Origin of the sequence: Streptomyces hesseae, assembly GCF_031845785.1 — a bacterium.
GTDB classification, from domain to species: domain Bacteria; phylum Actinomycetota; class Actinomycetes; order Streptomycetales; family Streptomycetaceae; genus Streptomyces; species Streptomyces hesseae.
Window position 1 is genome coordinate 1 of sequence record NZ_JAVRFI010000026.1, and the last position, 57,671, is coordinate 57,671.

Genomic DNA, 57,671 nt, shown 5'->3' on the forward strand with positions numbered 1-57,671 from the left:
GCGGGGGGGGGTGGGCCCGGGGGAAGGGGTGGAACAGGGGGAAGAGGTGGAACAGGGGCGTGGGGAGGGGCGGGGCGGCTTGCGGGGGGCTCCTCGGCCGGGCGTTCGTGTTCACGCGTGTGCGCGCGGTACGCCAGCGGCTGCCAGCGGTCGCCCGGGGACGAACCGTGCTCGTGGACCGGGGTCCGGGGGCGGGCCGCGGCGGGCGCCCCCTCGGGTCCCTCCCCCGCCACGGGTAACCCGCCCGGCGCCGATAAGCCCTCCGCCTCCGCCGTCCATCGCGCCTCGGCCGGAGTGAACCGGTTCCTCTCACCTCCCGGTCCGGACGCGCCGCCGTGGGTCGGCGGGGTGGTCGGAGCGTTCATGGTTGCCTCGCCTCGAGCGTTTCCCGGCCGGGCCGCGCGCTTCCGCCGAAGAGGGCGGGAAGGTTTCCGCGATTCCCCGCGCTGCTGATGAGTCGCTGTTCCCGTCCACGCAGCATGGCACCACGGGTCCCCGATTCCGGGTGTCTTCCCGGAACTCCGGGTGATGGGGCTCCGGTTGGGTCTAGGCTGTCCCGATCCGGCGTGGCAGGGGGCGACCGTGCCCGCTGTCCCGGCTCGCCTCGGCTAGAGGGGGCCGCCGGCCAGCGCGTACGCCTCCCGGAGGTCGAGGCCGTCGTACGCGTACGAGGCGATGTCCCGCACATGGTGGTCCGCGTTGATCGCGACCGAGAGCGGTACCTCGGCGAAGAGCCTCGCGTCCGACATCGAGTCCCCGTAGGCCACGCAGTCGGCGCGGCCCAGCCCGTACCGCTCGCAGAGCTCGTCGGCGATCCGCACCTTCGCCGCGGCGTCGAGGATCCCCGCCGGGTCCACCGGATCGCGGAACGGCACCGAGGGCCAGCGCGATCCGTGGGCCGCGTCGGCGCCCCAGTCCAGCAGGCGTTCGACGAAGAAGCCCGGCGACAGGGAGATCACCGCGCAGCGCTCGCCGCGGGCCCGGATGGCGGCCCAGACCTCCCGGATTCCGGCCAGCCAGGGAGCCCCTTCGAAGGCGGCCGTGACCTGCGCTTCCGTCAGCTCGGCCCAAAGCTCCACAGCCAGTTGGGCGAACCGGGACGGCACCAGCTCCCCCGCGGCGAAGGCCCTCTCCAGCTCGCCGATCTCCTTCTCCAGGCCCAGTTGCCGGGATATCTCGACAGCGGCGGCCGAGCCGTGGATGAGCGTTCCGTCCAGGTCGAACAGGTGCAGTCTGGTCATGACCACCGAGCCTAGGCGCCCGGCGGGTCCAAGCGCCCGGCAGGCCCGGGCGCCCGGATGGGAGAACGTTCCGGGGTGGCAACCGGGGGTCAGCGGCCGGCCGTCACGCGCTCCGCGTCGGAGGCCACCGGCTTCGGCCCCTTCGACCCCGAGGCCACGATCCGCCCGCCCCGGTCCGTGCCCCGCTCCGTGCGGCGCTCCAGCGACGCGGAGAGAAGGGCGAGGAGCAGCGCGGCCGCGGCCATCCCGGCGCCGACCCAGTTGGGCGCGGTGTAGCCGAATCCGGCGGATATCACGAGCCCGCCGAGCCAGGCGGCCATGGCGTTGCCCAGGTTGAAGGCGCCGATGTTGACGGCGGAGGCGAGCGTGGGGGCGTCGGCGGTCTGGTCCAGGACCCGCTTCTGGAGCGGCGGCACAGTGGCGAAGCCGAAGGCCCCGATGAGCGGGATGACGACCGCGATCGCGATCTTGTTGTGGGCGGTGAGGGGCAGCAGGGCGAGCAGGACCGCGAGCCCGCCGAGGGCGGTGAAGAGCATGGGCATCAGCGCGCGGTCCGCGAACTTGCCGCCGGCCAGGTTGCCCACCAGCATGCCCAGGCCGAAGAGGACGAGCAGCCAGGTGACGGACGAGGGCGCGTAGCCGGCGACGTCGGTGACCAGCGGGGCCAGGTAGGTGCTCATGGTGAAGACGCCGCCGAAGCCGAGGACCGTCATCGCCATGGCGAGCAGCACCTGGGGGTTGCGGAAGGCGGCCGTTTCGCCGCTGAGCGGGATCCGCTCGGGGCGCGGCTGCCGCGGCACGAGGGCCGCGATGCCCAGGACGGCGAGCACGCCCAGCCCGGCGATGATCAGGAAGGTGACCCGCCAGCCCGCGTTCTGGCCGACGAGGGTGCCCAGCGGCACGCCCACCACGGTCGAGGTGGTGAGCCCGGTGAACATCATCGCTATCGCGCCCGCCTTCTTCTGCGGGGCGACGAGTCCGGCGGCCACGATCGCGCCTATGCCGAAGAACGCGCCGTGCGCGAGCGAGGCGACGATGCGCCCGGCGAGCATCACCCCGAAGACTGGCGCGGCGGCCGAGAGGACGTTCCCCGCGACGAACAGGCCCATCAGGGCCATCAGCATCGTCTTGCGCGCGACGCGACCGCCGACGACGGCCAGGATCGGGGCCCCGACGACGACACCGAGGGCATAGCCGGTGGTCAGGAGGCCCGCGGTCGGGATCGAGACCCCGAAGTCCGCGGCGATGTCGGGGAGCAGTCCCGAGGTGACGAATTCGGTGGTGCCGATTCCGAAGGCGCCGATGGCGAGCGCCAGCAGGGCGAGGGGCATGGGGGTCCTTCGTACGGGTCGAGGCAGGGAAGACCTTCCGGCCAGTTGATTGCGGCCGACTCCTACAGGCCTACACAATAATTGCAGACGCATTTACTTGCAAGCGCTGACTATTGCACGGGGGAGATACGCTGGTCGTGACCGCACGGGCACGCGCGGACGGCACGCTCGGACGTCCCCGAAGGAGGGCTCACCCATGTCCCGCACCCTGGATCCCGCCCTGACCGGCCTGGCGCAGGGCTGGTGCGCCCTGTCGGCGCTGCACAGCCGGATCGAGGCGCACATAGAACGCGCCCTTCAGGCCCATCACGAGCTGAGCGTGCGCGAGTTCTCCGTGCTCGACGTCCTCAACCGCCAGCACGACGGCGAGGGCGGCCACCTGCGGATGAACGAGGTGGCGGACGCCGTCGTCCTCAGCCAGTCCGCGACGACGCGCCTGGTCACCCGCCTGGAGGACCGCGGTCTGCTGACGCGCTATCTCTGCCTCACCGACCGGCGCGGCATCTACACCGACGTCACGGACGCGGGCCGCGTCCTTCTGGAAGAAGCCCGCCCCACCAACGACACGGCCCTCCGCGAGGCGCTGGACGACGCCGCGAACCGGACCGAGCTCGCCCCGCTGGTCGCCGCCGTGGAGTCCCTCGCCCCCGCCGACTCGTAACCGCCGGACCGGTCGAACCGGGCCCGGTCGGCCCGCCGGACCGGTCAGACTCCGCGTGCGCGGGCCCGCTCCCGGTGCGCCTTCTGCCGGCAGGCCGCGGCGCAGTACCGGGCAGGCCGGCCCGTACGAGCGGCGGCCACCGGGCCGCCGCACACGGCACACCGGGTTTCGTTACGCTCGGGTGCCGGATTCGCGGGCAGTTTCGTCACATGACGCCCCGGGCGGAGACTGTCGCACGCCAGCGCGGTCATCCTCCCCGGCGCCGTCCCCGGCCCCCGCCGCTGCTCCATCGACAGACACCCCACGAGCAGGGCCGTCACATCAGCCACGGACACGTCCTTCCGTACCGCGCCCGCCTGTTGGGCCCGCTCCAGCAGGGCGGCGAGAGCCTCCCGGAAGTCCGCCTCGACCCCGGGAGAGGGCTCGAAACTGCCCTCCAGCGCATCGCACAGGCCCTTGTTCCGCACGGACAGCCGCACAACGGCCGTCAGATAGCGATAGAACACCCGGCCGGGGTCGTCCGAGTCGGCCAACTCCCGTGCCGTATCGGTGAAAAGCCGCACCCGGTCCACGACCGTGGCCCTGAACAGGGCTTCCTTGGAAGGGAAATGACGGTAGACAGTGCCCGCGCCCACTCCGGCCCGGCGCGCGATCTCCCCGAGCGGCACCGCCAACCCCTCTTCCTCGAAGGCCGATCGGGCGGCCTGGAGAACCAGCGAGCGGTTGCGGCGGGCGTCCGAGCGCAGCGGCTGAGAGGCCGGAGAAGCGGTCGACGTGGTCCTGCACTGAGCCATGCGCCTGGGTCTCCGGAGGCCTGAGAGAGAAACGGGACTATGGTTCCGATTCTATCCGTGCGAATGAGCGAGGGCCCGCAGCGCCATACCGGGGCAAAAGCGAAAACAAGAAGAAAAGGCCGCCCGAGGCAACAAAAGAGCCGCCACCGACGCGTGAAGCGCCGACGGCGGCTCGATGCGGCCGCGTCCTGCGGTCAGCCGGAGATCACCGCGTCCCAGGCCTTGCCCGCGGCCGCCAGGGCACCGTCCTCGTCCGCGACCGGAACGCCCAGGGCGCGCAGCCCCTCGGCGAGCGCCGCCAGCGAACCGAGCACGACCTCCCGGTCCGCGTCGAGGCCGTAGTGGTTGACCCGGATCATCTCCGTCGCGAGCGTGCCCGCGGCCGCCTGAACGGGCACGGACGCGTCCGCCGCCAGGGCGGCCGCCACGATGTCGCGGGCGTCGACGCCGTCGGGCGCGCGCAGCGTGGTGGCGGCGGGTGCGGCGTCCTCGTCGCGGACGACGTAGGGCGCGAGCGCGCCCAGCGCCCGTACGCCCGCGCGCGTGGCGGCGGAGGCGGCGCGGTGACGGGCGATCACGCTGTCCAGGCCGTCCGCGGCGATGCGGTCGGCGGCCTGCTCCAGCGCGAGCATCTCCAGCTGGGCCGGCGCGTGCGGAAGGGCGGCGCGGCCGCCGTCGATCCAGCGCTCCTTCCAGTCCAGCAGGGAGAGGTAGGAGCGGCGCGGCGCCTGCTCGTTGGCGGCGATGCGCTCCCAGGCACGGGCGCTCACGGAGACGACGGAGACGCCCGCCGGGCCCGCCATGGCCTTCTGACCGCCGATGACGCACAGGTCGACGCCCCAGTCGTCGGTGAGCAGCGGCTCGGCGGCGATGGAGGCGACGGCGTCCAGCATCAGCAGGGCGCCGTGCTCACGGACGACAGCGGCGATCTCGGCGACGGGGTTGGTGTTGCCGGTCGCCGCCTCGGCGTGCACGAGGCTGACGAAGTCGATGGCGGGGTGCGCGCGGAGCGCCTCGGCCACCTGCTCGGCGGTGACAGCCCCGCTGAACGGCGCGCTCACGGTCACCACTTCGGCACCGCAGGAGCGAAGCCAGCCGCCGAACGTCTCGCCGTACGGGCCGGTGATGATGTTCAGCGCGGTGCTGCCGGGCCGCACGGCCGAGCGGATGCACGCCTCCAGCGGGAGCAGTGCCTCGCCCTGCATGGCGACGACGGTCTGGCGCGTGCGCATCAGCGCCGCGACCTTGTCCTCGATCCGAGCGAAGTGGCCCGCGCCGAGAGGCGCGAAGTCGAGCAGGTCCGGTGCGGTGTTCGCAGTCACGGTGCCTTCCAGGGGATGTCGCGCCGCGACGCGGCGCCCGCCAATCTCCTGTCGACTCTACGCCGCACCCCCAGTCATGCCGACAATCCGACTATCGCCAGCCGCCCGTGTCGACGCCGCCCGGTACCGCGCTCCCGGGCTCGTAGGGCTCACGGGTGAAGACGAAGGTGCCGAGGTCGAGATGGCTGACCGTGCCGTCCTCGCGGCGTACGGCCCGCAGGGTCTCCCCCGCGTAGTAGCCGTCGAGCCCCGTCCAGGTGCCGTCCTCCTCGGCGCGGAAGCGCGCGGCGCGCCCGCCGTTCCCCACCGGGTGCAGCCGCAGCCCCCGGTCGGCGACCAGACGCAGTACGAACGGGGTGGCGCCCCAGTACCAGGGCCCGGTCAGCTCCAGCAGGGCCGGGTCCGCGCCGTCGAGCGGACGCCAGGGTTCCGGGATCCGGGGCTCGTTCTCCACGACCGTGCGCACGAGGTCCGCCACGACGGGGACCAGGCCGAAGAACGAGGTGAGGTTGCTCAGCGCCACCGCCGCGACGCCCTCTTCGGGGTCGGCCCACAGCGACGCCACAAAGCCCGGCAACGAGCCCGTGTGCCCGCACAGGACCCGGCCGTCGTGGCGCGTCAGCTGGAGGCCCAGGCCGTAACCGCCCGTCCAGTCCGGCCCCTGGGGCTCGGTCCGCGGCATCCGCATCTCCGCCACCGAGCTCGCCCCGAGCACCCGGTCGTCGCCGTTCAGCAGGAACTCCGCGAAGCGGCACAGGTCGGCGGCCGTGGACCAGAGCTGCCCGGCGGGCGCCATCCGCCCGGTGTCCACCGCGGGTTCCGGGAGCAGCACATCCGCCCAGGGGTGCACGGCCCGGCCCTCGGCGTACGGCGCCTCGGGCCCGAGGGTCGTACGGAGCATGCCCAGCGGCACCAGCACCTCCCGGCGCAGCGCCTCGTACCAGTGCTCACCGCGCAGCCGCTCCACCAGCGCGCCGAGCAGCGCGTATCCGGGGTTGGAGTAGTGGTGCAGGCGCCCTGCGGGATGGCGCTGGGGGCGCTCGCCGAAGATGTCCGCGAGCTCGGGGCGCAGAGCGCCGTCCGTACGCTCCCACCAGGGGCCACGCGCCTCCGCCGCCAGTCCGGAGGTGTGCGACAGCAGTTGGGCGATGGTCGCCCGGCCGCCCTCGGGTACGTCGAGATACGTCCCGAGCGGCTCGTCGAGGCCGATCAGCCCCTCGTCGCGCAACCGCATGACGAGAACGGCGACAAGGGACTTGGTGATCGAACCGATCCGGTACTGCGTGTCGGCGCCGGGCGTCTCCCCGGCCACATCGCCCCGCCCGGCGGACCACACCATGCGCCCGCTCCGCGTCACCGCGCCCACCAGCGAGGGCGCGCGGCCCTCGGCCTGGCCGGTGGCGACCCGGTGCAGCAGGGCGCGCCGGGTGGCCGGAAGGAGCTCGTCGAGGAGTCCGGCGTCCGGGAGCTCTTCCTTGGGCACTTCGCGCGAGACGGTCATGCCCGCACCCTAGTCAGGCGCGACGCGGGCCCGTGACCTGGGCGACCCGTTTGCAGGGTCTCGCCGCTCGTGACATGTCGATCTTGCGTGACCTGGGCGTTCTTGGCTGTCTCACAGCCCTGGTCACTCTCCGTGTCGTTGACGCTGTCCGGCAGGGGCAGTGCGTTTATCACTCGCATGGCCGTGCCTGTCGGTGCAGCTGCACCATCTGACAGGCTTTGATCATGAACATGCACAGTGTGTTGCTCTATGGGTGCGCGGTGGCCGTCATCGTGTCGGGCATCCAACTCCTGGCGAGGCTCGCCACGAAGGACTGCGAGGAGATGTCCCCTCCCCTGGCCTTGCTGCGGGCGTGGCGGCAGCCTCTCCCGAGAGCCGCCACGGGGCTGGTGGCCACCATGGTGGTGCTCGGCGTGGCCCAGACGGCTGCCCCCGCCATGATCGATGCGCTCGAGCGACACCCTCATGGCGCGTGGTGGCGAGCCGTGACCGCCTTGATGGTGCAGTCATCGGGCTGGTTCCAACTCCTGTTCAACCTGGCCGCGCTCGCGGTTGTCGCTCCGCTCGCCGAGCGGCAGTTCGGCTCCTGGCGCACGTTGCTGGTCTTTACGGCAAGCGGCGTGACGGCGCAGGCGGTGAGCATGGCCGGCTGGAGCCTCCAAGGAGGCGGGGACTCCGTGGCGATCTGCGGCCTCGTCGGCGCACTCTCCACCTGGTACGCGGCGCGCGGCAGCGTCGTCGCCCTGCGGCGGGTGGCTCTCGTCATCCCCGCCGCGGGTCTTGTCCTTTGCCTCCTCACCAACAACCACGGCCTGGGCCTTCTTGTCGGCAGCGCACTGGGAGTCGGACTGGCAACTCCTGCCCGTCCGCCCCTGGCGGTCTGACTCAGCGTGACGGCGGGCGGCCAGATAGTTCCCCAGAAACTGGCCACCTGTGGGGAATTACAACTGGCCACTGACAATCAGGCGGCTTGTCCGAGTCGGCCGGGTACACCACGCTGAGCCCCGAGCACGAGGACTACCGGCGAGCCCAGATAGCGCACCGATGAGTTTTCCGCGCCGCGCTGGTCTACTCGCCGGACACCCACGGACGGAAGGCTGGGCCATGCGGAAACTGATCTACGGCATGAACCTGACCCTGGACGGCTACATCGCCGCGGCCGGCGACGACATCGGCTGGAGCGGACCGCCGAGCCACGAACTGTTCCAGTGGTGGCTCGACCACGAGCAGGCGAGTGGCCTGTCGCTGTACGGGCGCAAGCTATGGGAGACGATGAGCTCCTACTGGCCGACCGGCGACCAGCAGCCCAACGCCACCCCGGCGGAGATCGAGTTCGCGCGGAACTGGCGGGACACGCCGAAGGTGGTGTTCTCCTCGACGATCGACAAGGTCGACTGGAACACCCGTCTGGTCACCGGCGACGCGATCGCCGAGATCGCCCGGCTCAAGGCCGAGGACGGCGGCCCAATGAGCATCGGCGGCGCAACGCTTGCCAGGGCGGCCATGCGCGCCGGGCTGATCGACGAGTACGTGATCGCCGCCCATCCGGTCCTGGTGGGCGGCGGCACGCCGTTCTTCACCGCGCTGGACAGCTGGGTGAACCTGAACCTGGTGGAGACGCGGACGTTTCCCGGCGGCGTGGTCCTGACCAGGTACGAGACGAGGCGCTGAGCAGCAGCACCCACGCGCTGGTCTCACGGTGATGTCGTATACGACACCGGTACGACACGGTCCGTGAGATTACGACATCAGCCGCGAGACCCTACAGCGTTTCCGATCAGGTCTGCGCCATGTCGACAAAGCGCGAGTAGTGGCCCTGGAAGGCCACGGTGATCGTGGCCGTGGGGCCGTTACGGTGCTTGCCGACGATGATGTCCGCCTCGCCCGCGCGGGGCGACTCCTTCTCGTAGGCGTCCTCGCGGTGGAGCAGGATGACCATGTCGGCGTCCTGCTCGATGGAACCGGACTCTCGCAGGTCGGAGACCATCGGCTTCTTGTCCGTACGCTGCTCGGGGCCACGGTTCAGCTGGGAGAGCGCGATGACCGGGAGCTCCAGCTCCTTGGCCAGCAGCTTGAGGTTTCGGGACATGTCCGAGACCTCCTGCTGGCGGCTCTCGGCACGCTTGGCGCCACCGGCCTGCATCAGCTGCAGATAGTCGATGATCACGAGCTTGATGCCGCTGCGCTGCTTCAGCCGGCGGCACTTGGCGCGGATCTCCATCATCGACAGGTTCGGCGAGTCGTCGATAAAGAGCGGGGCGGCGGAGACATCCGGCATCCGGCGGGCGAGCCGGGTCCAGTCGTCGTCCGTCATCGAGCCGGAGCGCATGTGGTGGAGGGCGACGCGGGCCTCGGCGGACAGCAGACGCATCGCGATCTCGTTGCGCCCCATTTCGAGCGAGAAGATCACGCTCGGCATGTTGTGCTTGATCGAACAGGCGCGGGCGAAGTCCAGCGCGAGGGTCGACTTACCCATGGCGGGACGGGCCGCGATGACGATCATCTGGCCGGGGTGGAGGCCGTTCGTCAGGGCGTCGAGATCGGTGAAGCCCGTGGGGACACCGGTCATCTCGCCGCTGCGGGAGCCGATCGCCTCGATCTCGTCGAGCGCGCCCTCCATGATGTCGCCGAGCGGGAGGTAGTCCTCGCTGGTGCGCTGCTCGGTGACGGCGTAGACCTCGGCCTGGGCCTTGTTGACGATGTCGTCGACATCGCCGTCGGCCGCGTATCCCATCTGCGTGATGCGCGTGCCGGCCTCGACCAGACGGCGCAGGACAGCGCGCTCGTGGACGATCTCGGCGTAGTACTCGGCATTGGCCGCGGTCGGCACCGACTGCACCAGGGTGTGCAGATACGCCGCGCCACCGACCTTGGTGATCTCACCGCGCTTGGTGAGCTCGGCGGCGACGGTGATGGGGTCGGCGGGCTCGCCCTTGGCGTACAGATCGAGGATGGCCTGGTAGACCGTCTCGTGCGCCGGACGGTAGAAGTCCTGGCCCTTGAGGACTTCTACCACGTCGGCGATGGCGTCCTTCGACAGCAGCATGCCGCCGAGGACGGACTGCTCCGCGTCGAGATCCTGCGGAGGTACGCGCTCGAAGCCGCTGCTCCGCTCCCAGGAGCCCTCGTCGCCCCGGTCGTGCTGCTCACCGCGGCCCTTGCCGTCACCGCGCCGGGAGCGGGGGAAGGGGAGCCGGTCGCCGGGGCCGCCGTCGCCCCACGGGCCGTCGTCCATGGGCTCGGGAATGCTCACCCGGGCCACCTCCTCCCGTCCGCGGAGCGGACCTCGCCGTGCCACTCTTTCTTACGGCACGGCTCTGACAAATAGGACGCCCGACTCCGGTTCTGACGCGTCGAGTTCGCGGCGGGTTCATGTCGGACCCGTGAGGCCCGCGAAGCGATGACGAGGCGGAAGACAGACGGTGGGCGCCGGTCCACGGTAGGGCCGCGGGCACCGTCAGCCAATCTGGTTATCCACAGGCCTTGTGGATGAGCGGCCCAAGCCTGTGGAGAAGTCCCCGTAACCTGTGCACGGGCCGGGGGAAAGCACTGTGGACAAACACACAATCACCTCCACCGCACCGCTCTGACCTGCACCTTTGCCATCCACGGGCTGTTGAGAAGAAAAACTTTCCCCGTTGGCCCGAGATCACGACAAACGGCGCAGAGAAGATCGCGCACCACTCGCCCCGGTAAGGGTCCTAAGCTGTATGCACTGATTACCTGTGGAAGATGGGAGGGACTCCGTGCCCCAGGCCCCCGCGCCCGTCCGGCCCGACGCCCGCCGGCACGACCGCGAGATCGTCGCCCTGGCCGTCCCGGCCTTCGGCGCCCTCGTCGCGGAGCCCCTCTTCGTGATGGCCGACAGCGCCATCGTGGGGCATCTCGGCACCCCTCAGCTCGCGGGCCTCGGCATCGCCGCCGCGCTCCTCACCACCGCCGTCAGCGTCTTCGTCTTCCTCGCCTACGCCACCACCGCTGCCGTGGCCCGCCGGGTCGGCGCCGGCGACCTCCCGGCCGCCATCCGGCAGGGGATGGACGGCATCTGGCTGGCACTGATACTCGGGGCGGTGGTCACCGCCGCCGTGCTGGCCACCGCCCCACTGCTCGCCCGCGCCTTCGGCGCCTCCGCCACCGCCGCCCCGTACGCCACCACCTATCTGCGGATCAGCGCGCTGGGCATCCCCGCGATGCTCGCCGTACTCGCCTCCACGGGAGTGCTGCGCGGGCTGCAGGACACCAGGACGCCGCTGTACGTCGCCGTCGGCGGCTTCGTCGCCAACGCCGCGCTCAACGTCGCGCTCGTCTACGGCGCGGGCCTGGGGATCGCCGGATCCGCCTGGGGGACGGTGCTCGCCCAGTTCGCCATGGCCGCCGTCTACCTCACCGTCGTCGTCCGGGGAGCCCGGCGGCACGGCGCCTCGCTCCGCCCCGACGCCGCGGGGATACGGGCATGCGCCCGGGCCGGGGCACCCCTGCTGGTGCGCACCCTCTCGCTGCGCGCCATCCTCATGATCGCCACGGCTGTGGCGGCACGGCTCGGTGACATCGACATCGCCGCGCACCAGGTCGTGCTCTCCCTGTGGAACCTCCTGGCCTTCGCGCTGGACGCCATAGCCATCGCCGGGCAGGCGATCATAGGCCGCCATCTGGGCGCCGGGGACACCGCCGGGGCCCGGGCCGCCTGCCGCCGCATGGTGCAGTGGGGCATCGCCTCCGGTGTGGTGCTGGGAGCCCTGGTGGTGGCGGGCCGGTACGCGTTCATCCCGCTGTTCACCTCGGACCCGGCCGTACGGGACGCCCTGCTGCCCGCCCTGCTGGTGGTCGCCGTGGGGCAGCCCGTCGCCGGAGTGGTCTTCGTCCTGGACGGGGTGCTGATGGGCGCCGGGGACGGGCCCTATCTGGCCCGGGCGATGCTGGTGGTCCTCGCCGTCTTCGCCCCCGTCGCCCTGCTGGTCCCCGCCCTGGGGGGCGGTCTGACGGCGCTGTGGTGGGCCATGACGCTGATGATGACGGCCCGGCTGGTGAGCCTGTGGATCCGGGCGCGCTCGGGCCGCTGGATCGTCACCGGGGCCGTACGGGGCTGACGGCACCGGCGGCCGCCGGAACGGGCCGGGTGCCGGGACGGGGGGGCCGGGACGGGCCGGGTGCCGGCCTCCGCCGGTCTGTTCGAGCGAGACGTCGGCCCATTCAGGCGAAACGGTTCCGCTGAACGGCGGAAGGGCCGCACCCCGCGAGGGGTACGGCCCTTCAACAGCTGCCTGGCGCGAACGTCAGGCGGCGATGACCTCGATGCCGAGCTTGGCAACGACGTCGGCGTGCAGACGCACGGACACCTGGTGGGCGCCCAGGGTCTTGATGGGCGAGCCCAGCTCGACGCGGCGCTTGTCGACCTCGGGACCACCGGAAGCCTTGATCGCCGAAGCGACGTCGGCCTGGGTCACGGAGCCGAACAGGCGGCCGGCCTCGCCGGCGCGGACGGCAAGGCGGACCTTGACGCCCTCGAGCTGGCCCTTGACCTCGTTGGCCTGCTCGATCGTGGCGATCGCGCGGATCTTGCGAGCGCGACGGATCTGCTCGACGTCCTTCTCGCCACCCTTGGTCCAGCGGATCGCGAAACCGCGCGGGACCAGGTAGTTACGGGCGTAGCCGTCCTTGACGTCGACGACGTCGCCGGCGATGCCGAGGCCGGAGACCTCGTGGGTGAGGATGATCTTCATTACTTGGTCACCCTTCCCTTATCGCGCAGACGAGGTGTAGGGCAGCAGCGCCATCTCACGGCTGTTCTTCACGGCCGTGGCGACGTCACGCTGGTGCTGAGTGCAGTTGCCGGTCACGCGACGGGCACGGATCTTGCCGCGGTCGGAAATGAACTTCCGCAGCATGTTCGTGTCCTTGTAGTCCACGTAAGCGGTCTTGTCCTTGCAGAACGCGCAGACCTTCTTCTTAGGCTTGCGCGGGGGCGGCTTCGCCATTGTCTCTCTCCTGTGAAATCAAGAAGTTTTGTGCCGTCGCCCTCGGGCCACAGGGGCCCGGGTCCCCGGGGGGACCTAGAAGGGCGGCTCGTCCGAGTAGCCGCCGCCGGAGTTGCCGGAGCCGCCGCCCCAGCCACCTCCGCCGCCGCCCTGCTGGCCGCCGGACGGGGCGCTGGACGCCCAGGGGTCGTCGGCGGCGGGAGCCCCGCCGCCCTGCTGGCCGCCGGGACCGGAGCCCCAGCCGCCGCCACCCTGGCCGCCACCGCTGCCGCCGCCAAAGCCACCCTGGCCACCGCGACCCGTGGTCTTGGTCACCTTCGCCGTGGCGTTCTTCAGGCTGGGCCCGACCTCTTCGACGTCGAGCTCGAAGACCGTGCGCTTGACGCCCTCGCGGTCCTCGTAGGACCGCTGCTTCAGACGGCCCTGCACGATGACGCGCATGCCTCGCTGAAGCGACTCGGCGACGTTCTCCGCCGCCTGACGCCACACCGAGCACGTGAGGAAGAGGCTCTCGCCGTCCTTCCACTCGTTGGTCTGGCGGTCGAAGGTGCGGGGAGTGGACGCGACACGGAACTTCGCGACCGCCGCACCGGACGGGGTGAAGCGCAGCTCGGGGTCGTCGACGAGATTGCCGACGACCGTGATGACGGTCTCGCCTGCCATGGATGAACCTCTCGGCGGGTGTGCTGCTGGCTGCTTGTTGCTACTCGGTTGAGTGCAGCCCGATTACCTCTGAACCGTCAGGTTCAGTGGGTCTCGGGACGGAGGACCTTGGTCCGGAGGACCGACTCGTTCAGGTTCATCTGTCGGTCGAGCTCCTTGACGACCTCAGGCGTGGCCTGAAGGTCGATGACCGAGTAGATGCCCTCGGGCTTCTTCTTGATCTCGTAAGCGAGACGACGACGGCCCCAGGTGTCGACCTTCTCGACCTTTCCGTTGCCCTCACGGACGACGGAGAGGAAGTTCTCGATCAGCGGGGAGACAGCGCGCTCCTCGAGATCGGGGTCGAGGATGACCATCACCTCGTAGTGACGCATGTGGAACCCACCTCCTTTGGACTCAGCGGCCACGGTCGATCCGTGGCAGGAGGGTCGTGATGCGTGAACAACGGTATCGGCGGACACTGACAATCAGCGGAAAGTCCCTGGGTTGCCCCTGGGACCGAAGCTGGGTCCGGGCAGACACCGGTGCAGACCGTACAGAGTACCCGCACTTCGGCGTGTGGTTGAAATCGGGCGACCCGGCCCCTCAGTCTGGAACCGACGGGTGTGACCGGCGCCATAGCGCGCCGCCTGCCTTCAGGAGGTGCCCCAATGACACAGGCAGCACGACAGCCCCGCGGGCTCCGCTCGCTGCTCAGCGGTGTGCTGAACAGCGACGGAAAGCCCCATCCCGTCGAGAACACCCTCGTCGCCGTGACGGTCGTGCTCGGTGCGCTCGCCTTCATCTCCTCGGCGTTCAACAACCTCCATCTGGTCTCGTCCTGGAGCGGGCTCGTGGGCATTCTCACGGGGGCCTGGGGCCAGTTCATCTCGGCCACCACCGGCGAGCGCTTCCTGCTGATCATCGGGCTCGGCGCCTCGGCCATCGGCTTCTTCCTGGGCATGGCGCACGGCGGACTCTTCGGGGGTGTGATCGGATAGCGGACCGTACGCCCAAACGGGGCGCTCCCCTGTCGCAGTAGGCTTCGGCGCGAGAGCCGGAGCCCCGACCCTGGGGACAAACCTGCCGAGGAGCGCCCCGCATGAGCCTGACCCTGAGGACAATCAGCCGAGAGCAGCATCTGGCATACATCCAGAGCCTGCCCGCGGCCAGTCACATGCAGGTGCCGGGGTGGGCCGATGTGAAGGGCGAGTGGCGCTCGGAGAGCCTGGGCTGGTTCGACAAGGCCGGGCAGATCGTCGGCGCCGGTCTGGTCCTCTACCGCCAGCTCCCCAAGATCAAGCGCTACCTGGCCTACCTGCCCGAGGGCCCGGTCATCAACTGGTACTCCCCGAACCTGCGCGACTGGCTGGAGCCCATGCTGGCCCACCTCAAGCAGCAGGGCGCCTTCTCCGTGAAGATGGGCCCGCCGGTGGTGATCCGCCGCTGGGACGCCGACGCGATCAAGAAGGGCATCGCCGACCCCGACGTCAAGCGCCTGCGCGACGTCGAGGCCACCTTCATCGAGCCGCGCGCCTTCGAGGTCGCCGACCAGCTGCGCCGGATGGGCTGGCAGCAGGGCGAGGAGGAGGGCGCCGGCTTCGGCGACGTCCAGCCTCGCTACGTCTTCCAGGTGCCGCTGGAGGGCCGCTCGCTGGAGGACGTCCACAAGGGCTTCAACCAGCTGTGGCGGCGCAACATCAAGAAGGCCGAGAAGGCCGGCGTCGAGGTCGTCCAGGGCGGCTACGAGGACCTGCCCACCTGGCAGCACCTCTACGAGATCACCGCCGAGCGCGACAAGTTCCGCCCGCGCCCGCTGAGCTACTTCCAGCGCATGTGGACGGCCCTCAACAGCGAGGACCCCAACCGCATGCGGCTGTACTTCGCCGTGCACGAGGGCGAGGCCGTCGCCGCGGCGACGATGCTGATCGTCGGCGGGCACGTCTGGTACTCCTACGGCGCCTCGGCCAACCACAAGCGCGAGGTCCGTCCGTCGAACGCGATGCAGTGGCGGATGCTGCGCGACGCCTACGCCCTGGGCGCCAGCGTCTACGACCTGCGGGGCATCGGCGACTCGCTGGACGAGAGCGACCACCTCTTCGGCCTGATCCAGTTCAAGGTCGGTACGGGCGGTCAGGCGGCCGAGTACCTCGGCGAGTGGGACTTCCCGCTCAACAAGCTGCTGCACAAGGCCCTCGACATGTACATGTCGCGACGTTGATCCAGCAGCTCCATCCACACTCAGGGAAAGGTTCCGGGACCGGCCATGGCGCTCACGCTCTACGTCGACACCGCGCGCTGGCGGGCACACCAGCAGTCCGTCATCCAGCAGTTTCCGGGGATCATCCCCGTCTGCAAGGGCAACGGCTACGGCTTCAGCAATGAGCGCCTGGCCGAGGAGGTCACGCGCATGGGCGCGGACACCCTCGCCGTCGGCACCACCTACGAAGCGGCCCGGATCAAGGACTACTTCAGCGGCGACCTGCTGGTGCTGACGCCCTTCCGGCTCGGCGAGGAGCCGGTGCCGCTGCCGGACCGGGCCATCCGGTCCGTCTCCTCGGTCGAGGGCGTGCGCGGGCTGGTGGGCGCCCGTGTGGTCATCGAGGTCATGAGCAGCATGAAGCGGCACGGCATCAGCGAGGAGGACCTCCCCAAGCTGCACGCCGCCATCGAGGACGTGCGCCTGGAGGGCTTCGCGATACACCTCCCGCTCGACCACGCGGACGGCGGCAGCGGGGTCGACGAGGTCACCGGCTGGATGGAGCGGCTTCGCAACGCCCATCTGCCGCTGCACACGATGTTCGTCAGCCACCTCAAGGCCGACGAACTCCGTGAGCTCCAGCAGCGGTTCCCCCAGACCCGCTTCCGGGCCCGTATCGGCACCCGGCTGTGGCTGGGCGACCACGACGCCACCCAGTACCGGGGCGCCGTCCTGGACGTCACCCCCGTCGCCAAGGGCGACCGCTTCGGCTACCGGCAGCAGAAGGCTCCCGGTGACGGCTACCTGGTCGTGGTCGCCGGCGGCACCTCGCACGGCGTCGGGCTGGAGGCGCCGAAGGCGCTGCACGGCATGATGCCGCGCGCCAAGGGCGTGGCCCGGGCGGGCCTGGCCACCATGAACCGCAATCTGTCGCCCTTCGTCTGGGCCGGCAAGCAGCGGTGGTTCGCGGAGCCCCCGCACATGCAGGTCTCCATCCTGTTCGTGCCGAACGACGCTCCCGCCCCGCAGGTCGGCGATGAGCTGGAGGCCCATCTGCGGCACACCACCACGCAGTTCGACCGCGTCGTCGATCACTGATTCCACCCCCCGTGTGATGTGGCCGGGAGCCGTGACTCAGGCGTCGTGGCTCCCGGTCCCCCATTTGACGCGTGTGCCTCCGGAAGGCTCGGCGTGCCGCTCGCGGCGCGCGGAGCCGAGGACGAATATGTCCGGGGCCCCGTCCAGGACGCCTCCGGAAGGATCGTCCGAACCGTCGCGGCGCACCACGTCCCGCTCGGGCTTCAGGATGTCCCGCACGACCAGCGCGCAGAGGTAGAGCGTGCCCAGCAAGTGGGCGACGATCGCCAGCTGATAGCCGTCCATCGGCAGCCCCTGGTGCTTGTCGCCGCTGCCGGTGTAGGCCAGGTAGAGCCAGATGGCCAGGTAGTACAGGACCTCGCAGGTCTGCCAGACCAGGAAGTCGCGCCACTTGGGCCGGGCCAGCGCGGCGAGCGGCACCAGCCACAGCACGTACTGCGGCGAATAGACCTTGTTTATGAGGACGAACAGCGCCACCGTCAAAAAGGCCAGCTGCGCGAAGCGCGGGCGCCTGGGGGCGCTCAGCGCGAGGGCTCCCAGGCCGAGGCAGCCGAGGATCATCAGCAGTATCGCGTAGACGTTGACGTCGTCCATCGAGCTGCCGGTGTGCTCGGAGATGAAGAGCCAGAGAGAGCCGAAGTCGACCGGCCGTTCCTTGCTGAAGACGTAGAACTTCGCCCATCCTTCGCGGATGTGGAAGCCCGTGGCGTCATGGGTGAACATGACCGGCAGATTCACCGCCAGCCAGGCGGCGACCGCGCCGCCCGCGGCGGTGAGGAAGGCCCGCGGCCGACCGGCCCGCCAGCACAGGACGAGCAGCGGCCCCAGCAGCAGCGCAGGATAGAGCTTCGCAGCGGCCGCCAGGCCGATCAGCACGCCCGTCAGCACTGTGCGCCCACGGGACCACATCAGCATCGCGGCGGCCGTCAGAGCGACAGCGAAGAGGTCCCAGTTGATGGTGGCCGTGAGCGCGAAGGCCGGGGCGAGAGCCACCAGCAGCGCGTCCCAAGGACGGCGCCGGTGTGTACGGGCCGCGCACATCACGATGACGGCCGTGCAGGCCAGCAGCATGCCGGCGTTCACGAACCAGTACAGCTGCTCGCGGTGCTGGAGGCTTCCGCCGCCCGGCGTGAACAGCGCCGCGACCTCCATGAACAGCCCAGTCAGGACCGGGTACTCCAGATAGTCCATGCCGCCGCCGACCGACTGGGGAACCCGGTCGAAGTACGGGATGAGGCCCTGGTCGAAGCCCCGGCCGTTGTAGAGGTGCGGGATGTCGGAATAACAGGCGTGGGTGTACTGGGTGGTGGCGCCGAAGAACCAGCCGTGGTCGTAGCACGGCAGCTTCTGCACCATGCCGAGCGCGAACATCCCGATCGCCACGAGCGCGATCACCCGCACCGGCGTCCACCAGTGCGCACCGGTCAGCGCACGCCGCCCCACCGGTCCGCCGATGAGCTCACTGCCGGCCGCGGCCACCTCGTCCTCGACGGTGGGCCGTACAAGCTGATCGTCCCGCGCGCTCCTCATGCCCTCATCCTGCCGTACCCGTGGTCGCACCAGCGGAGCCTGTGGAAAACCACGAGGGCCGCCCCGCGCGAACGCGGGACGGCCCTCGAAAAGTCGTGCTCAGACTGCCCGTGCCGGATTCATACGATGATCAGCCACCCGGTCCGCCGAACAGTCCGCCACCACCACCGCCCGGCGGGCGCCGGTTCCCGCCCGGCGACGGCGACTCACTCGGGTCTCCGGCACCGCCGGTGCCTCCGGGACCGCCCGAAGCGCCCCCGTCCTTGCCACCGTTGCCGCTTCCGTTGCTCCCGCCACTGCCGCCGAACTTGCACTTGAAGTCGAACGGAGCGCAGGACCCGCTCGGGGACGGGGAGGCGGACGGGGACTTCGAGGGAGAGGGGGACGCCGACGGCGGGGCCGAGGGGGGCGTGGACGGCACGACGCTGGGGGAGGGACTGGCCCCGTCCCCGAACACCTTCTGCCCGATCGGCTGCGGCGCGTCGAACTGGAGCACCGGCTTGCCCTTGAGCGCGTCGGTCATGTAGTCCGCCCAGATCTCCGCCGGGAACGAGGCGCCGTGGATGGTGGGCTGGCCGCCCACACCGCGCATCGACAGGAACTCCTGCTGCTTGGCGTTGGGGTCGACGCGGTACATGCCGATCGCCGTCGACAGCTGCGGGGTGTAGCCCGCGAACCAGGCGGAGCGGTTGCCGTCGGTCGTACCCGTCTTGCCCGCCACCGGGCGGTCGCCGAGCTTGGCCTTGGTGCCGGTGCCCGACTCCACGACGGTCCTGAGCACGTCGGTGACGTTGTTGGCGACGTTGGAGTCGAAGGCCTGGGCGCTCTTCTCCTCGTGCTCGAAGGCCGGCTTGCCGTCCTTCTCGACCTTCGTCACGGAGTAGGGGTCGACCTGCTTGCCGCTGGCCGCGAACGTCGCGTAGGCGCCGGCCAGCCGGATGGCGCTGGGCGCCGACGTGCCCAGCGAGAAGGTCGGGGTCAGCGAGGCGAGCTGGTCCTTGTCCAGACCGGCCTTGAGCGCGGCCTCCTGCACCAGGTCGGTGCCCACGTCCATGCCGAGCTGTATGTAGGGGGTGTTCACCGAGAACTGCATGGCCGTACGGAGGCTGACGAGACCCTTGTCCTCGTCACCGTCGTTCGGCTGGTGCCACTCCTTGCCGTCCTGGTCGTGCCAGACCGTGCCGTTGTAGGTCCGCAGGGTCACCTTGTTGTTGCCGTTGTAGACGCTCTCCGGCGAGACGACCGTGCGCTGGCTGTCGCTCTGCTTCGGGCCGAGCGCCGGGTTGCGCTTGCCGTGCGTCATCGCCGCGGCCAGTACGAACGGCTTGAACGTCGAACCGACCTGGACACCCGTGTAGTCGGCGTTGTTGGTGAAGTGCTCCAGCGCGTTCTCGCCGCCGTAGATGGCGACGATCTTGCCGGTCTTGGGCTCCACCGAGGCGCCGCCGAACTGGACGAACTGGTCGACGTCGCGCACCTTCGGCTTGATGTTCGCCTTGCGCACCTCCTCGACCGACTTCGACAGCGCGTCCACCTTGTCCCGGTCGAACGTCGTGTAGATCTGGTAGCCGCCCTTGTCCAGCTCCGCCTTGCTGAGCTTGGAGTGGGCGACGATGTAGTTGTCGGCGAGGTCCGTGAGGTAGCCGATCTGGCCGGCGCGGTTGGTCGCGGGCTTCGGCTTCTGCACCTTGGGGAAGCCCGCCGCGACCCACTTGTCGCGGTCGGCGGCCTGCATGCGGCCGACCTGGACCTCACGGTCGAGCGTCCACTTCCAGCGGTCGGAGGCGCGCTTGAGGTTCTTCTCCGGCGTCGCCGCCGGGCCCTGGCCACCGTACGGGTCGTAGAGGTTCGGGCCGTTCAGGGTCGCCGACAGGAACGCGCTCTCGCTGGGCGTCAGGTCCGCGCAGTCCTTGTCGAAGTACGCCCGCGCCGCGGCCTGGATGCCGTAGGCGCCACGCCCGTAATAGGCCGTGTTGAGATAGCCGGCGAGGATGTCCTTCTTGTCCTGGGTGGCGCCGACCTTGACCGAGATGAGCAGCTCGGTGATCTTGCGCTTGAGCGTCTGCTCCTGGCTCAGATAGGTGTTCTTCACGAACTGCTGCGTGATGGTCGAGCCGCTCTGCGTCTCACCGCCCTGCGCCATCTTCACGACGGCCCGGGCGATGCCCATGGGGTCGACGCCCATGTCCTGCTCGAAGCTGGCGTTCTCCGCGGAGATCACCGCGCTCTGCATCGCCAGGGGGATCTGGGAGATCGGCACGATCTGACGGTTGAGACTGCCACCGCCCGCGACGACCATCTGTTTGCCGTCGGCCCAGTAATAAACGTTCTTCTGGACCACGGCGGCCTTCTGCGCGCTCGGCACCTGCACCACCGCCAGCGCGACGCCGACACTGCCGACGATCAGGCCCGCGAACGAGACGATCAGGCCCGCGGTGAGCTTCCAGGAGGGGATCCAGCGCCGGAACCCGGACTTGCCCGCGCGCGGGTAGTCGATGAGCCGCTTGGCGCCGGACCGGCCGCCGTCCCGGCGTCCTCGGCCCCCGAGCCCCTGCTCGGGGGTGCGTCTGCGCCCGCCCGGCCCGCCGGCGCCGCCGGGCGGAGCACCGCGACGGGCCCCCGGCCGACTGCCGTACGGAGGCTCACCGCGGCCGGAGCCGGGCGGGGCCGAGTGGGTGGATGGTGCTGCGCGACGGCCGGGCGTCGGCTGCTGGGCCGCGCGACGGGCCGCGGCTCGTCCGCCGCCCTGAGGCGGCGGCGGCTTGCGGCGGTGCTCGCTCATCGAACGAATACTCCTCGGGCAGGCGCTATCGCCTGACAGCGGCAGGGTGGCTTGCGTTCCCCCCGACGTGCGGCCTCCATGCCCCCCTGACCGGTGGGCCGCACTGCGTACAGGTCCAGGACGTCTGTGGGCGTCACCCGGTTCCCTGTGGTCTGCATGGCGCACAGACTACGCACGGCCAAATCCAGCCCACTGCGGATGTTCACTCCAAATCAGGCCGCTTGTGTCCCACGAATCAGTGATGTGACCTCGTTCACCGTGCTTCCTCTTGTCGTTAATGATCGCCCGTTCTATCGTCTGGATGTATCGAGTCGATACATCAGCTCGCCATAAGGGACCAATAAGGATTTAGGGATCACAAGGAACTAGGCTGTGGGCGACAAGGAGGCGACATATGAGCAGACGCTCCGGCATCCTCGAGTTCGCCGTCCTCGGCCTGCTCCGCGAAGCCCCGATGCACGGCTACGAGCTGCGCAAGAGGCTGAACACCTCGCTCGGGGTGTTCCGCGCGTTCAGCTACGGCTCCCTGTATCCCTGCCTGAAGTCCCTCGTGGCGAACGGCTGGCTGATCGAGGAACCCGGAAGCTCCCCGGAGGACGCCCTTGCGGCGTCACTGGCCGGACGACGGGCGAAGATCGTCTACCGCCTCACGGCGGAGGGCAAGGAGCACTTCGAGGAGCTCCTCGCCCACACCGGCCCGGATGCGTGGGAGGACGAGCACTTCGCCGCCCGCTTCGCGTTCTTCGGGCAGACCTCACGGGATGTACGGATGCGGGTGCTGGAAGGCCGCCGCAGCCGGCTGGAGGAGCGCCTCGAGAAGATGCGCGCCTCTCTGGCCCGTACCCGGGAACGGCTGGACGACTACACCCTCGAGTTGCAGCGCCACGGCATGGAATCCGTGGAGCGCGAAGTTCGCTGGCTGAACGAGCTGATCGAGAGCGAGCGGGCCGGGCGTGACAAACGCCCCGGCCCGGATCAGTGAGCCCTGCACCCCGCAGGGCTACGTCGAGTACAAACAGGGAGCAACCGGAATGGGTTCGGTTCGCGTAGCGATCGTCGGTGTGGGCAACTGCTCCGCCTCGCTGGTGCAGGGCGTCGAGTACTACAAGGACGCCGACCCGAACGGTCGCGTGCCGGGTCTGATGCACGTGCAGTTCGGCGACTACCACGTGCGTGATGTCGAGTTCGTGGCCGCTTTCGACGTCGATGCGAAGAAGGTCGGGCTGGACCTCGCCGACGCGATCGGCGCCAGCGAGAACAACACGATCAAGATCTGCGACGTGCCGCAGACCGGCGTCACCGTCCAGCGCGGCCACACCCTCGACGGTCTGGGCAAGTACTACCGCCAGACCATCGAGGAGTCCGCCGAGGCCCCCGTCGACGTCGTCCAGGTCCTCAAGGACAAGCAGGTCGACGTCCTGGTCTGCTACCTGCCGGTCGGCTCCGAGGACGCCGCCAAGTTCTACGCGCAGTGCGCCATCGACGCCAAGGTCGGCTTCGTCAACGCCCTCCCGGTCTTCATCGCCGGCACCAAGGAGTGGGCGGACAAGTTCACCGAGGCGGGCGTCCCGATCGTCGGTGACGACATCAAGTCCCAGGTCGGCGCCACCATCACCCACCGCGTGATGGCCAAGCTGTTCGAGGACCGCGGCGTCGTTCTCGACCGCACGATGCAGCTGAACGTCGGCGGCAACATGGACTTCAAGAACATGCTCGAGCGCGAGCGCCTGGAGTCCAAGAAGATCTCCAAGACGCAGGCCGTCACCTCCCAGATCCCCGACCGCGACCTGGGCGAGAAGAACGTCCACATCGGTCCCTCGGACTACGTGGCCTGGCTGGACGACCGCAAGTGGGCCTATGTCCGCCTCGAGGGCCGCGCCTTCGGTGACGTCCCGCTGAACCTGGAGTACAAGCTAGAGGTCTGGGACTCCCCGAACTCCGCCGGTGTCATCATCGACGCCCTGCGCGCCGCGAAGATCGCCATGGACCGGGGCATCGGCGGCCCGATCCTCTCCGCCTCCTCGTACTTCATGAAGTCGCCGCCCGTGCAGTACTTCGACGACGAGGCCCGTGAGAACGTCGAGAAGTTCATCAAGGGCGAGGTCGAGCGCTAAAGGCGCCGACCGGGCACCGGCCACGGGCCCGCTCCGCTCGACCACAGGTCCCCGGGTAATCCACCCGGGGACCTGTGCGTTGTGTGAGTCTGTGGACCATGCCCGTTGTGCGTGATCTTCGCGTCCTGCTCCAGCTGGGCGATTTCCGCCGGCTGCTGGCAGTGCGGCTGCTCTCCCAGGCGGCCGACGGCGTCTATCAGGTCGCGCTCGCCGCGTACGTCGTCTTCTCCCCCGAGAAACAGGCCTCCCCCGCGGCCATCGCCTCGGCCATGGCCGTGCTCCTCCTGCCCTATTCACTGCTGGGCCCCTTCGCCGGAGTCCTGCTCGACCGCTGGAGCCGCCGGCAGGTGCTGCTCCACGGCAATCTGCTCCGTGCCGCGCTGGCCACGGTGACCGCCCTGCTCATCGTCGGCGGAGTGCCCGACCGGCTCTTCTACGCCTCCGCGCTCTCGGTCACCGCCGTCAACCGCTTCGTCCTCGCCGGCCTCTCGGCCGCCCTGCCGCGCGTCGTCGACTCCCCCGAGCGCCTGATCATGGCCAACGCCCTCTCCCCGACCGCCGGCACGCTCGCGGCGACCATCGGCGGCGGCCTCGCCTTCGCCGTCCGCCTCGCCCCTCCGGAGGGCGCCGCCGACGACGCGTACGTCGTCCTCCTCGGCGCCGCCCTCTACTTCTGCGCCGCGCTCTGCTCGCTGCGCATGCCCATCGGCCTGCTGGGCCCGGACGCCTCGGCGCCCCGGACCGGGCTGCGCACAGCACTGGCCGTCACCGTCCGGGGCCTGCTGGACGGGCTGCGTCATCTCAACGAACGACGCGTCGCCGCCCGCGCCCTGGCGGCGATGGCGCTGATGCGCTTCTGCTACGGCGCGCTGACGGTGATGCTGCTGATGCTCTGCCGGTACGCCTGGTCCGGCGGCGGCCCCGGCGGTCTGATCCTGCTCGGCTATGCCGTGGTCGCCTCGGGGGCCGGCTTCTTCGCCGCGGCCGCCATCACCCCTTGGGCGGTCGGCCGGCTGGGGCGGCTGGGCTGGCTGATGGCCTGCGCCGCGGCCGCGGCGGTCCTGGAACCCGCGCTCGGCCTGCCCTTCGAGCCCGTCCCCATGCTGATCGCCGCCTTCGTCCTGGGGCTCGCCACCCAGAGCGCCAAGATCGTCACGGACACGGTGGTCCAGGCGTCGGTCGACGACGCCTTCCGGGGGAGGGTCTTCTCCCTCTACGACGTCCTGTTCAACGTCGCCTTCGTGGGCGCGGCGGGGGTGGCCGCACTGATGCTGCCGCCGGACGGACGGTCGCCCGCCCTGGTGATCGGAGTGGCTCTGATCTACGCGGCAATTGCTTCCGCTATGGCTGGATTTCGACGCAGCTGACTATTACATCAAGGCCACAGCATCCCACTGAACTGCGGAAATGTCATGGACACGGGATAACTTACGGGCGGCGTCAGCCGACCGAAAACCACCGTCCCGTGAAGGCATCCCCGTGACCACTCCGCCGCCCAACCAGAACCCGTACGGCCCGCAGGGCGGTGCCCCCTACGGCCAGCAGCCGCCCCCGCCCTACGGCCAGCAGCCCGGCCCGTACGGCCAGCCGGGCCCGTACGCCCAGCAGCCCGGCCAGCCGGCTCCGCCGCCGTACGGGCAGCAGCCGGGTGGCTGGGGTGGCGCGACGATGCCGCCGCCGGCCCCGTCCAGGGGCAAGAAGATCGGCAAGAAGATCGGCACGATCGTTCTCTGCGTCCTGGTCAGCACGGGCATCTACATCGGCAAGCACATGCTCACGGACGACGACACCACCGTGCTGGCGGTCGGCGACTGCCTCCAGAACAAGGGCACGGACTCCAAGCCGGACATCAAGAAGGTCGACTGCACCGACAGCAAGGCGAGCCACAAGGTGCTCAAGAAGGTCGACGGCTCCACGCTGTACACCCTCGCCTGCAACAACGTCGAGGGCACCACGGCCGCGCTCACCTGGGAGGAGCGTTCCAACAAGTTCACGCTCTGCCTGGGCGACGTCAAGAAGTAGCGGGCGGCTCGGCCCGGATAAGGCCAGGGCCGGTGTTTCACGTGAAACACCGGCCCTGGCCTTCTTCACTTGTCCACACCCCGGTGGTGTTTCACGTGAAACACCACTGCGCGGCATCAGCCCTGCTCGGCCCACCACTCCTTGAGCGCGGCCACGGCGGCCTCCCGCTCCATGGGGCCGTGCTCCAGACGCATCTCCAGCATGTGCTTGTAGGCCTTGCCGATCTGCGGGCCGGGGCCGACGCCCAGGATCTCCATGATCTCGTTGCCGTCGAGGTCGGGCCGGATCGAGTCCAGCTCCTCCTGCTCCTGGAGCCGGGCGATGCGCTCCTCGAGCCCGTCGTAGGCGCGCGAGAGGGCGTTGGCCTTGCGCTTGTTGCGGGTGGTGCAGTCGGACCGCGTCAGCTTGTGGAGCCGGTCCAGCAGCGGCCCGGCGTCACGGACATAGCGGCGGACGGCGGAGTCGGTCCACTCCCCGGTGCCATAGCCGTGGAAGCGCAGGTGGAGCTCGACCAGCTTCGAGACATCCTTGACCAGGTCGTTGGAGTACTTGAGCTTGGTCATCCGGGCCTTGGTCATCTTCGCGCCCACCATCTCGTGGTGGTGGAAGGAGACCCGGCCGTCCTTCTCGAAGCGACGCGTCTTCGGCTTGCCGATGTCGTGGAGCAGCGCCGCCAGGCGCAGGACCAGGTCGGGGCCGCCGCCCGGCTGGTCACGGGGGGCCTCCAGGGCCATGGCCTGCTCCAGGACGATGAGCGTGTGGTCGTAGACGTCCTTGTGGCGGTGGTGCTCATCGCGCTCCAGGCGCAGCGCCGGGAGCTCGGGGAGGACCAGGGCGGCGAGCCCGGTCTCCGTGAGCAGGGTGAGGCCCTTGCGGGGGTGGCTGGAAAGGATCAGCTTGTTCAGCTCGTCCCGGACCCGCTCGGCCGAGACGATCTCCAGGCGGTCCGCCATCCCGGTCATGGCCGCCACCACCTCGGGCGCCACCTCGAAGTCCAGCTGGGCGGCGAAGCGGGCGGCCCGCATCATGCGCAGCGGGTCGTCGGAGAAGGACTCCTCGGGCGTCCCGGGGGTGCGCAGGACCCGCGCGGCCAGGTCTTCCAGGCCGTTGTGCGGGTCGATGAACTCCTTCTCCGGCAGCACCACGGCCATGGCGTTGACGGTGAAGTCGCGGCGGACCAGGTCCTCCTCGATGGAGTCGCCGTAGGAGACCTCGGGCTTCCGGGAGGTCCGGTCATACGCTTCCGACCGGTATGTGGTGACCTCGATGTCGAAGTCCGACTTACGGCAGCCCACGGTGCCGAAGGCGATGCCGACCTCCCAGACCGCGTCCGCCCACGGCCGCACGATCTTCAGCACGTCCTGGGGACGGGCGTCGGTGGTGAAGTCCAGGTCGTTGCCGAGACGGCCGAGCAGAGCGTCCCGTACCGACCCGCCGACCAGGGCGAGCGTAAAGCCGGCCTCCTTGAAGCGGCGGGCGAGATCGTCGGCTACGGGGGAGACCCGCAGGAGCTCGCTCACGGCACGGCGCTGCGCCTGGCTGAGCTCGGTCGTCGACGGCGGGGTGTGGCTGTCATTGTTGGCGTTCGGCACAACAGAAGAGGGTACGTGTCCGGGCGCGCCGAAGCCTCCCGGTTGTCGGACGCACTATGACACCACTCACAAAGCAGGCGCAGCCTGGACAACGGGCCCCGCGGCGATCTTGTAGTCCGGTCCGCAGCACTTCGTCACAGCGGGCCTCGTTACCATTCGTGGACGCACCATCCGACGACCACCGACGATGACGAGGGACGGGCAGCGCGTGGCCGAGGCGGCAGAGGTCCAAGGGGCCTTCGAGGGGACAACGCCCGCTCCTGCCTGCCGGTGGTTCCGGCGCACCGCTCTGCTGCTGGCCGGGGTGCTGCTGGTCGTGGGGCTGGGGCAGCTGCCGCAGGCCCCGGCGGCACGTGCCGAGTCCGCGAGCTCGGCGAGCTCCCGGTCCGTCGATGTCTCCCTCGACACCGTGACGCCCGTCGCCCCCAAGCAGGACGACACGCTCACCGTCTCGGGCCGGGTCACCAACAACACGAGGTCGACGATCACCGGTGGCCATGTGGCGCTCCGGGTGGGCCCGCAGATCACCACGCGCAGCGACATCGACGACATCGGCGGCCGGGCGCCCTTCTCGGCGGGCTCCGACGGCCCGGAGGTGGGCGGCAACCACGCCCAGAAGATCGACAGCCTGCCGCCCGGCGTCGGCCGTGACTTCACCCTGACCGTTCCGGTGAAGGACCTGGAGCTCGGCAAGGACGGCGTCTACCAGCTCGGTGTCACCCTCTCCGGACAGTCCGGCGGGCAGTCCGAGCAGGTCCTGGGCATCCAGCGCACGCTGCTGCCCTGGCAGCCCTCGACGACCGACGGCAAGAAGACCCGGCTGACCTTCCTGTGGCCGCTGGTCTCCGCGACCCGCCTCACCGCCCGTACGGTCTCCGACCAGCAGCAGACGCCGGTCTTCCCCAATGACGACCTGGCCGCCGAGCTGGCGCCGGGGGGCCGGCTCCAGCAGCTCGTGGCGCTGGGCAAGAATCTGCCGGTCACCTGGGTGATCGACCCGGATCTGCTCGCCACGGTCGAGGCGATGACGAAGAGCTACCGGATCGGCGGGCCGGACGACCAGAACCCCGCTCCCGGCCGGGGCCAGACGGTGGCCAAGCAGTGGCTCAACCAGCTCCAGCAGGCCGTCGCGGACCACCAGGTGGTGGCGCTGCCGTTCGGCGACCCGGACATCGCCTCGCTCGCCCACCGGGGGAAGGACGTCCCCGGGGCGCTCAGCCACCTCCAGTCGGCCACGGAGCTCGCCTCGACGACCGTGGAGACGATCCTGGGGGTGAAGCCGCGCACGGACTTCGCCTGGCCCGTCGAAGGCGCCGTCGACTCCTCCATCGTGGACGTGGCCACCTCGGCCGGCGCCCACAATGTGATCGCCCGCAGCGACAGCGTCCGGGAGCCCGGTGGCTCCTCGTACGCGCCCACCGCGGCCCGGCAGATCGGCGGCGGCAACACGGCGATCGTGGCGGACGCCCGGCTCTCCACCGTCTTCGACGGCGAGATGATCAAGGCCAATGACTCCTCGCTGGCCGTCCAGCGCTTCCTCGCCCAGAGCCTCATGGTGAACAAGCAGGCTCCCGAGAACGAGCGCAGCATCGTGGTCGCGCCGCAGCGCATGCCCACGACGAGCCAGGCCCAGGCGATGGCTTCGGCGCTCAAGGGCCTGACGGACGGCCGCTGGACCCAGTCGGCCGACCTCGGCGACGCGGCGAAGGCCCAGCCCGACCCGGCGGCCAACCAGCACATCCCCGGCGCGGGCTCGTATCCGGACTCGCTGCGCTCGCAGGAGCTGCCCACCGAGGCGTTCGAGGAGATCCAGCGGACCCAGAGCTCCCTGGACAGCTTCAAGGTCATCCTGACCTCCCCGGACCGGGTGGTCACCCCGTTCGGCAGCGCGATCATGCGGGAGATGTCCACCTCGTGGCGGGGCGACCCCAAGGGCGCGGAGGCGTTCCGGGACGCGGTGCAGTCGTATCTGGACCAGCTCGTCCGGCAGGTCCACCTGATCGCGAAGTCCGACGCCACCCTCTCCGGCCGCAGCGCGACCATCCCGGTGACCGTCCAGAACGGCCTGCTCCAGGGGGTGCGGGGGCTCAAGCTCGTCCTCACCTCCAGCCAGCCCAACCGCCTCAAGATCGACGCGCCGCAGCCGGTGGAGGTCGGGGGCGGGCGCCAGCAGTCCGTGAAGTTCGAGACGCGTGCCAACGCCAACGGCCCGGTGAAGGTGACGGCCCGGCTCTACGCCGAGGACGGCCAGCCGTACGGTGAGCCGATCTTCTTCACTGTGCATGTCACCTCCATCACCCCTATGGTTCTGCTCGTCATCGCCGGTGGGGTCCTTCTCCTGGTCCTCGCGGGACTGCGTATCTACCTCCAGCGCAAGCGGGCCGCCGCCCGTAAGGCAGCGGGTGGCGGGCCCGACGGGGCGGACGGCGGAGACCCGGGCGACAGTGGTGGGCCCGGTGACGACAAGCCGGAGCAGCCGGGTGATCCGGCAGCCGAAACCGGAGCGCGGAACGGTGACCCGTCCGGCTCAGGTGAGAAAGTGGAACGTTGACGTTTTATGGGGCCGGCAGGCCGCGGACGATGAGGTGGGGTAGCGATGAGCGCGCCGTACGACGGTGACCGCGGTCAGGGCACCGGGGGCGAGCAGCGGGGTCAGTACCCGCCGCCCCCGCCTGCCCCGGCCCCTGGCGCCGCGGACCAGCCGCATCAGGGCCCGTACGCCCGGGACCCGTACCTCCGGGACGCCTACGCGTCGGACCCGTACGCCGCGCCGCAGCCCGGCGGCTACCAGCAGCCTCCGGTGCCGCCGCGCGGCCCGGACACCCAGGCCTGGGCCCCGGCCCAGGCGCAGCAGCCCCCGGCGCCGGCCGGCCCGTACGAGGACCAGGACGCGACCCAGGTCATCGGCGTGGGCGGCTTCGGCGAGCAGCCGCAGCGGGACGCCTTCGCGCACCTCTACCGCGATCAGCAGCAGCCGTACGAGCCCCCGCGCCCGGACGGCCGGCCAATCCCGGCCCCCGGCCAGTACGGCTCCCCCGTGCCGCCCCCGCAGCCTCCGGTCCCGCCGGCGGCGGAGCCCGAGCCGGCCGCGGCCGAGCCGGCGGCCAAGGGCGGCGGCAAGGCGTCCGGGCTGCTCAAGTCCAGCGCGCTGATGGCCGCGGGCACGCTCGTCTCCCGCCTCCTGGGCTTCGCCAGGAACCTCGTCATGGCGGCCGCCATCGGCGTCAGCACCCTCAGCGACGGCTACCAGGTCGCCAATACGCTGCCGACGATGATCTACATCCTGGTCGGCGGCGGCGCTCTCAACGCCGTCTTCATCCCGCAGCTGGTGCGCGCGATGAAGAACGACGAGGACGGCGGTGAGGCCTACGCCAACCGGCTGCTGACCCTCGTCGTCGTCCTGATGGCCGGTGTCACCACGGTCTGTGTGCTGGGCGCCCCGCTCTTCATCCAGATGATGTCCCCGGACATCGCGTCCGACCCGGACCGGATGGACGTGGCGGTCGCGTTCGCCCGCTACTGCCTGCCGACCATGTTCTTCATGGGCGTGCACGTCGTCCTGGGCCAGATCCTCAACGCGCGGGGCCGCTTCGGGGCGATGATGTGGACCCCGGTCCTCAACAACATCATCATCATCGCGACCTTCGGCTCCTTCATCTGGGCCTTCGGTCCGTTCACCCAGAGCGGCGTGACCTCCTCCACCATCACGCCCGAAGGCGTCCGTCTGCTCGGCGTCGGCACCCTGCTGGGCCTCGTCGTCCAGGCGCTGGCCATGCTGCCCTACCTCCGCGACGCGGGCTTCCGGGTCCGGCCCCGGTTCGACTGGCGCGGGCAGGGTCTCGGCAAGGCCGCGGGGCTCGCGAAGTGGACGTTCTTCTTCGTGCTGGCCAACCAGCTCGGCCTGGTCGTCGTCACCCAGCTCGCGACCCGTGCGGGCAGCCTGGCCACCAAGGCCGGCCACGAGGGCACCGGTATCACCGCCTACAACTACGCCCTCCAGCTCTGGCAGATGCCGCAGGCCATCATCACCGTCTCGGTGATGACCGCCGTGCTGCCCCGGATCTCCCGCGCCGCCCACGACGGGGACGTCTCGGCGGTCCGCGACGACCTCTCCCACGGGCTGCGGACGTCCGCCGTCGCGATCGTGCCGTGCGCCTTCGCCTTCCTGGCGCTGGGCGTCCCCATGGCGACCCTGATGTTCGGCAGTGGCGGCAGCAGCGCTGCTGCCGCCGCCACCAACATCGGCTACATCCTCATGGCCTTCGGCCTCGGACTCATCCCGTACTCCGCGCAGTACGTCATCCTCCGCGGCTTCTACGCCTACGAGGACACCCGGACCCCCTTCTACAACACCGTGATCGTCGCCGTCGTGAACGCCGCGGCCTCCGGTCTGAGCTTCCTGCTCCTGCCGTCCCGCTGGGCCGTCGCCGGTATGGCCGCCTCCTACGGCCTGGGCTACGCCGTCGGCGTCGGGGTCGCCTGGCGCCGCCTGCGCACCCGGCTCGGCGGCGATCTCGACGGCTCGCACGTCATCCGCACCTACGCCCGGCTGATCGGCGCCTGTGTCCCGGCGGCCCTGATCGGTGGCGCCGCCTCATTCGGAATCGGTCAGGTTCTGGGCAACGGTGTTCCCGGTTCGCTCGGCTCCCTGGTCGGTGGCGGACTGGTACTGATCGCGGTGTTCTACATCGCGGCGAAGCGGATGCGCATCGAGGAACTGACCGCCATGGTCGGTATGGTTCGCGGCCGGCTCGGTCGCTGACCGGAGCACAACCATCGCCCGCCGCCGCGTGTCGTGCATAGCGCCGGACTGTGGGCACAATTGTCTTGGCTGTGGACAGCGTCCAACGGATGGGGAGGCAGGAGCGACGGTGGCGGAACGGAGCACGGCTGCCGTCGACGTGGCTGACAACAACGGCGACCAGCCGCTGACCGCCCAGGCGGACCAGGCCACGACCGACGGGGCGAAGACCGCGAAGAAGGTCGGCACCCACAAGGACACCCAGCGCGCGGAGAGCGAAAGCCCCGCGCGCGACGCGCAACCGCCCGAGCTGCACAGCGGCCATAAGCTCGCCAGAAGGTACCGCCTGGAGGAGTGCGTCACCCGTCTGGAGGGATTCAGCAGCTGGCGTGCCGTCGACGAGAAGCTGCGCCGCGCGGTGGGCGTCCACCTCCTGCCCGCCGACCATCCCCGCGCCCGCCCCGTCCTGGCCGCCGCCCGCTCCGCGGCGCTCCTCGGCGACCCTCGCTTCGTCCAGGTCCTCGACGCCGTCGAGGAGAACGACCTGGTCTATGTGGTCCACGAGTGGCTGCCCGACGCGACCGAGCTGACGCCCGTCCTCTCCTCCGGCCCGCTCGAGCCGCACGAGGCGTACCAGCTCGTCAGCCAGGTCTCCCAGGCCATGGCCGCCGCCCACCGCGAGGGCCTGGCCCATCTGCGCCTCAACCCCGGCTCCGTGCTGCGCACCGAGACCGGCCAGTACCGCATCCGCGGGCTCGCCGTCATGGCGGCGCTGCGGGGCATCACCTCCGAACACCCCCAGCGCACGGACACCGAGGCCATCGGCGCCCTGCTGTACGCGGCCCTCACCCAGCGCTGGCCCTATGAGTCCAACGCCCACGGCCTCTCCGGGCTGCCCAAGGGCGTCGGCCTGATCGCCCCCGACCAGGTCCGGGCCGGGGTCCACCGCGGCCTCTCCGAGCTGGCCATGCGCGCGCTCGTCAACGACGGGGCCACCGCCTCCCGGCAGGAGCAGCCCTGCACCACCCCGGAGGAACTGGCCAAGGCCGTCGCGGCGATGCCGCGCATCCGGCCCCCGGAGCCGGCGTACCCCACGCCGGCGGCCTACTCCCGCCCGCACCCTTCGGCGCGCCCCGGCGGCCCGGTCCAGCCCGTGCCCGTGCCTCCGCCGGCACCGCTCGAGGGACGCACGGGCCGCGCCCTGAAGTGGACGGTCTCGGCCCTGCTCATCGCCGCGCTGGGCCTCGGCAGCTGGCAGCTCGCGGACACGCTCCTCAAGGACGGGGAGTCGGACACGCCGCGCTCCCAGTCCTCGGGGGACGACCTTCCCAAGAAGACGCCCCAGCCGATCCGCGTCGTGGACGCCAGGGAGTACGCCCCGGACGGCAGCCCCCAGGCGGGCGACGTAAGGAACACCTACGACGACAACGAGGGCACCCTCTGGCGTTCCCGTTCCTTCAAGGACGGCCCGGCGCTCGCCCCCTTCAAGTCCGGCATCGGCATCGTCTACGACCTCGGGTCGAGCCAGAAGCTCAGCAGCGTCTCCGTCCAGCTGCGCTACGAGGGCGACCACACCAGCATGTCCTTCTACGCGGCCGACTCGCTGTCACCGTCGGGCGCGCTGAGCTCGATGAAGAAACTCTCGACGACGAAGACCTCCGGGACGACGGCCCATGTCTCCTTCAAGGAGGCCCCGGAGACCCGTTACGTCCTGCTGTGGATCACAGCCGTGCCCTACTCGGGATACGACAGCAAGACCTTCAGCAACGCCGGCTACAAGCAGGCCATCAACGAGGTGAAGTTCACCGGCTGACAGCGGGATCGAACCGCTCAAGGGGGAGGGCTCGACGGTGGACGACGTCACATGTAGCGGCGCGAGCGACGCCGAGCTGCTCGCCCTGCACATCGACGGCGACCCCGACGCCTTCGGCGAGATAGTGCGGCGCCACCGCGACCGGCTCTGGGCGGTGGCGCTCCGGACGCTCGGCGACAGGGAAGAGGCCGCGGACGCCGTACAGGACGCGCTGGTCTCCGCCTACCGGGCGGCTCACACCTTCCGTGGCCAGTCGGCCGTCACCACATGGCTCCACCGCATCACCGTGAACGCCTGTCTGGACCGGGCCCGCAAGGCCGCCTCACGGCGCACCGACCCGCTCGCGGAGACCGAGCGCCTGGAGCAACTCCTCGAACCCCATGAGTCCGCCGCCGCGCCGGCCGAGCGCGGGGACCTCCACCGCGAGCTGATCCGGGCCCTGGCCAAACTGCCCCCGGACCAGCGGGCCGCCCTGGTCCTCGTCGATATGCAGGGCTATCCGGTCGCCGAGGCGGCCAGGGTCCTGGACGTTCCCGTCGGCACGGTGAAGAGCAGATGCGCCCGGGGACGGGCACGGCTGCTGCCGATGCTCACCCATCTGCGCCCGGATGGCAGGGGTAGCCCCACCCTCGACCGGGAAAGGAACCGGTCGCAGGGGACGTCCGTCCCACCACCGGCGGGGCACAGCGACACAGATCCAGTGAAGGGCGGAGGTGGGCGAGCGTGACTTCGAGGACCGGCACGGATGGGCACCCGGAGGTCGCGGAGATCTCCGCACTCACCGAAGGTGTGCTCTCTCCCGCACGGACGACGGACATCCGGGAGCATCTCGCGGACTGCGCGCTGTGCGAGGACGTACGGAGCTCCCTGGACGAGATCCGGGGGCTGCTCGGCACCCTGCCGGGCCCCACGCGCATGCCGGTGGACGTCGCCGAGCGCATCGACGCCGCGCTCGCGGCCGAGGCCCTGCTGAGCGCCACCGCCCCCGAGGCCGACGTCGTCATCTCCCAGGGCGGCGGTGTTTCACGTGAAACGGGGACCGAAGAACCCTCTACGGAATCCCCGGCACTCGCCGACGCCGCTGTTTCACGTGAAACCGACGGCGCACCCGATGCCGCACCTGTTCATGGCACCGCCAGGCTCGACACCACCAAGCGCGACGTCGCCGACCGCCCGGCGGGCCGCCCCCACGCCACGACGGGCCCCAAGCGACGCGACCCCGCGTCCGGCCCGCGCACCCGGCGCGCCCGGCGCTGGCCCAGGGCACTGCTCGGCACCGCCTGTGCCGCCGCTGTCATCGGGGTGGGCAGCTTCCTCCTCCAGTCCGGTGGGGGTGGTGACACCCATGCGGACGGTCCCCGGACGGACAGGGTCTCCCCGTCGGACCGGTCGACCGGGGATCTCACGGCACGGGTCCAGGCCCTTCTGAAGTCCGCGAAGGGCCCCGAGGTCCAGGGCATGACCCCGCGGACGGCTCCCGAGAAGACGCTGAGCGACTCGGGCGTCACCGCCCCCGCGTGTGTAAGGGAGGGCATCGGACGCCCGGAGCCGGCGCTGGCCACCCGCCAGGACATCTTCGACGGCGAGGACGCCTATCTGATCGTCCTGCCGCATCCCGGCGACACCACCCTTGTAGACGCGTATCTGGTCTCCGCCGCCTGTGGCTCGGCCACGTCCCCCGCCCCCGGGAAGGTGTTGATCAACCAGACCCTGCCGCGTGGCTGAGCCGCCGCGCCCGCGCTGTCGTACCTGCCGGGAATGCTCGCCCCGTAGGATCCGTTGGGTGGGGTGAGACCCAGCAAGGTTCCAGACAGCTGTCGGCAGACAAGGAAGACACCCGTGAGCGACGTCCGCAACGTGATCATCATTGGCTCCGGGCCCGCGGGCTATACGGCCGCGCTCTACACCGCCCGTGCCTCTCTGAAGCCGCTGGTCTTCGAGGGCGCGGTTACCGCCGGTGGTGCGCTGATGAACACCACCGACGTGGAGAACTTCCCCGGCTTCCGCGAGGGGATCATGGGCCCCGATCTGATGGACAACATGCGGGCCCAGGCCGAGCGCTTCGGCGCCGAGCTCATCCCGGACGACGTCGTGGCCGTCGACCTCAGTGACGAGATCAAGACCGTCACGGACTCCGCCGGTACCGTCCACCGCGCCAAGGCCGTGATCGTCACCACCGGCTCCCAGCACCGCAAGCTCGGTCTGCCGCGCGAGGACGAGCTCTCCGGCCGGGGTGTCTCCTGGTGTGCCACCTGTGACGGCTTCTTCTTCAAGGACCAGGACATCGCCGTGATCGGCGGCGGCGACACCGCGATGGAGGAGGCCACCTTCCTCTCGCGCTTCGCCAAGTCCGTCACCGTGGTCCACCGCCGTGGCGCCCTGCGCGCCAGCAAGGCGATGCAGGAGCGGGCCTTCGCCGACCCGAAGATCTCCTTCGTCTGGGACAGCGAGGTCGCCGAGATCCACGGCGACAACAAGCTCTCCGGCCTCACCCTGCGCAACGTCCAGACCGGTGAGACCTCCGAGCTGCCGGTGACCGGTCTGTTCATCGCCATCGGTCACGACCCGCGCACCGAGCTGTTCAAGGGCCAGCTGGAGCTGGACGACGAGGGCTACCTCAAGGTCGCCGCCCCCTCCACCCGCACCAACGCCACCGGTGTCTTCGGCGCCGGCGACGTCGTCGACCACACCTACCGCCAGGCGATCACCGCTGCCGGTACGGGCTGCTCCGCCGCCCTCGACGCCGAGCGCTACCTGGCCGCGCTCGCCGATGGCGAGAACGTCCGCGAGCCCGAGCAGTCCGCCGCCGTCTGACCTTCATCTCCCCCCCACGCATAGAAGACTCAAGGAGACATCTCAATGGCTCTCAAGGCCGTCACCGACGCTTCCTTCGACGAGGACGTCATCAACAGCGACAAGCCCGTCCTGGTGGACTTCTGGGCTGAGTGGTGCGGCCCCTGCCGCCAGATCGCCCCGGCCCTGGAGGCGATCGCCGCCGAGCACGGCGAGAAGATCGAGATCGTCAAGCTGAACATCGACGAGAACCCGAGCACGGCCGCCAAGTACGGCGTGATGTCGATCCCGACACTCAATGTCTACAAGGGCGGCGAGGTCGTCCAGACCATCGTCGGCGCCAAGCCGAAGGCCGCCCTGGAGCGCGAGCTCACGGACTTCATCCACGTGTAAGCGAAGTACAAAAAACAGCGCGCGGTTTCACGTGAAACCGCGCGCTGTTTTTTGTCTCTCATCAGGCCTTCACAACGGCCGTAGGGCGGGCTCCTTCTGGACCGCTCCGAGCAGCCGGTCCAGAGCCAGCTCGACGTCCTCCTTCCAGGAGAGCGCCGAACGAAGCTCCAGCCGCAGCCGGGGATAGCGGGGATGCGGGCGTACGGTCTTGAAGCCGACCGCCAGCAGATGGTCGGCGGGCAGGACACACGCCGGCTCCTTCCACCGGGCGTCACCGAAGGCCTCGATCGCCTTGAATCCCCTTCGGAGAACGTCCTTGGCGACGGTCTGCACCATGACCCGGCCCAGCCCCTGCCCCTGATAGGCGGGCATCAGCCATGCCGTCATCAGCTGAACGGCATCCGCGGCGACCGGGCTGGTGGGGAAAGCGGTCGAGCGGGGGACATAGGCGGGGGGAGCGTAGAGGACAAAGCCCACCGGGATCTCATCGACATAGACCACCCGGCCGCAGGATCCCCACTCCAGCAGCACGGCGGAGATCCAGGCTTCCTTCTCCAGCTCCGGGTGCCCGGCTCTCAGCGCGGCTTCACCACTGACGGGATCCAGCTCCCAGAAGACACAGGCGCGGCAGCGCTTGGGCAGGTCCGGGAGGTTGTCCAGAGTGAGCGGTACGAGCCGACGCCCCATGCAGTCAGTTCCTCACTTCCGTCGCGTGCCACGCTCCGGGCGGTGGCCAGGACGCTCCGCTCCCGGAGAAGACTGCCGACGAATCCGCCGACCGCCCCCAGGCTCAAGCCCGCTGCCATCAGTCCGGTCCGGCTCACCGTTCGCATGGCCCCGCCCCTCCGTGAACTGTGTCCAACGTGGATGTGCCACACCTCAACGCATCGTATCCGCACGTCGATTGAGTCGATAGCTCGACAGGGCAAAGGGCGGGTCGTGTTCCACGCAAAAGAGTTCCACGTGAAACACGACCCGCCCTCAAGGTGAGCGTCATGCGAATCCAACGGGTCCGACGTCGTCCCGGGGGATTACGCGTCGGCGGTCTGCTCCTCGTCGGTGGAGAGCCGCTGCTCCAGCACCCGGCCCTCGCCGGGAGCGAGCGTGCCCAGAATCCGCTCAAGGTCCTCCATCGAGGCGAACTCGACGACGATCTTGCCCTTCTTCTGACCGAGGTCGACCTTCACCCTGGTCTCGAAGCGGTCCGACAGCCGCGAGGCCAGATCGGTCAGCGCCGGGGCGACACGGGCGCCGGCCCGGGGGCCCTTGCCCTTCACCGGCTTCTTCGACCGCGACTTCAGCAGAGTCACGATCTCCTCCACCGATCGCACCGACAGCCCCTCGGCCACAATGCGATAGGCGAGCTTCTCCTGCTCCTCCGAATCGTCGACGGAGAGCAGGGCCCGGGCATGCCCGGCGGAGAGCACACCGGCGGCGACCCGCTTCTGCACGGTCGGCGACAGCTTCAGCAGCCGCAGCGTATTGGAGACCTGGGGGCGCGAGCGCCCGATGCGGTCGGCCAGCTCGTCATGAGTACAGCTGAAGTCCTTGAGCAGCTGGTCATAGGCCGCCGCCTCCTCCAGCGGGTTCAGCTGAGCCCGGTGGAGGTTCTCCAGCAGCGCGTCCAGCAGCAGCTTCTCGTCATCGGTGGCCCGGACGATGGCGGGGATCCGCTCCAGCCCGGCCTCCCGGCAGGCCCGCCAACGGCGCTCGCCCATGATGAGCTCATAGCGCTCCGGGCCCAGCTGCCGCACCACAACGGGCTGGAGAAGACCGACCTCACGGATGGAGGTCACCAGCTCGGCGAGGGCGTCCTCGTCGAACACCTCCCTCGGCTGCCGGGGGTTGGGCGTGATGGAGTCCAGCGCAAGCTCGGCGAAGTGGGCGCCGGCCACCTGACCGCCCTCGCCACCAGGACCGGCCGCGAGGGCGCCCTCGGTTTCACGTGAAACGGAGTCCGGTGAGCCGGAGTCGCGCAGGGAGTCCCGGGGCGTGCCGAACTCCTCCAGGGGAAGGGTGGCCACCTTCGCCGCGGCGACCCCCCGCTCGGCCGTCAGCACCGGCACCGCGCTCGGGGACGTCGCGCCGGTCCCGACCGCCGGTCCGCTCTGCTCCCCGCCCTTCGGCGCCGGTGGGATCAGCGCACCGAGCCCCCGGCCCAGTCCTCTACGTCGCTCACTCACTGAAGCCCCTCCGACATGCTGTGCTGCTCTTGCTGTTGCTGACGGCCCACGGTATGCGCCCTGCTGCCGTCGTATCGCACCCCGATCCCCCGTAGCGCGATCTCCCGCGCGGCCTCCAGATACGACAGCGCGCCGCTGGAGCCCGGGTCATAGGTGAGAACGGTCTGCCCATAGCTGGGCGCCTCGGAGATACGCACCGAGCGGGGGATGCTGGTCCTCAGCACCTCATGCCCGAAGTGGGTGCGCACTTCCTCCGCCACCTGGGAGGCGAGCCGGGTCCGGCCGTCGTACATCGTCAGCAGGATCGTCGACACATGGAGCTTGGGGTTCAGATGCCCCCGGACCAGCTCCACATTGCGCAGCAGCTGCCCCAGGCCCTCCAGCGCGTAGTACTCGCACTGAATGGGGATCAGCACCTCCGCGCCGGCGACCAGGGCATTGACCGTGAGCAGGCCGAGCGACGGCGGGCAGTCGATGAGGATGTAGTCCAGCGGCTGCTCATAGGCCTTGATCGCCCGGTCCAGCCGGCTCTCCCGGGCCACCAGGGAGACCAGCTCGATCTCGGCGCCCGCCAGGTCGATCGTGGCGGGGGCACAGAAGAGGCCCTCGACATCCACGACCGGCTGAACCACTTCGGAGAGCTGCTTGTTGTCCACGAGGACGTCATAGATCGACGGGACCTCGGCATGGTGGTCGATGCCCAGTGCGGTCGAGGCGTTCCCCTGCGGGTCCAGGTCGATGACCAGTACCCGGTTGCCATGGAGCGCCAGCGAGGCCGCCAGATTCACGGTGGTCGTGGTCTTGCCGACCCCGCCCTTCTGGTTGGCCACCACCATCACTCGGGTCTGCTCCGGCCTCGGCATGGGAGGTGGCGGCGTTTCCCGTGAAACAAGCTCACTCATGGGCAGGGGGCCGGGAGCGGACATCGATTCGGAGTCGGAGGGGCGGGGGCCGGGGACCGGGTCGGTCATCGGCCCCGCGATATTGGCGTCGGACCGCAAGGATTCACTCTCCTCGACATCAGGCTCGCGATGGACAGAGCCTGCCATGCTTTCGGTGCCGTGAACCAGCGAGGCCCGTTCTCCTGTGGATGAATCCCATGGACCTGTGGACGAAGCCATGTCCTTGACCGCTCGGCGGTCACGCGGCGCGGCGGCCGCGCGACCGCGGCCGATGATTCCATGCAGCAGGGAGCGATGTTTCACGTGAAACACGATGCATGGCACACACCGTCATAGCGCCGCGACACTCCGCTACGGGTAGTTTTGCCAGCTTGTATGGAGCATCAGCGACGGCGTGGCCGGTTGGCCCTGGCCGCCTTCGCCCGCTTGGCGGCGAACCGCACCCCGCCGGGGCTCTCCCCGACCTCGACCCGCACCAGCGTCGACAGCGGGTCCACCACTCCCTCGCCGACCTGGAGCACCGAGGTCCTGACGACCCCCAGCTTACCCAGCGCGGCACGGGCGGCCTTGAGCTCCTCCTCGGCAGTGTCGCCCTTGAGCGCCAGCATCTCGCCGTACGGACGCAGCAGCGGCACGCCCCAGCCCGCGAGCCGCTCCAGCGGGGCCACGGCCCGCGCGGTGACCACATGCACGGGGTCGATCTTCCCGAGCATCTCCTCGGCGCGGCCGCGGACCACCGTGACATGGTCCAGGCCCAGCAGCTCCACGACCTCCTGGAGGAAGGTGGTGCGGCGCAGCAGCGGCTCCAGCAGGGTGATCTGGAGGTCCGGCCGGACCAGGGCCAGGGGGATACCGGGCAGCCCGGCACCCGAGCCGACGTCGCACACGGAGACGCCGTCCGGCACGGCCTCGGCCAGCACCGCGCAGTTCAGCAGATGGCGCTCCCACAGCCGCGGGACCTCACGGGGACCGATCAGCCCGCGCTTGACGCCCGCGTCCGCGAGCAGCTCCGCGTAGCGGACGGCCTCCGGAAAGCGGTCACCGAAAACAGCCCGCGCCGCCGCGGGCGCCGGGGGGAGCTCCGCTGCCTCTTCCACGGGGAACCGTCCTTCCGTACAAACGTCAATGAACGTTGATTGGCAAACGTTGATCTGTGGGTCTCCGGACACCGGCCATCCGGATGTCGGAGTCTGAATATCAGGCTGACAAGGATCGGCCCCGTCTGCGAGCAGACGGGGCCGTACACACCTGGACGTGGGACAGGTCAGGCGGGCAGAACGACCACGCGACGCTGGGGCTCCTCGCCCTCGGACTCGCTGCGCAGACCGGCGGCGGCGACGGCGTCGTGGACGACCTTGCGCTCGAAGGGGGTCATCGGGTCCAGCTTGACCGGCTGACCGGTGCTCAGGGCCTCCTGGGCGGCCTTGGCGCCCAGCCCGGCCAGCTCCTCGCGCTTACGCGCCCGGAAGCCGGCGATGTCGAGCATCAGCCGGCTGCGGTCACCGGTCTCCCGGTTCACCGCGAGCCGGGTGAGCTCCTGGAGGGCCTCCAGGACCTCGCCCTCCCGGCCGACCAGCTTCTGGAGGTCACGGCTGGTGGAGTCGCTGATGATCGAAACCGAGGCGCGGTCGGCCTCGACGTCCATGTCGATGTCGCCGTCGAGGTCGGCGATGTCGAGCAGACCCTCGAGGTAGTCGGCCGCGATCTCACCCTCCTGCTCAAGGCGGGACAGGGTGTCGGTGCCCTCGGCGGTCTGGCGCTCCGTGTCCGTCACGGGGGACTCCTTCGTCACTTCTTGGTCGGGTGCTTGGGGCGCTGCGGGCCGCCCTTGCGCTGTCCGGACTTGGCGCCGCGGGCGGTACCGCCGGCCTGCTTGGCCTTGGTCTCGCCGGACTCCTCGTCCTGCTTCTCCAGCGAGGTCTTACCGGAGGAGGCGACGGCATGGCCCGGGCCGCCGGTCTGGCGCTTGGCCTTCGTCTGGCGCTTCGGCTGCTGGCGGGCGGCACGGGCGGCCTCGGCCACCTCACGCGCCTCGGCCTCCGCCGGGTCCTCCTTCAGCTTGCCCTTGGCCCGCAGGCGCTCCTGACGCTGCTGGAAGGCGAGGCTGCCGGGGGTGGGGTTGCGCCGGATGACGAACATCTGCTGACCCAGGGTCCACACGTTGGTGGTCAGCCAGTAGACGAGGACACCGACCGGGAAGTTGATACCGAAGACGGCGAACATGATCGGGAAGACGTACATCAGCATCTTCTGCTGCTGCATGAACGGCGTCTTCACCGTGAGGTCGACGTTCTTCGTCATCAGCTGGCGCTGCGTGTAGAACTGCGACAGCGACATCAGGACGATCATGATGACCGTGACGACCCGGACGTCGGTCAGGCTGGCACCCAGGGACTCGACCTTGGACGCGGAGTCCATGAACTTCACCGACAGCGGGGCACCGAAGATGTGCGCCTGCCGGGCGCTCTCCAGGAGCGGCTTGTCGATGACGCCGACGACCTTGCCCTGCGCGATGTGGTTCAGGACCTGGTACAGCGAGATGAAGAAGGGCGACTGGGCCAGGATCGGGAGACAGCTCGAGAGCGGGTTGGTGCCCGTCTCCTTGTAGAGCTTCATCATCTCTTCGGACTGGCGCTGCTTGTCGCTCTTGTAGCGCTCCTGGATCGCCTTCATCTTCGGCTGGAGCGCCTGCATGTTCCGCGTGGCCTTGATCTGCTTCACAAAGAGCGGGATCAGGCAGATGCGGATCAGCACCACCAGCGAGACGATCGACAGACCCCACGCCCAGCCGCTGTCCTTGTTGAAGATCAAGCTGTAGAACGCGTGGAACTGGACGATGATCCAGGAGACAACGTAATAGAGGGGACCGAGGATCGTGTCCACGAATCAGGCTCCTTGGGCGTTGGACTGGGTCTCGGGCTGTGCGGTGGGCCCCATGGCGGGGTGCCCGCCCAGTCGGCTCCTCAGCCGCTGGTGCCAGACCGGACGCTTCCGGGGAGGGACGTGGTCGACGCCACCGAGCGACCACGGGTTACAGCGCAGGATGCGCCAGGCCGTCAGCACCGTTCCTTTGACCGCACCGTGCCTGTCGATCGCGGTGTAGCCGTAGTGCGAGCAAGACGGGTAGTACTTGCAGACCGGGCCCAGCAGGGGGCTGATGGTCCACTGGTAGAGCTTGATCAACAAGAGCAGCGGGTACTTCACTGTGCGCTCCCTCCCGGGTGACCGGGGCTCCGGGGGTCACCCCCCGGGGGATTGCTGCGCGGCGCCCCTCCCAGGAGCCGCTCCAGCGCGGCGTCGAGATCACGGGACAGCTGATCGTGACCCGCCTCGCCCGCGCCCGGCAGGGCTCGCACCACCACCAGGCTACCGGCGGGGAGCCGATCCAGCCGGTCCCGCATCAGATGACGCAATCGCCGCTTGACCAGATTGCGGACGACAGCGCCGCCCACGGCCTTGCTCACGACGAAACCCGCACGCGCCGAGGGGGCGACCCCCCCGGGCGCATGCGGGTCCGTGTTACCGCTGCGTAGGTGGACGACGAGGAGCGGGCGGCCTGCCCTGCGTCCTCGGCGAACCGCGGCCGCGAAGTCCTCGCGCCGCCTCAGCCGAGACTCGGAAGGCAGCACGTCAGAACCTCGACGTCAGGCTGGTCAGGCCGACAGGCTGGCGCGACCCTTGCCACGGCGGGACGCGAGGATCGCGCGGCCGGCACGGGTGCGCATGCGCAGACGGAAGCCGTGGGTCTTCGCGCGGCGACGGTTGTTCGGCTGGAAGGTGCGCTTGCTCACTCGGGGACTCCAGAAATGAATTGATGGCGGGACATCGCCTGGCTGTCACCGTGCGCCCACGAGGAGACTCGCAATACGCCCAAGTGCACCGCTTCATGAACACGGACCTGGGGTCCGTGATCTTTGCCCATCGGAGGCAGGCGGCAGCAGCCATCGACAACTCGACCTGGTCACGGTACGCGTGGTTACGCCATCCGGTCAAACCGGCAGCGTACCCAGCCTCCACCGTAGCCTCTCCAGCGCCGGGAAGACGACAGGCGACACCTCATGGCACATTTGTACACACCCTGTGGACAACGACTTGAACCACGTGCCTCGCCCTGACTACCGTGGCTGAACTCTGAATACTTCCCGCCTGTCCCGAGAACCACACATTCGTGGGACTCCGGGGCACCCCCCGTGACTGAGAGAGCGTGCCCTGTGGCTGACCTGCCCGCCGATCTTGCCGCAGTGTGGCCGCGCGTGCTCGAACAGCTCCTCGGTGAGGGGCGTGGTCAGGGCGTGGAGAGCAAGGACGAGCACTGGATCAAGCGCTGCCAGCCGCTGGCGCTGGTGGCCGACACCGCCCTGCTGGCGGTGCCGAACGAGTTCGCCAAGAGCGTCCTCGAGGGCCGGCTCGCCCCGATCGTCAGCGAGACCCTGAGCCGTGAGTGCGGCCGCCCCATCCGGATCGCGATCACCGTCGACGACTCCGCCGGCGAGCCCCCGGCCCAGGCCCCCCAGCAGCCCGAGCGCCCCCGTCCGCACGCCCCGGCCCCGGGCCAGGGCCGTGACACGTTCGAGGGGTACGAAGGCCACGGGGGCGGCCGCGGAGGGAATCACGGGGGAAACCACGGCGGCTACGGCGCCCGTCCGGGCGACGACCTGCCGACCGTGCGGCCCGCCTACCCGGACTACCAGCAGCCCCGCAGCGAGCCCCCGGGCGCCTGGCCGCGTCACTCGGGCCCGTCCGGGCCCCCCGGCGGCGACCGGGGTGACTACGGCTGGCAACAGCCGCGGCTCGGTTCGTACACCGAGAGTGACCGGGACCCCTACGCCTCGCAGTACGAGCAGCAGCCCGAGTACCGCTCCCCGGAGCGCCCCGAGCGCGGGCAGTACGAGCAGCAGCGCCGTGAGCCGCACGACACGGGCTCCGGCGGCCGTCCCGCCGACCGGCCGGCGCCGTCGGCGGGCCCGTCGCCCTCCGGATCCGGCTCGTCGTCCTCGGCGGGTACGGGAGCGGCCGAGCCGACGGCGCGGCTGAACCCGAAGTACCTCTTCGACACCTTCGTCATCGGCGCGTCCAACCGCTTCGCCCACGCGGCCGCGGTGGCGGTGGCCGAGGCGCCGGCCAAGGCGTACAACCCCCTGTTCATCTACGGGGAGTCGGGGCTCGGCAAGACCCACCTGCTGCATGCCATCGGGCACTACGCGCGCAGCCTCTACCCGGGCACGCGGGTGCGCTACGTGAGCTCCGAGGAGTTCACCAACGAGTTCATCAACTCCATCCGCGACGGCAAGGCGGACGCGTTCCGCAAGCGCTATCGCGACATGGACATCCTCCTGGTCGACGACATCCAGTTCCTCGCGAGCAAGGAGTCGACGCAGGAGGAGTTCTTCCACACGTTCAACACCCTCCACAACGCGAACAAGCAGATCGTGCTGTCCTCGGACCGGCCGCCCAAGCAGCTGGTGACCCTGGAGGACCGGCTGCGCAACCGCTTCGAGTGGGGCCTGATCACGGACGTCCAGCCGCCGGAGCTGGAGACGCGCATCGCGATCCTCCGGAAGAAGGCGGTCCAGGAGCAGCTGAACGCCCCGCCGGAGGTGCTGGAGTTCATCGCGTCCCGGATCTCGCGGAACATCCGTGAGCTGGAGGGCGCGCTGATCCGGGTGACGGCCTTCGCCAGCCTGAACCGGCAGCCGGTGGACCTGGGCCTGGCCGAGATCGTCCTCAAGGACCTGATCCCGGGGGGCGAGGACGCCTCGCCGGAGATCACCGCGACGGCCATCATGGCGGCGACCGCCGACTACTTCGGGCACACCGTGGAGGACCTGTGCGGGGCCTCGCGCAGCCGGGTGCTGGTGACGGCCCGGCAGATCGCGATGTACCTGTGCCGGGAGCTCACGGACCTCTCGCTGCCGAAGATCGGCGCGCAGTTCGGCGGCCGTGACCACACCACCGTGATGCACGCGGACCGCAAGATCCGCGCGTTGATGGCCGAGCGGCGCTCGATCTACAACCAGGTGACCGAGCTGACGAACCGCATCAAGAACGGCTGAGGACGCCCGCCGAGGGCTGTCCAGGGCGCTCCGGGACGCTTCCCGGGGCGCCCTTTCTGCGTTTCAGGGGCCGTCCGGGGGACCGCCGGAGGCGTTCCGGGAGCTGTCGGAGACGTCCCCGGCGCCGCGCGCACCGCCCCGACATCGTCCCCGGCGCCGCGCCCGCTGTCCCCAGCCTGTTCGAATCTGGCCCCTGACCTGCCGGTTCTCCACAGATTCGGGCTCTGTCCACCGTCCACACCCTGGGGACCGCGAAGTTATCCATAGGGTGTCCACAGACCGGGCTGTTGATATGCCATCAGGCGAGGTCAGGCACGTGTGGATTTGTGGCAAACCTTGTTCCACAGCCTGTGGACAGCGGGGCCGCCCACAACCGCCCTCGAAGTTGTCCACCGGCCGCCCACAGGAGAACCGGTGTTATACACAGCCTTTCCACACCGCTGTCCACTGTTCGGCAACGAAATGCCCCATCTCACCGCACCGAGTGAAAGGCGTCACACCAGGGTGCCGGGTTGGGCTGTGGGCAACGGGGGTAAAGCTGGGGACAGCCCTGGGGAGAAGTGCGCCTCGCCTGTGCACCGGGTGTGCAGAACTTTTCGCGGTCCACAGACCACCCCGGTTTTCCACGCCCCCCACCCACAGCCCCGGTGGATAAAAAATCGGCCCTGACCTGGGCAAAGGAAGTTTTCCACGGTTTCCACAGCCCCTACTACTACGACCACAGAGTTCAAGCGGAGAACTCGTTTCGAAGTGGGTGCTGTGGATGACTCGCCCTCGCGCCACGGAGCTCGATTTGACCGCCTGCAGCGCCGACTGTCAGCGGCGTGCGTCAGACTGGTCCCCGGCACTCAGCCGACGAAGAAGCCAGCAGGGCGAGCCAGCAACAAGCAGGAGGCGGTTCCGGTGAAGATCCGGGTGGAGCGCGATGTACTCGCGGAGGCAGTGGCCTGGGCGGCCCGCAGCCTCCCGGCCCGTCCGCCGGTACCGGTCCTCGCGGGCCTGCTGCTGAAGGCGGAGGACGGCTCCCTGAGCCTCTCCGGCTTCGACTACGAGGTCTCCGCCCGTGTCTCCGTCGAGGCGGATGTGGAGGAGGACGGCACCGTCCTCGTCTCCGGCCGGCTGCTCGCCGACATCTGCCGCGCACTTCCCAACAGGCCTGTGGAAATCTCCACCGACGGTGTGCGCGTGACCGTGGTCTGCGGCTCCTCGCGATTCACACTCCACACCCTGCCTGTGGAGGAATACCCGGCGCTGCCGCAGATGCCGACCGCCACGGGCACGGTCCCGGCCGAGGTCTTCGCCTCCGCCGCCGCCCAGGTCGCCATTGCCGCCGGCCGCGACGACACGCTGCCGGTGCTCACGGGTGTGCGCATCGAGATCGAGGGCGACACGGTCACCCTCGCCTCCACCGACCGCTACCGCTTTGCGGTCCGCGAGTTCATGTGGAAGCCGGAGACCCCGGACATCTCCGCTGTCGCCCTGGTCCCCGCCAAGACGCTCCTGGACACCGCCAAGTCCCTCAGCGGCGGCGACACCGTCTCGATCGCCCTGTCCGGCTCCGGCGCCGGTGAGGGCCTGATCGGCTTCGAGGGCGCCGGCCGCCGTACGACCACGCGTCTGCTCGAGGGCGACCTGCCGAAGTACCGCACGCTCTTCCCGACCGAGTTCAACTCGGTCGCCGTGATCGAGACCGCGCCGTTCGTCGAGGCCGTCAAGCGTGTGGCCCTGGTCGCCGAGCGGAACACCCCGGTGCGGCTCAGCTTCGAGCAGGGCGTGCTCATCCTGGAAGCCGGTTCCAGCGACGACGCACAGGCTGTGGAAAGGGTCGACGCCCACCTGGAGGGCGACGACATCTCGATCGCCTTCAACCCGGGCTTCCTGCTCGAGGGGCTCTCGGCGATCGACTCGCCGGTCGCCCAGCTGTCCTTCACCACGTCCACCAAGCCGGCGCTGCTCAGCGGCAAGCCGGCCATGGACGCGGAGGCGGACGAGGCCTACAAGTACCTGATCATGCCGGTTCGCCTGTCCGGCTGACGGTGGCCGTGGGCTCGCAGCCGGTCGATTTCGGCTGCGAGCCGACTGTGGCTGGTCGCGCAGTTCCCCGCGCCCCTTCGGGGGCGGAACCCGACCCGTTTGAGCGCCCTCACCCCACAGGTGTGCTCCCAGCCCTCGGCGTAGGCTCGAAGCACGTACCCCTGGTACGACCCGCACGACTACGGCAAAGAGGATCACCCATGGAGCTCGGTCTCGTCGGTCTCGGCAAGATGGGCGGCAACATGCGCGAGCGCATCCGCCGCGCAGGCCACACCGTTATCGGATTCGACCGCAACCCGGACCTCGCGGATGTCCACAGCCTGAAGGAGCTTGTGGATTCCCTTCAGGGCCCGCGCGTCGTGTGGGTCATGGTCCCGGCCGGTGCCGCCACCCAGTCGACGATCGACGAGCTGGCCGAGCTGCTCTCCCCCGGTGATGTCGTCGTCGACGGCGGCAACTCCCGCTGGACCGACGACGAGAAGCACGCCGAGGAGCTGGCGGCCAAGGGCATCGGCTTTGTCGACTGCGGTGTCTCCGGCGGCGTCTGGGGCCTGGAGAACGGCTACGCGCTGATGTACGGCGGCTCCGCCGAGAACGTCGCGAAGGTCCAGCCCATCTTCGACGCGCTCAAGCCCGAGGGCGACTTCGGCTCGGTCCACGCGGGCAAGGTCGGCGCCGGCCACTTCGCCAAGATGGTCCACAACGGCATCGAGTACGCGATGATGCAGGCCTACGCCGAGGGCTGGGAGCTCCTGGAGAAGGTCGACTCCGTCACCGACGTGCGCGAGGTCTTCCGCAGCTGGCAGGAGGGCACGGTCATCCGCTCCTGGCTGCTGGACCTGGCCGTCAACGCCCTCGACCAGGACGAGCACCTCGAGGCGCTGCGCGGCTACGCGGCCGACTCCGGCGAGGGCCGCTGGACGGTCGAGGCCGCCATCGACAACGCCGTGCCGCTGCCCGCGATCACGGCCTCCCTCTTCGCGCGCTTCGCCTCGCGCCAGGAGGACTCCCCGCAGATGAAGATGATCGCCGCGCTGCGCAACCAGTTCGGTGGCCACGCGGTCGAGACCAAGAAGTAGTTCCGAGAAGCAACACCCAGCAGCCGGGGGAGGTCGGCACGCAACCATGCACATCACGCATCTGTCGCTGGCCGACTTCCGCTCGTACGCCCGGGCCGAGGTCCCGCTCGACCCGGGCGTCACGGCCTTCGTGGGCCCCAACGGCCAGGGCAAGACCAATCTCGTCGAGGCCGTCGGCTATCTGGCCACCCTCGGCAGCCACCGGGTCTCCTCGGACGCGCCGCTGGTACGGATGGGCGCCGACCGGGCGATCATCCGCGCCGCCGTCACCCAGGGCGAGCGGCAGCAGCTCGTCGAGCTGGAGCTCAACCCGGGCAGGGCCAACCGGGCCCGGATCAATCGTTCCTCCCAGGTCAGACCGCGCGACGTGCTCGGCATCGTGCGCACCGTGCTGTTCGCCCCCGAGGACCTGGCCCTGGTCAAGGGCGACCCCGGCGAGCGCCGCCGGTTCCTCGACGAGCTGATCACCGCGCGCTCCCCCCGAATGGCGGGCGTGCGCTCCGACTACGAGCGCGTCCTCAAACAGCGCAACACCCTGCTGAAGTCCGCCGCGATGGCCCGCCGCCACGGCGGCCGCCAGATGGACCTCTCCACCCTCGACATCTGGGACCAGCACCTGGCCCGCGCCGGCGCGGAGCTGCTCGCCCGGCGGCTCGACCTGATAGCCACCCTGCGCCCACTGGCCGACAAGGCCTACGAGCAGCTGGCGCCCGGCGGCGGCCCCATCTCCTTCGACTACCGCGGCCCGGCCGGCATCGAGGGCGCCCACACCCGCGAGGAGCTCTACGAGGCGCTGCTCGCCGCCCTCGCCGAGGCCCGCAAGCAGGAGATCGAGCGCGGTGTGACGCTCGTCGGCCCGCACCGTGACGAGCTGCTGCTGCGCCTGGGCGAGCTGCCTGCCAAGGGGTACGCGAGCCACGGCGAGTCCTGGTCGTACGCGCTGGCGCTGCGCCTGGCCTCGTACGAGCTGCTGCGCGCGGAGGGCGACGAGCCGGTGCTGGTGCTCGACGACGTCTTCGCCGAGCTGGACGCCAGACGGCGGGAACGGCTGGCGGAGCTGGTCGCTCCGGGCGAGCAGGTCCTGGTGACGGCGGCCGTGGACGACGACGTGCCCGGTGTTCTCACCGGTGCCCGTTACGCCGTCGAGCGGGGCGGGGTCGAGCGCGTATGAGCACGCCGGCCGGTCCTCGGGACCACGGTCCGGGGGACCAGAAGAAATCCCCGGAGCCCTCGGGCGTGGATCTGGCGCGCGTGGCGCTGCGGGCCGCCAAGGAGCAGGCCCGGGCGCGGGGCGCGGCGGCGCAGCAGAAGAAGCAGGCCCGCCGCGGGGGACTGCGCTCCGGGGCGCGCGCCGACGGCCGCGATCCGCTGCCCCTGGGCGCCGCGATCAACCGGCTGATCACCGAGCGGGGCTGGGAGACGCCCGCGGCGGTCGGCGGGGTGATGGGCCGCTGGCCGCAGATGGTCGGCCCCGAGGTGGCGCTGCACTGCGAGCCGCAGAAGTACGACGAGGACGCGCGGGTGCTCACGGTGCAGTGCGACTCGACGGCCTGGGCGACCCAGCTGCGGCTGCTGGCACCCACGCTGGTGGCCCGGCTCAACGACGACCTGGGCCAGGGCACGGTGAAGACGATCAAGGTGCTGGGGCCGGGCGGGCCCGCGCGCCGGTACGGGCCGCTGCGCGCCCCCGGGAGCACCGGCCCCGGCGACACCTATGGATGATCCGCCGGTCATGGTTGGTCAAAGGTTGTCCCAGGTCCGAAGCCCTGCGGACGGCCGCGCGGAAGCCGGGCCGGCGACGGGTGATGCGCAGAGTGACGCCCGGGACCGGTGGACACTCCGCGCACGGTAGCGGGTGGTTGACAGCCCGAAGCGCTGAGTGCCCCTGTGAGCCTCCTGGAGGCCGGGGCCGAATATGGGGAGTCGGCTGATGCCGGTTCAGGGCGCCACAAGAGGACTCAGGCACCGGCAAACCCCCATTCATGTCAGCGCCACCGGTACACTGGTAGTAATCCCGCCGGATCGCGGGAGTCGTCGACCAACACTGAACGACGCAGCCGCTCCTGCCTGCCCCCGGGATTCCCGCCGCGGTAGGGGATGGCCTGTGCTGTGCCAGAAAGGGCGCTTCGTGGCCGATTCCGGCAACCCCAACGAGAACACCACCCCCTCCGAGGCTGTGGGCACCGGGTCCGCCCCTGGCGGCGAGACGTCGTACGACGCCAGTGCGATCACCGTGCTGGAGGGCCTGGACGCGGTCCGCAAGCGGCCCGGCATGTATATCGGCTCCACCGGCGAGCGCGGCCTTCACCACCTCGTCTACGAGGTCGTCGACAACTCCGTCGACGAGGCCCTCGCCGGTCACGCGGACACCATCGATGTGACGATCCTGTCCGACGGCGGCGTGCGCGTCGTCGACAACGGCCGTGGCATCCCGGTCGGCATCGTCCCCTCCGAGGGCAAGCCCGCCGTCGAGGTCGTCCTGACCGTGCTGCACGCGGGCGGCAAGTTCGGCGGCGGCGGCTACGCCGTCTCCGGCGGTCTGCACGGCGTCGGCGTCTCCGTCGTCAACGCCCTGTCCACGCGCGTCGCGGTCGAGGTCAGGACCGACGGCTTCCGCTGGACCCAGGACTACAAGCTCGGCGTCCCGACCGCCCCGCTGCAGAAGAACGAGGCGACGGACGAGACCGGCACCTCCGTCACCTTCTGGGCCGACGGCGACATCTTCGAGACCACCGAGTACTCCTTCGAGACGCTCTCGCGGCGCTTCCAGGAGATGGCCTTCCTCAACAAGGGCCTGACCATCTCGCTGACCGACGAGCGCCCGGCGCACGTGGACGAGGAGGGCAAGCCCCTCACCGTCCGCTACCACTACGAGGGCGGCATCTCCGACTTCGTCCGCTACCTCAACTCCCGCAAGGGCGAGGTCGTTCACCCCTCGGTGATCGCGTTCGAGTCCGAGGACAAGGAGCGGCTGCTCTCCCTCGAGGTGTCGATGCAGTGGAACACCCAGTACAGCGAGGGTGTCTACAGCTTCGCCAACACCATCCACACCCACGAGGGCGGCACCCACGAGGAGGGCTTCCGCGCGGCGCTCACCGGTCTGATCAACCGCTACGCGCGCGACAAGAAGCTGCTCCGCGAGAAGGACGACAACCTCACGGGCGACGACATCCGCGAGGGCCTGACGGCGATCATCTCCGTCAAGCTCGGCGAGCCGCAGTTCGAGGGCCAGACCAAGACCAAGCTGGGCAACACCGAGGCCAAGACCTTCGTCCAGAAGGTCGTCCACGAGCAGCTCACGGACTGGCTGGACCGCAACCCCAACGAGGCCTCGGACATCATCCGCAAGTCCATCCAGGCGGCCACCGCCCGGGTGGCGGCCCGCAAGGCGCGCGACCTCACCCGCCGCAAGGGCCTGCTGGAGACGGCGTCGCTGCCGGGCAAGCTGTCCGACTGCCAGTCGAACGAGCCGGCCAAGTGCGAGATCTTCATCGTCGAGGGTGACTCCGCCGGCGGCTCGGCCAAGTCCGGCCGCAACCCGCAGTACCAGGCGATCCTCCCGATCCGAGGCAAGATCCTCAACGTCGAGAAGGCCCGGATCGACAAGATCCTCCAGAACACCGAGATCCAGGCGCTGATCTCCGCCTTCGGCACCGGTGTGCACGAGGACTTCGACATCTCGAAGCTCCGCTATCACAAGATCATTCTGATGGCGGACGCCGACGTCGACGGTCAGCACATCAACACCCTGCTGCTCACCTTCCTCTTCCGCTTTATGCGTCCGCTGGTCGAGGCCGGGCACGTCTACCTCTCCCGTCCCCCGCTCTACAAGATCAAGTGGGGCAAGGACGACTTCGAGTACGCCTACTCCGACCGCGAGCGCGACGCCCTGATCCAGCTGGGCCGGGAGAACGGCAAGCGGATCAAGGACGACTCGGTCCAGCGCTTCAAGGGTCTCGGCGAGATGAACGCCGAGGAGCTGCGCGTCACCACCATGGACGTCGACCACCGTGTGCTCGGCCAGGTCACGCTGGACGACGCCGCGCAGGCGGACGACCTGTTCTCGGTGCTCATGGGCGAGGACGTCGAGGCACGGCGCTCCTTCATCCAGCGCAACGCCAAGGACGTCCGCTTCCTCGACATCTGAGCCTGTCGGCCACCCGAAACAGCCGCAGCGCGAAAGGACTTTGAACAGCAATGGCCGACGAGACCCCTGAGACTCCCACCGCTCCCGTCCCCGAGGTCACGCCCGAGGGTGCCCCGGCACCCCTGGAGGGCGTGGGCATGCGCGTCGAGCCCGTCGGGCTCGAGACGGAGATGCAGCGCTCGTACCTCGACTACGCGATGAGCGTCATCGTCTCGCGTGCGCTCCCCGACGTCCGAGACGGCCTCAAGCCGGTGCACCGCCGCGTGCTCTACGCGATGTACGACGGCGGCTACCGGCCCGAGAAGGGCTTCTACAAGTGCGCCCGCGTCGTCGGTGACGTCATGGGTACGTACCACCCGCACGGCGACGCCTCCATCTACGACGCGCTCGTCCGCCTCGCCCAGCCGTGGGCCATGCGGATGCCGCTCGTCGACTCCAACGGCAACTTCGGCTCCCCGGGCAACGACCCGGCCGCCGCCATGCGCTACACCGAGTGCAAGATGGCGCCGCTGTCGATGGAGATGGTCCGGGACATCGACGAGGAGACCGTCGACTTCCAGGACAACTACGACGGCCGCAACCAGGAGCCGACGGTCCTGCCGTCGCGCTTCCCCAACCTCCTGGTGAACGGTTCCGCCGGTATCGCCGTCGGTATGGCCACCAACATCCCGCCGCACAACCTGCGCGAGGTGGCCGAGGGAGCCCAGTGGTTCCTGGCCAACCCCGAGGCCTCCTCCGAGGAGCTCCTCGACGCGCTCATCGAGCGGATCAAGGGCCCCGACTTCCCGACGGGCGCCCTCGTGGTGGGCCGCAAGGGCATCGAGGAGGCCTACCGCACCGGCCGTGGCTCGATCACCATGCGCGCGGTCGTCGCGGTCGAGGAGATCCAGAACCGCCAGTGCCTGGTGGTCACCGAGCTGCCCTACCAGGTCAACCCGGACAACCTCGCGCAGAAGATCGCCGACCTGGTGAAGGACGGCCGGGTCGGCGGCATCGCCGACGTCCGCGACGAGACCTCCTCCCGCACGGGCCAGCGCCTGGTCGTCGTCCTCAAGCGGGACGCGGTCGCCAAGGTCGTCCTCAACAACCTCTACAAGCACACCGATCTCCAGACCAACTTCGGCGCCAATATGCTGGCGCTGGTCGACGGCGTGCCGCGCACCCTCTCGCTGGACGCGTTCATCCGCAACTGGGTGACGCACCAGATCGAGGTCATCGTCCGGCGCACCCGCTTCCGCCTGCGCAAGGCGGAGGAGCGCGCCCACATCCTGCGCGGTCTGCTCAAGGCCCTGGACGCCATCGACGAGGTCATCGCGCTCATCCGGCGCAGCGACACCGTCGACGTCGCCCGCACGGGCCTGATGGGCCTGCTCCGGATCGACGAGATCCAGGCCAACGCCATCCTCGAGATGCAGCTGCGCCGGCTGGCCGCCCTGGAGCACCGGAAGATCACCGCCGAGCACGACGAGCTCCAGGCGAAGATCAACGAGTACAACGCCATCCTGGCCTCGCCCGAGCGGCAGCGCGGCATCATCAGCGATGAACTGACGGCGATCGTCGAGAAGTTCGGCGAGGACCGGCGCTCCCAGCTGGTGCCCTTCGAGGGCGACATGTCCATCGAGGACCTGATCGCCGAGGAGGACATCGTCGTCACGATCACCCGTGGCGGCTATGTGAAGCGCACCAAGACCGAGGACTACCGCTCGCAGAAGCGCGGTGGCAAGGGCGTGCGCGGTACGAAGCTGCGCGAGGACGACATCGTCGACCACTTCTTCGTCTCCACCACCCACCACTGGCTGCTCTTCTTCACCAACAAGGGCCGGGTCTACCGGGCCAAGGCGTACGAGCTGCCGGACGCCGGCCGGGACGCGCGCGGTCAGCACGTCGCCAACCTGCTGGCCTTCCAGCCGGACGAGAAGATCGCCCAGATCCTCGCCGTCCGCGACTACGACGTCGCGCCCTACCTGGTGCTCGCCACCAAGTCGGGCCTGGTGAAGAAGACCTCGCTCAAGGACTACGACTCGCCGCGCTCCGGCGGTGTCATCGCCATCAACCTCCGGGAGACGGACGGTGGCGTCGAGGACGAGCTGATCGGCGCCGAGCTGGTCTCGGCCACCGACGACCTGCTGCTGATCAGCAAGAAGGCGCAGTCCATCCGCTTCACCGCTACGGATGACACCCTCCGTCCCATGGGCCGTGCCACCTCCGGTGTCAAGGGCATGAGCTTCCGTGAGGGTGACGAGCTCCTCTCGATGAATGTGGTCCGTCCCGGTACGTTCGTCTTCACCGCCACCGACGGCGGGTACGCCAAGCGGACCAACGTCGACGAGTACCGCGTCCAGGGCCGAGGCGGCCTCGGCATCAAGGCCGCCAAGATCGTGGAGGACCGCGGTTCCCTGGTCGGCGCCCTGGTCGTCGAGGAGAGTGACGAGATCCTGGCCATCACGCTGGGCGGCGGTGTGATCCGCACCCGGGTCGCCGAAGTCCGGGAGACGGGCCGTGACACCATGGGCGTCCAACTGATCAACCTGGGCAAGCGCGATGCCGTCGTGGGCATCGCCCGGAACGCCGAGGCCGGTCGCGAGGCTGAGGGTGTCGACGAGGCGATCGACGCGGCCGAGGGCGGGTCGGAGGCGGCCGAGGGCACCATGCCTCAGGCCGAGCACACCGAGGAGTAGTACGTGAGTCGAGCCACGGGCACCGCCAAGAGCGGTGCGGGTGCCGAGCGGCGGGATCCCGCCCCACCCGTTACCTCCGACACGGAGGCCCGTGGCTCGACCGCGGACGGCACGGCCGACAAGGACGGCGCGGGCTCCCGGGCCGGTGGCACCAGGACCGCAGGCAGGGGGAAGACCATGACGGAGACCCGAGGTCCACAGCCGTATCACCCGCCGAAGGCGTATGAGCCTCCGGCCGAACGCTCCGATTCCGAGGACGGTTCCGAAGCCGATTCCGAATCCCGTTCCGCTTCTGAAGCCGCCAAGGCCGCCGAAGCCTCCGGCGGTGCCGACAAGAGCGCCAAGGACGGGAAGCCCACCAAGGGCGCCCAGGCCACCAAGACCGGCCAGACCACCAAGGCCGGTCAGGCGGGTCGGTCCGCTCAGGCCGCGAAGGCGGGCAAGGACGGGAAGGCCGCCAAGGTGCCCGGGCCCGCCCAGTCGCCCGAGCGCGCCGCCGGCCAGGACCCGGCCCCCGCGCAGCGCCCCGCGGTCCGTACGGCCGCCACGGGCCCGCGTACGCGCAAGGCGAGGCTGCGGGTGGCGAAGGCCGACCCGTGGTCGGTGATGAAGGTCAGCTTCCTGCTGTCGGTCGCCCTGGGCGTCTGCACGATCGTGGCTGCGGCCGTCCTGTGGACGGTCATGGACGCGATGGGCGTCTTCCAGGCCGTCGGCGGAACCGTCAGCGACGCCACCGCCTCCGGCGAGGGCGGCGGCTTCGATCTGGAGTCGTTCCTGTCGCTGCCGCACGTGCTGCTCTTCACCACCGTCATCGCGGTGGTCGACGTCGTGCTGGCGACCGCCCTGGCCACGCTCGGCGCCTTTGTCTACAACCTCGCCGCCGGTTTCGTGGGCGGTGTTGAGCTGACGCTCGCCGAGGACGAATAGCGCCTCCCGGGGCACGGGGCCCGGACGATTTTGGGACTGGGCCCCAAGTGCGCTAATCTTTCGGTGTCGCAAGGCGCGGGGCTATAGCTCAGACGGTTAGAGCGCTTCCCTGATAAGGAAGAGGCCACAGGTTCAAGTCCTGTTAGCCCCACAGTACGATCGGCCCGGACGGAATTCTCCGTCCGGGCCGATCGCTTTTGGGAGTTCACGGCCGGGCGCGGCCGCCCGGCGGGCCCGGGCACCGGGTGCCGGCCGGGGCGGTCCCGGAGGGGGAGCGGGCACAGGTCACCGATCGGTATCGGCCGGTGTGTATCATCGGCCCCCAGAGGCTCCCTCACGTCAAGGAAAGACGAGGTCGCGCGGTGAAGAAGCTGCTCCTGGTCGCACTGGCCGCCATCGGCGGGCTCCTCGTGTACCGGCAGATCCAGGCGGATCGTGCCGAGCAGGACCTGTGGACGGAGGCGACCGACTCCGTTCCCTCGGGTTCGGGTGTGTGAGTCGCCGGATCCGCGACACGAACTGAACTGAAGCAGGGCCCCGGCCGCGGAAGCGACCGGGGCCCTGTTCATGCGTTCGGGCCCGGTCCGTTTGCGCGTCCGTTTGCACCGAGGGTTTGATTGCGTACGCAAATAAAATGATTGCGAACGTAAAGATCATCCGCCCTGGCCGGCGAGGAGCGCCCACACCCCGATCGCGAGGCTGAGCAACGCCACGACCAGCACCGGCACCACCACCTTCGACGGCGGTCCCGAAGGCCGTCGCGAGCCCCGCGAGGGCGCCACGGCGGGCTCCTGAACGGGCCCCTGGACGGGCTCCTGAACAGGCGGCGGGGGAAGCGGCCGCGGGGCCGTGTAGGGGCGTGTGGGCGGGTAGGCGGGGCGCGGTGGAGCCATGGGCGGCTCCACGGCCGGCCGGTGCTCCGGGCCGTCCCGGCCGAAGCCCGGCGGCAGCGGGCCCAGCTGGTCGAAGACCTCGATCCGCTCCTCGTCGGCCTCGGGCGGGTCCAGCAGCTCCACGGCCGCCGCGAGGGCCTTGCGCGCCCCCGTGGCCGTACGGAAGCGGGCGTACGGATCGGGGTGGAGCAGATTGGCGACGACCTCCCAGAGCGGCTCGGGCACCTCCT

At 69.9% G+C, this 57,671-nt stretch carries 49 protein-coding genes, 1 tRNA gene and 1 pseudogene (1 of these 51 running past the window's edge); 28 read left to right on the plus strand and 23 right to left on the minus strand.

Annotated elements, in window-relative coordinates:
• Positions 1–608: 608 nt before the first annotated feature.
• Together RM609_RS28565 and RM609_RS28570 are read right to left on the minus strand one after the other, a co-directional pair.
• Positions 609–1,241: an HAD family hydrolase gene (locus RM609_RS28565; protein ID WP_311614521.1), complete on the minus strand. Its 633-nt coding sequence runs from the start codon at positions 1,239–1,241 to the stop codon at positions 609–611.
• 89 nt (positions 1,242–1,330) lie between these two features.
• Complete coding sequence (locus RM609_RS28570; protein WP_311614523.1) at positions 1,331–2,572, minus strand: MFS transporter; 1,242 nt, start codon at positions 2,570–2,572, stop codon at positions 1,331–1,333.
• A gap of 196 nt (positions 2,573–2,768) precedes the next feature.
• On the opposite strand from RM609_RS28570, the gene RM609_RS28575 reads away from it, so the two are divergent.
• Entirely contained in the window at positions 2,769–3,233 is a 465-nt protein-coding gene (locus tag RM609_RS28575) for a MarR family winged helix-turn-helix transcriptional regulator (RefSeq protein ID WP_311614525.1), read from the plus strand.
• Positions 3,234–3,277: 44 nt separating this feature from the next.
• Here the strand turns inward: RM609_RS28575 and RM609_RS28580 are convergent, their stop codons facing one another.
• From RM609_RS28580 to RM609_RS28590, 3 genes are all read right to left on the minus strand, one after another.
• The gene (locus RM609_RS28580) at positions 3,278–4,027 is read right to left on the minus strand and encodes a TetR/AcrR family transcriptional regulator (protein WP_311614527.1); all 750 of its coding nucleotides are present in this window, start codon (positions 4,025–4,027) and stop codon (positions 3,278–3,280) included.
• Positions 4,028–4,221: 194 nt separating this feature from the next.
• Positions 4,222–5,349: a pyridoxal-phosphate-dependent aminotransferase family protein gene (locus RM609_RS28585; protein WP_311614529.1), complete on the minus strand. Its 1,128-nt coding sequence runs from the start codon at positions 5,347–5,349 to the stop codon at positions 4,222–4,224.
• Between the two features lie 91 nt (positions 5,350–5,440).
• Positions 5,441–6,850 (minus strand): serine hydrolase domain-containing protein, encoded by a 1,410-nt coding sequence (locus RM609_RS28590; protein WP_311614531.1) that lies wholly within the window; start codon positions 6,848–6,850, stop codon positions 5,441–5,443.
• A gap of 224 nt (positions 6,851–7,074) precedes the next feature.
• Between RM609_RS28590 and RM609_RS28595 the strand changes: the two genes are divergently transcribed.
• Positions 7,075–7,734 carry a rhomboid family intramembrane serine protease gene (locus tag RM609_RS28595; RefSeq protein ID WP_311614533.1) on the plus strand — a complete coding sequence of 220 codons (660 nt, stop codon included), beginning with the start codon at positions 7,075–7,077 and terminating at the stop codon, positions 7,732–7,734.
• Between the two features lie 220 nt (positions 7,735–7,954).
• The gene (locus RM609_RS28600; RefSeq protein ID WP_311614535.1) at positions 7,955–8,521 is read left to right on the plus strand and encodes a dihydrofolate reductase family protein; all 567 of its coding nucleotides are present in this window, start codon (positions 7,955–7,957) and stop codon (positions 8,519–8,521) included.
• 106 nt (positions 8,522–8,627) lie between these two features.
• Here RM609_RS28600 and dnaB read toward each other — a convergent pair whose 3' ends face one another.
• Entirely contained in the window at positions 8,628–10,103 is a 1,476-nt protein-coding gene (gene dnaB, locus RM609_RS28605; protein ID WP_438828561.1) for a replicative DNA helicase, read from the minus strand.
• Between the two features lie 493 nt (positions 10,104–10,596).
• Between dnaB and RM609_RS28610 the strand changes: the two genes are divergently transcribed.
• Positions 10,597–11,937: an MATE family efflux transporter gene (locus RM609_RS28610; protein WP_311614537.1), complete on the plus strand. Its 1,341-nt coding sequence runs from the start codon at positions 10,597–10,599 to the stop codon at positions 11,935–11,937.
• A 186-nt stretch (positions 11,938–12,123) separates the two neighbouring features.
• On the opposite strand, the gene rplI is transcribed toward RM609_RS28610, so the two are convergent.
• From rplI to rpsF, 4 genes are all read right to left on the minus strand, one after another.
• The gene (gene rplI, locus RM609_RS28615; protein ID WP_229349274.1) at positions 12,124–12,570 is read right to left on the minus strand and encodes a 50S ribosomal protein L9; all 447 of its coding nucleotides are present in this window, start codon (positions 12,568–12,570) and stop codon (positions 12,124–12,126) included.
• A gap of 18 nt (positions 12,571–12,588) precedes the next feature.
• Positions 12,589–12,825, minus strand: coding sequence for a 30S ribosomal protein S18 (gene rpsR / locus RM609_RS28620; protein WP_004950692.1), 237 nt, complete (start codon positions 12,823–12,825; stop codon positions 12,589–12,591).
• Between the two features lie 75 nt (positions 12,826–12,900).
• The gene (locus RM609_RS28625; protein WP_311614549.1) at positions 12,901–13,488 is read right to left on the minus strand and encodes a single-stranded DNA-binding protein; all 588 of its coding nucleotides are present in this window, start codon (positions 13,486–13,488) and stop codon (positions 12,901–12,903) included.
• 83 nt (positions 13,489–13,571) lie between these two features.
• Positions 13,572–13,862, minus strand: a complete 291-nt coding sequence (rpsF, locus tag RM609_RS28630) for a 30S ribosomal protein S6 (protein WP_049719052.1) — start codon at positions 13,860–13,862, stop codon at positions 13,572–13,574.
• 276 nt (positions 13,863–14,138) lie between these two features.
• Between rpsF and RM609_RS28635 the strand changes: the two genes are divergently transcribed.
• The 3 genes from RM609_RS28635 to RM609_RS28645 all read left to right on the plus strand — a co-directional run bounded on the left by RM609_RS28635 (position 14,139) and on the right by RM609_RS28645 (position 16,765).
• Positions 14,139–14,468, plus strand: coding sequence for a hypothetical protein (locus RM609_RS28635; RefSeq protein WP_311614553.1), 330 nt, complete (start codon positions 14,139–14,141; stop codon positions 14,466–14,468).
• 101 nt (positions 14,469–14,569) lie between these two features.
• A complete protein-coding gene (locus tag RM609_RS28640; protein WP_311614555.1) occupies positions 14,570–15,688 on the plus strand; it encodes a lipid II:glycine glycyltransferase FemX in 1,119 nt (372 codons plus the stop codon).
• 45 nt (positions 15,689–15,733) lie between these two features.
• Complete coding sequence (locus RM609_RS28645) at positions 15,734–16,765, plus strand: alanine racemase (protein WP_311614556.1); 1,032 nt, start codon at positions 15,734–15,736, stop codon at positions 16,763–16,765.
• Between the two features lie 36 nt (positions 16,766–16,801).
• Here the strand turns inward: RM609_RS28645 and RM609_RS28650 are convergent, their stop codons facing one another.
• Both RM609_RS28650 and RM609_RS28655 read right to left on the minus strand, forming a co-directional pair.
• Positions 16,802–18,295: a glycosyltransferase family 87 protein gene (locus tag RM609_RS28650; RefSeq protein ID WP_311614558.1), complete on the minus strand. Its 1,494-nt coding sequence runs from the start codon at positions 18,293–18,295 to the stop codon at positions 16,802–16,804.
• Positions 18,296–18,425: 130 nt separating this feature from the next.
• Positions 18,426–21,077, minus strand: a complete 2,652-nt coding sequence (locus RM609_RS28655; protein WP_311614560.1) for a transglycosylase domain-containing protein — start codon at positions 21,075–21,077, stop codon at positions 18,426–18,428.
• A 394-nt stretch (positions 21,078–21,471) separates the two neighbouring features.
• On the opposite strand from RM609_RS28655, the gene RM609_RS28660 reads away from it, so the two are divergent.
• From RM609_RS28660 to RM609_RS28675, 4 genes are all read left to right on the plus strand, one after another.
• Positions 21,472–22,059: a PadR family transcriptional regulator gene (locus RM609_RS28660; RefSeq protein WP_311614562.1), complete on the plus strand. Its 588-nt coding sequence runs from the start codon at positions 21,472–21,474 to the stop codon at positions 22,057–22,059.
• Positions 22,060–22,108: 49 nt separating this feature from the next.
• The gene (locus RM609_RS28665; RefSeq protein WP_311614564.1) at positions 22,109–23,191 is read left to right on the plus strand and encodes an inositol-3-phosphate synthase; all 1,083 of its coding nucleotides are present in this window, start codon (positions 22,109–22,111) and stop codon (positions 23,189–23,191) included.
• A 98-nt stretch (positions 23,192–23,289) separates the two neighbouring features.
• Complete coding sequence (locus RM609_RS28670; RefSeq protein WP_311614565.1) at positions 23,290–24,558, plus strand: MFS transporter; 1,269 nt, start codon at positions 23,290–23,292, stop codon at positions 24,556–24,558.
• 112 nt (positions 24,559–24,670) lie between these two features.
• A complete protein-coding gene (locus tag RM609_RS28675) occupies positions 24,671–25,213 on the plus strand; it encodes an LppU/SCO3897 family protein (protein ID WP_311614567.1) in 543 nt (180 codons plus the stop codon).
• A 116-nt stretch (positions 25,214–25,329) separates the two neighbouring features.
• Here RM609_RS28675 and RM609_RS28680 read toward each other — a convergent pair whose 3' ends face one another.
• A complete protein-coding gene (locus tag RM609_RS28680; RefSeq protein WP_311614569.1) occupies positions 25,330–26,805 on the minus strand; it encodes a CCA tRNA nucleotidyltransferase in 1,476 nt (491 codons plus the stop codon).
• Between the two features lie 208 nt (positions 26,806–27,013).
• Between RM609_RS28680 and RM609_RS28685 the strand changes: the two genes are divergently transcribed.
• The 7 genes from RM609_RS28685 (at position 27,014) to trxA (ending at position 36,545) form a co-directional block, all read left to right on the plus strand.
• Positions 27,014–29,356 carry a DUF6049 family protein gene (locus RM609_RS28685; protein WP_311614571.1) on the plus strand — a complete coding sequence of 781 codons (2,343 nt, stop codon included), beginning with the start codon at positions 27,014–27,016 and terminating at the stop codon, positions 29,354–29,356.
• A gap of 45 nt (positions 29,357–29,401) precedes the next feature.
• Positions 29,402–31,567, plus strand: a complete 2,166-nt coding sequence (gene murJ, locus RM609_RS28690) for a murein biosynthesis integral membrane protein MurJ (RefSeq protein ID WP_311614573.1) — start codon at positions 29,402–29,404, stop codon at positions 31,565–31,567.
• A 109-nt stretch (positions 31,568–31,676) separates the two neighbouring features.
• Entirely contained in the window at positions 31,677–33,359 is a 1,683-nt protein-coding gene (locus RM609_RS28695; RefSeq protein WP_311614575.1) for a protein kinase family protein, read from the plus strand.
• A 37-nt stretch (positions 33,360–33,396) separates the two neighbouring features.
• Positions 33,397–34,086 (plus strand): RNA polymerase sigma factor SigM, encoded by a 690-nt coding sequence (gene sigM / locus RM609_RS28700; protein WP_311614576.1) that lies wholly within the window; start codon positions 33,397–33,399, stop codon positions 34,084–34,086.
• Positions 34,083–35,084, plus strand: coding sequence for an RsmA family anti-sigma factor (locus RM609_RS28705; protein WP_311614578.1), 1,002 nt, complete (start codon positions 34,083–34,085; stop codon positions 35,082–35,084). Before sigM ends, RM609_RS28705 begins: the two co-directional genes overlap by 4 nt.
• A 114-nt stretch (positions 35,085–35,198) precedes the next feature.
• Positions 35,199–36,173: a thioredoxin-disulfide reductase gene (trxB, locus tag RM609_RS28710; protein ID WP_311614579.1), complete on the plus strand. Its 975-nt coding sequence runs from the start codon at positions 35,199–35,201 to the stop codon at positions 36,171–36,173.
• Positions 36,174–36,218: 45 nt separating this feature from the next.
• Positions 36,219–36,545: a thioredoxin gene (gene trxA / locus RM609_RS28715; RefSeq protein WP_311614581.1), complete on the plus strand. Its 327-nt coding sequence runs from the start codon at positions 36,219–36,221 to the stop codon at positions 36,543–36,545.
• A 69-nt stretch (positions 36,546–36,614) separates the two neighbouring features.
• Here trxA and RM609_RS28720 read toward each other — a convergent pair whose 3' ends face one another.
• From RM609_RS28720 to rpmH, 9 genes and pseudogenes are all read right to left on the minus strand, one after another.
• Positions 36,615–37,232 carry a GNAT family N-acetyltransferase gene (locus RM609_RS28720; protein ID WP_311614583.1) on the minus strand — a complete coding sequence of 206 codons (618 nt, stop codon included), beginning with the start codon at positions 37,230–37,232 and terminating at the stop codon, positions 36,615–36,617.
• 344 nt (positions 37,233–37,576) lie between these two features.
• Positions 37,577–38,728, minus strand: coding sequence for a ParB/RepB/Spo0J family partition protein (locus RM609_RS28725; protein ID WP_311614585.1), 1,152 nt, complete (start codon positions 38,726–38,728; stop codon positions 37,577–37,579).
• Complete coding sequence (locus RM609_RS28730) at positions 38,725–39,777, minus strand: ParA family protein (protein ID WP_311614587.1); 1,053 nt, start codon at positions 39,775–39,777, stop codon at positions 38,725–38,727. The genes RM609_RS28725 and RM609_RS28730 overlap by 4 nt, the downstream gene beginning before the upstream one ends.
• Before the next feature lie 236 nt (positions 39,778–40,013).
• On the minus strand, positions 40,014–40,727 hold the full coding sequence (gene rsmG / locus RM609_RS28735) for a 16S rRNA (guanine(527)-N(7))-methyltransferase RsmG (protein WP_311614589.1): 714 nt from the start codon (positions 40,725–40,727) through the stop codon (positions 40,014–40,016).
• Positions 40,728–40,894: 167 nt separating this feature from the next.
• On the minus strand, positions 40,895–41,404 hold the full coding sequence (locus tag RM609_RS28740) for a Jag family protein (protein ID WP_311614590.1): 510 nt from the start codon (positions 41,402–41,404) through the stop codon (positions 40,895–40,897).
• Positions 41,405–41,418: 14 nt separating this feature from the next.
• On the minus strand, positions 41,419–42,513 hold the full coding sequence (gene yidC / locus RM609_RS28745; RefSeq protein WP_311614592.1) for a membrane protein insertase YidC: 1,095 nt from the start codon (positions 42,511–42,513) through the stop codon (positions 41,419–41,421).
• 3 nt (positions 42,514–42,516) lie between these two features.
• Positions 42,517–42,834 (minus strand): membrane protein insertion efficiency factor YidD, encoded by a 318-nt coding sequence (gene yidD, locus RM609_RS28750; protein ID WP_311614594.1) that lies wholly within the window; start codon positions 42,832–42,834, stop codon positions 42,517–42,519.
• Between the two features lie 56 nt (positions 42,835–42,890).
• Positions 42,891–43,259 (minus strand): annotated as a pseudogene (gene rnpA / locus RM609_RS28755) (ribonuclease P protein component); the annotation flags it as partial.
• 24 nt (positions 43,260–43,283) lie between these two features.
• Positions 43,284–43,421 carry a 50S ribosomal protein L34 gene (rpmH, locus tag RM609_RS28760; RefSeq protein WP_010985740.1) on the minus strand — a complete coding sequence of 46 codons (138 nt, stop codon included), beginning with the start codon at positions 43,419–43,421 and terminating at the stop codon, positions 43,284–43,286.
• Between the two features lie 420 nt (positions 43,422–43,841).
• On the opposite strand from rpmH, the gene dnaA reads away from it, so the two are divergent.
• The 10 genes from dnaA to RM609_RS28810 all read left to right on the plus strand — a co-directional run bounded on the left by dnaA (position 43,842) and on the right by RM609_RS28810 (position 57,045).
• The gene (dnaA, locus tag RM609_RS28765) at positions 43,842–45,683 is read left to right on the plus strand and encodes a chromosomal replication initiator protein DnaA (RefSeq protein WP_311614597.1); all 1,842 of its coding nucleotides are present in this window, start codon (positions 43,842–43,844) and stop codon (positions 45,681–45,683) included.
• Positions 45,684–46,586: 903 nt separating this feature from the next.
• Positions 46,587–47,717 carry a DNA polymerase III subunit beta gene (gene dnaN / locus RM609_RS28770; RefSeq protein ID WP_311614599.1) on the plus strand — a complete coding sequence of 377 codons (1,131 nt, stop codon included), beginning with the start codon at positions 46,587–46,589 and terminating at the stop codon, positions 47,715–47,717.
• Positions 47,718–47,917: 200 nt separating this feature from the next.
• The gene (gene gnd / locus RM609_RS28775) at positions 47,918–48,796 is read left to right on the plus strand and encodes a phosphogluconate dehydrogenase (NAD(+)-dependent, decarboxylating) (RefSeq protein WP_311614601.1); all 879 of its coding nucleotides are present in this window, start codon (positions 47,918–47,920) and stop codon (positions 48,794–48,796) included.
• A gap of 46 nt (positions 48,797–48,842) precedes the next feature.
• Positions 48,843–49,967, plus strand: a complete 1,125-nt coding sequence (recF, locus tag RM609_RS28780) for a DNA replication/repair protein RecF (protein ID WP_311614602.1) — start codon at positions 48,843–48,845, stop codon at positions 49,965–49,967.
• A complete protein-coding gene (locus tag RM609_RS28785; RefSeq protein ID WP_311614603.1) occupies positions 49,964–50,518 on the plus strand; it encodes a DciA family protein in 555 nt (184 codons plus the stop codon). The genes recF and RM609_RS28785 overlap by 4 nt, the downstream gene beginning before the upstream one ends.
• A 382-nt stretch (positions 50,519–50,900) precedes the next feature.
• On the plus strand, positions 50,901–52,943 hold the full coding sequence (gyrB, locus tag RM609_RS28790) for a DNA topoisomerase (ATP-hydrolyzing) subunit B (protein WP_311614605.1): 2,043 nt from the start codon (positions 50,901–50,903) through the stop codon (positions 52,941–52,943).
• Positions 52,944–52,993: 50 nt separating this feature from the next.
• Positions 52,994–55,621: a DNA gyrase subunit A gene (gene gyrA, locus RM609_RS28795; RefSeq protein WP_311614607.1), complete on the plus strand. Its 2,628-nt coding sequence runs from the start codon at positions 52,994–52,996 to the stop codon at positions 55,619–55,621.
• 177 nt (positions 55,622–55,798) lie between these two features.
• On the plus strand, positions 55,799–56,548 hold the full coding sequence (locus RM609_RS28800; protein ID WP_438828562.1) for a DUF3566 domain-containing protein: 750 nt from the start codon (positions 55,799–55,801) through the stop codon (positions 56,546–56,548).
• A gap of 77 nt (positions 56,549–56,625) precedes the next feature.
• A tRNA-Ile gene (locus RM609_RS28805) sits at positions 56,626–56,699 on the plus strand.
• Positions 56,700–56,910: 211 nt separating this feature from the next.
• Positions 56,911–57,045, plus strand: coding sequence for a DLW-39 family protein (locus RM609_RS28810; RefSeq protein WP_208809277.1), 135 nt, complete (start codon positions 56,911–56,913; stop codon positions 57,043–57,045).
• Between the two features lie 156 nt (positions 57,046–57,201).
• On the opposite strand, the gene RM609_RS28815 is transcribed toward RM609_RS28810, so the two are convergent.
• Positions 57,202–57,671, minus strand: the 3' portion of a protein-coding gene (locus tag RM609_RS28815) for a serine/threonine-protein kinase (protein ID WP_311614619.1). 673 nt of this gene lie beyond the right edge of the window; only the last 470 of its 1,143 coding nucleotides appear in the window; its start codon lies beyond the right edge, outside the window; the stop codon is at positions 57,202–57,204.

Excerpts from the sequence above, each read along its gene's own strand:
- RM609_RS28645 (WP_311614556.1), top strand. The coding sequence starts at position 15,734 with ATGGCGCTCACGCTCTACGTCGACACCGCGCGCTGGCGGGCACACCAG.
- RM609_RS28670 (WP_311614565.1), top strand. The coding sequence starts at position 23,290 with ATGCCCGTTGTGCGTGATCTTCGCGTCCTGCTCCAGCTGGGCGATTTC.
- gnd (WP_311614601.1), top strand. The coding sequence starts at position 47,918 with ATGGAGCTCGGTCTCGTCGGTCTCGGCAAGATGGGCGGCAACATGCGC.
- RM609_RS28570 (WP_311614523.1), bottom strand. The coding sequence starts at position 2,572 with ATGCCCCTCGCCCTGCTGGCGCTCGCCATCGGCGCCTTCGGAATCGGC.
- RM609_RS28565 (WP_311614521.1), bottom strand. The coding sequence starts at position 1,241 with ATGACCAGACTGCACCTGTTCGACCTGGACGGAACGCTCATCCACGGC.
- rplI (WP_229349274.1), bottom strand. The coding sequence starts at position 12,570 with ATGAAGATCATCCTCACCCACGAGGTCTCCGGCCTCGGCATCGCCGGC.
- RM609_RS28800 (WP_438828562.1), top strand. The coding sequence starts at position 55,799 with ATGACGGAGACCCGAGGTCCACAGCCGTATCACCCGCCGAAGGCGTAT.
- murJ (WP_311614573.1), top strand. The coding sequence starts at position 29,402 with ATGAGCGCGCCGTACGACGGTGACCGCGGTCAGGGCACCGGGGGCGAG.
- RM609_RS28625 (WP_311614549.1), bottom strand. The coding sequence starts at position 13,488 with ATGGCAGGCGAGACCGTCATCACGGTCGTCGGCAATCTCGTCGACGAC.
- recF (WP_311614602.1), top strand. The coding sequence starts at position 48,843 with ATGCACATCACGCATCTGTCGCTGGCCGACTTCCGCTCGTACGCCCGG.
- RM609_RS28580 (WP_311614527.1), bottom strand. The coding sequence starts at position 4,027 with ATGGCTCAGTGCAGGACCACGTCGACCGCTTCTCCGGCCTCTCAGCCG.
- RM609_RS28660 (WP_311614562.1), top strand. The coding sequence starts at position 21,472 with ATGAGCAGACGCTCCGGCATCCTCGAGTTCGCCGTCCTCGGCCTGCTC.
- RM609_RS28635 (WP_311614553.1), top strand. The coding sequence starts at position 14,139 with ATGACACAGGCAGCACGACAGCCCCGCGGGCTCCGCTCGCTGCTCAGC.
- RM609_RS28575 (WP_311614525.1), top strand. The coding sequence starts at position 2,769 with ATGTCCCGCACCCTGGATCCCGCCCTGACCGGCCTGGCGCAGGGCTGG.
- RM609_RS28655 (WP_311614560.1), bottom strand. The coding sequence starts at position 21,077 with ATGAGCGAGCACCGCCGCAAGCCGCCGCCGCCTCAGGGCGGCGGACGA.
- RM609_RS28640 (WP_311614555.1), top strand. The coding sequence starts at position 14,570 with ATGAGCCTGACCCTGAGGACAATCAGCCGAGAGCAGCATCTGGCATAC.
- RM609_RS28785 (WP_311614603.1), top strand. The coding sequence starts at position 49,964 with ATGAGCACGCCGGCCGGTCCTCGGGACCACGGTCCGGGGGACCAGAAG.
- RM609_RS28595 (WP_311614533.1), top strand. The coding sequence starts at position 7,075 with ATGAACATGCACAGTGTGTTGCTCTATGGGTGCGCGGTGGCCGTCATC.
- RM609_RS28665 (WP_311614564.1), top strand. The coding sequence starts at position 22,109 with ATGGGTTCGGTTCGCGTAGCGATCGTCGGTGTGGGCAACTGCTCCGCC.
- rpsF (WP_049719052.1), bottom strand. The coding sequence starts at position 13,862 with ATGCGTCACTACGAGGTGATGGTCATCCTCGACCCCGATCTCGAGGAG.
- trxA (WP_311614581.1), top strand. The coding sequence starts at position 36,219 with ATGGCTCTCAAGGCCGTCACCGACGCTTCCTTCGACGAGGACGTCATC.
- rpsR (WP_004950692.1), bottom strand. The coding sequence starts at position 12,825 with ATGGCGAAGCCGCCCCCGCGCAAGCCTAAGAAGAAGGTCTGCGCGTTC.
- RM609_RS28590 (WP_311614531.1), bottom strand. The coding sequence starts at position 6,850 with ATGACCGTCTCGCGCGAAGTGCCCAAGGAAGAGCTCCCGGACGCCGGA.
- RM609_RS28720 (WP_311614583.1), bottom strand. The coding sequence starts at position 37,232 with ATGGGGCGTCGGCTCGTACCGCTCACTCTGGACAACCTCCCGGACCTG.
- RM609_RS28730 (WP_311614587.1), bottom strand. The coding sequence starts at position 39,777 with ATGGCAGGCTCTGTCCATCGCGAGCCTGATGTCGAGGAGAGTGAATCC.
- RM609_RS28600 (WP_311614535.1), top strand. The coding sequence starts at position 7,955 with ATGCGGAAACTGATCTACGGCATGAACCTGACCCTGGACGGCTACATC.
- gyrA (WP_311614607.1), top strand. The coding sequence starts at position 52,994 with ATGGCCGACGAGACCCCTGAGACTCCCACCGCTCCCGTCCCCGAGGTC.
- RM609_RS28650 (WP_311614558.1), bottom strand. The coding sequence starts at position 18,295 with ATGAGGAGCGCGCGGGACGATCAGCTTGTACGGCCCACCGTCGAGGAC.